The 56,229-nt window shown below is 64.5% G+C and carries 54 protein-coding genes; 20 read left to right on the forward strand and 34 right to left on the reverse strand.

The window, feature by feature from the left end; all coding sequences use genetic code 11:
- Positions 1–315: 315 nt before the first annotated feature.
- From OXT71_03570 to OXT71_03605, 8 genes are all read left to right on the forward strand, one after another.
- Positions 316–1,191, forward strand: coding sequence for a xanthine dehydrogenase family protein subunit M (locus tag OXT71_03570; GenBank protein MDE2925457.1), 876 nt, complete (start codon positions 316–318; stop codon positions 1,189–1,191).
- A gap of 5 nt (positions 1,192–1,196) precedes the next feature.
- Positions 1,197–1,697 (forward strand): (2Fe-2S)-binding protein, encoded by a 501-nt coding sequence (locus OXT71_03575; GenBank protein ID MDE2925458.1) that lies wholly within the window; start codon positions 1,197–1,199, stop codon positions 1,695–1,697.
- A 20-nt stretch (positions 1,698–1,717) separates the two neighbouring features.
- Positions 1,718–4,015: a xanthine dehydrogenase family protein molybdopterin-binding subunit gene (locus OXT71_03580; GenBank protein MDE2925459.1), complete on the forward strand. Its 2,298-nt coding sequence runs from the start codon at positions 1,718–1,720 to the stop codon at positions 4,013–4,015.
- A gap of 68 nt (positions 4,016–4,083) precedes the next feature.
- Positions 4,084–4,335 (forward strand): MoaD/ThiS family protein, encoded by a 252-nt coding sequence (locus OXT71_03585; GenBank protein MDE2925460.1) that lies wholly within the window; start codon positions 4,084–4,086, stop codon positions 4,333–4,335.
- Positions 4,336–4,339: 4 nt separating this feature from the next.
- The gene (locus tag OXT71_03590; GenBank protein ID MDE2925461.1) at positions 4,340–4,690 is read left to right on the forward strand and encodes a hypothetical protein; all 351 of its coding nucleotides are present in this window, start codon (positions 4,340–4,342) and stop codon (positions 4,688–4,690) included.
- Positions 4,687–4,995, forward strand: coding sequence for a TMEM14 family protein (locus OXT71_03595; protein MDE2925462.1), 309 nt, complete (start codon positions 4,687–4,689; stop codon positions 4,993–4,995). The genes OXT71_03590 and OXT71_03595 overlap by 4 nt, the downstream gene beginning before the upstream one ends.
- Before the next feature lie 26 nt (positions 4,996–5,021).
- Positions 5,022–5,897, forward strand: a complete 876-nt coding sequence (locus tag OXT71_03600; protein ID MDE2925463.1) for a TlpA disulfide reductase family protein — start codon at positions 5,022–5,024, stop codon at positions 5,895–5,897.
- A 58-nt stretch (positions 5,898–5,955) separates the two neighbouring features.
- Entirely contained in the window at positions 5,956–7,269 is a 1,314-nt protein-coding gene (locus tag OXT71_03605) for an amino acid permease (protein MDE2925464.1), read from the forward strand.
- On the opposite strand, the gene OXT71_03610 is transcribed toward OXT71_03605, so the two are convergent.
- The 4 genes from OXT71_03610 to OXT71_03625 form a co-directional block, all read right to left on the reverse strand.
- Positions 7,270–8,052: a protein-L-isoaspartate(D-aspartate) O-methyltransferase gene (locus tag OXT71_03610; GenBank protein ID MDE2925465.1), complete on the reverse strand. Its 783-nt coding sequence runs from the start codon at positions 8,050–8,052 to the stop codon at positions 7,270–7,272.
- A 125-nt stretch (positions 8,053–8,177) separates the two neighbouring features.
- Positions 8,178–10,865 carry a hypothetical protein gene (locus OXT71_03615; GenBank protein MDE2925466.1) on the reverse strand — a complete coding sequence of 896 codons (2,688 nt, stop codon included), beginning with the start codon at positions 10,863–10,865 and terminating at the stop codon, positions 8,178–8,180.
- 62 nt (positions 10,866–10,927) lie between these two features.
- Positions 10,928–11,632, reverse strand: a complete 705-nt coding sequence (locus OXT71_03620) for a hypothetical protein (protein ID MDE2925467.1) — start codon at positions 11,630–11,632, stop codon at positions 10,928–10,930.
- Positions 11,633–11,803: 171 nt separating this feature from the next.
- On the reverse strand, positions 11,804–13,339 hold the full coding sequence (locus tag OXT71_03625; protein ID MDE2925468.1) for an MFS transporter: 1,536 nt from the start codon (positions 13,337–13,339) through the stop codon (positions 11,804–11,806).
- Positions 13,340–13,532: 193 nt separating this feature from the next.
- Between OXT71_03625 and OXT71_03630 the strand changes: the two genes are divergently transcribed.
- Together OXT71_03630 and OXT71_03635 are read left to right on the forward strand one after the other, a co-directional pair.
- Positions 13,533–16,001: an NTP transferase domain-containing protein gene (locus tag OXT71_03630; GenBank protein MDE2925469.1), complete on the forward strand. Its 2,469-nt coding sequence runs from the start codon at positions 13,533–13,535 to the stop codon at positions 15,999–16,001.
- A 24-nt stretch (positions 16,002–16,025) separates the two neighbouring features.
- Entirely contained in the window at positions 16,026–17,183 is a 1,158-nt protein-coding gene (locus OXT71_03635) for an amidohydrolase family protein (protein MDE2925470.1), read from the forward strand.
- On the opposite strand, the gene OXT71_03640 is transcribed toward OXT71_03635, so the two are convergent.
- The 4 genes from OXT71_03640 to OXT71_03655 all read right to left on the reverse strand — a co-directional run bounded on the left by OXT71_03640 (position 17,153) and on the right by OXT71_03655 (position 22,489).
- A complete protein-coding gene (locus tag OXT71_03640; GenBank protein ID MDE2925471.1) occupies positions 17,153–19,294 on the reverse strand; it encodes a RecQ family ATP-dependent DNA helicase in 2,142 nt (713 codons plus the stop codon). The two genes, OXT71_03635 and OXT71_03640, sit on opposite strands and share 31 nt — an antisense overlap.
- Positions 19,295–19,588: 294 nt before the next feature.
- The gene (locus OXT71_03645; protein MDE2925472.1) at positions 19,589–20,572 is read right to left on the reverse strand and encodes a sugar phosphate isomerase/epimerase; all 984 of its coding nucleotides are present in this window, start codon (positions 20,570–20,572) and stop codon (positions 19,589–19,591) included.
- On the reverse strand, positions 20,569–21,648 hold the full coding sequence (locus OXT71_03650) for an aspartate-semialdehyde dehydrogenase (protein MDE2925473.1): 1,080 nt from the start codon (positions 21,646–21,648) through the stop codon (positions 20,569–20,571). The genes OXT71_03645 and OXT71_03650 overlap by 4 nt, the downstream gene beginning before the upstream one ends.
- An 88-nt stretch (positions 21,649–21,736) precedes the next feature.
- Positions 21,737–22,489, reverse strand: coding sequence for a peptidylprolyl isomerase (locus tag OXT71_03655; protein MDE2925474.1), 753 nt, complete (start codon positions 22,487–22,489; stop codon positions 21,737–21,739).
- A gap of 277 nt (positions 22,490–22,766) precedes the next feature.
- On the opposite strand from OXT71_03655, the gene OXT71_03660 reads away from it, so the two are divergent.
- Entirely contained in the window at positions 22,767–24,422 is a 1,656-nt protein-coding gene (locus OXT71_03660; GenBank protein ID MDE2925475.1) for a hypothetical protein, read from the forward strand.
- Positions 24,423–24,458: 36 nt separating this feature from the next.
- On the opposite strand, the gene OXT71_03665 is transcribed toward OXT71_03660, so the two are convergent.
- The 8 genes from OXT71_03665 to OXT71_03700 are packed head-to-tail and all read right to left on the reverse strand — an operon-like array spanning position 24,459 to position 32,958.
- Positions 24,459–25,952: a hypothetical protein gene (locus OXT71_03665; GenBank protein MDE2925476.1), complete on the reverse strand. Its 1,494-nt coding sequence runs from the start codon at positions 25,950–25,952 to the stop codon at positions 24,459–24,461.
- A 28-nt stretch (positions 25,953–25,980) separates the two neighbouring features.
- Positions 25,981–26,862, reverse strand: a complete 882-nt coding sequence (locus OXT71_03670; protein ID MDE2925477.1) for a hypothetical protein — start codon at positions 26,860–26,862, stop codon at positions 25,981–25,983.
- Positions 26,863–26,882: 20 nt separating this feature from the next.
- Positions 26,883–27,743, reverse strand: a complete 861-nt coding sequence (locus tag OXT71_03675) for a hypothetical protein (GenBank protein ID MDE2925478.1) — start codon at positions 27,741–27,743, stop codon at positions 26,883–26,885.
- A 3-nt stretch (positions 27,744–27,746) separates the two neighbouring features.
- Positions 27,747–28,433, reverse strand: coding sequence for a hypothetical protein (locus OXT71_03680; protein ID MDE2925479.1), 687 nt, complete (start codon positions 28,431–28,433; stop codon positions 27,747–27,749).
- A gap of 12 nt (positions 28,434–28,445) precedes the next feature.
- Complete coding sequence (locus OXT71_03685) at positions 28,446–29,657, reverse strand: hypothetical protein (GenBank protein ID MDE2925480.1); 1,212 nt, start codon at positions 29,655–29,657, stop codon at positions 28,446–28,448.
- 5 nt (positions 29,658–29,662) lie between these two features.
- Positions 29,663–30,787, reverse strand: a complete 1,125-nt coding sequence (locus OXT71_03690) for a hypothetical protein (protein MDE2925481.1) — start codon at positions 30,785–30,787, stop codon at positions 29,663–29,665.
- Positions 30,788–30,808: 21 nt separating this feature from the next.
- Positions 30,809–32,620 carry a glutamate mutase L gene (locus OXT71_03695; protein ID MDE2925482.1) on the reverse strand — a complete coding sequence of 604 codons (1,812 nt, stop codon included), beginning with the start codon at positions 32,618–32,620 and terminating at the stop codon, positions 30,809–30,811.
- Entirely contained in the window at positions 32,617–32,958 is a 342-nt protein-coding gene (locus OXT71_03700) for a hypothetical protein (GenBank protein ID MDE2925483.1), read from the reverse strand. Before OXT71_03700 ends, OXT71_03695 begins: the two co-directional genes overlap by 4 nt.
- A 161-nt stretch (positions 32,959–33,119) precedes the next feature.
- Here OXT71_03700 and OXT71_03705 point away from each other — a divergent pair, with 161 nt between their 5' ends.
- Positions 33,120–34,064 carry a fumarylacetoacetate hydrolase family protein gene (locus OXT71_03705; GenBank protein MDE2925484.1) on the forward strand — a complete coding sequence of 315 codons (945 nt, stop codon included), beginning with the start codon at positions 33,120–33,122 and terminating at the stop codon, positions 34,062–34,064.
- A 55-nt stretch (positions 34,065–34,119) separates the two neighbouring features.
- The gene (locus tag OXT71_03710) at positions 34,120–34,629 is read left to right on the forward strand and encodes a DUF3830 family protein (GenBank protein MDE2925485.1); all 510 of its coding nucleotides are present in this window, start codon (positions 34,120–34,122) and stop codon (positions 34,627–34,629) included.
- A gap of 40 nt (positions 34,630–34,669) precedes the next feature.
- Here OXT71_03710 and ftcD read toward each other — a convergent pair whose 3' ends face one another.
- The 11 genes from ftcD to OXT71_03765 all read right to left on the reverse strand — a co-directional run bounded on the left by ftcD (position 34,670) and on the right by OXT71_03765 (position 43,395).
- On the reverse strand, positions 34,670–35,623 hold the full coding sequence (ftcD, locus tag OXT71_03715) for a glutamate formimidoyltransferase (protein MDE2925486.1): 954 nt from the start codon (positions 35,621–35,623) through the stop codon (positions 34,670–34,672).
- Positions 35,624–35,720: 97 nt separating this feature from the next.
- Entirely contained in the window at positions 35,721–36,371 is a 651-nt protein-coding gene (locus OXT71_03720; GenBank protein MDE2925487.1) for a ComF family protein, read from the reverse strand.
- Between the two features lie 312 nt (positions 36,372–36,683).
- Positions 36,684–37,043, reverse strand: coding sequence for a TraR/DksA family transcriptional regulator (locus OXT71_03725; protein ID MDE2925488.1), 360 nt, complete (start codon positions 37,041–37,043; stop codon positions 36,684–36,686).
- Between the two features lie 110 nt (positions 37,044–37,153).
- Positions 37,154–37,510: a ribosome silencing factor gene (rsfS, locus tag OXT71_03730; protein ID MDE2925489.1), complete on the reverse strand. Its 357-nt coding sequence runs from the start codon at positions 37,508–37,510 to the stop codon at positions 37,154–37,156.
- Positions 37,473–38,135, reverse strand: a complete 663-nt coding sequence (nadD, locus tag OXT71_03735) for a nicotinate (nicotinamide) nucleotide adenylyltransferase (GenBank protein MDE2925490.1) — start codon at positions 38,133–38,135, stop codon at positions 37,473–37,475. Before nadD ends, rsfS begins: the two co-directional genes overlap by 38 nt.
- The gene (gene obgE, locus OXT71_03740; GenBank protein MDE2925491.1) at positions 38,132–39,133 is read right to left on the reverse strand and encodes a GTPase ObgE; all 1,002 of its coding nucleotides are present in this window, start codon (positions 39,131–39,133) and stop codon (positions 38,132–38,134) included. Before obgE ends, nadD begins: the two co-directional genes overlap by 4 nt.
- 46 nt (positions 39,134–39,179) lie before the next feature.
- Positions 39,180–39,431, reverse strand: a complete 252-nt coding sequence (gene rpmA, locus OXT71_03745) for a 50S ribosomal protein L27 (GenBank protein MDE2925492.1) — start codon at positions 39,429–39,431, stop codon at positions 39,180–39,182.
- Positions 39,432–39,436: 5 nt separating this feature from the next.
- Positions 39,437–39,772, reverse strand: coding sequence for a 50S ribosomal protein L21 (gene rplU, locus OXT71_03750; GenBank protein ID MDE2925493.1), 336 nt, complete (start codon positions 39,770–39,772; stop codon positions 39,437–39,439).
- A gap of 136 nt (positions 39,773–39,908) precedes the next feature.
- Positions 39,909–41,360, reverse strand: a complete 1,452-nt coding sequence (locus OXT71_03755) for a TrkH family potassium uptake protein (protein MDE2925494.1) — start codon at positions 41,358–41,360, stop codon at positions 39,909–39,911.
- Positions 41,357–42,724: a Trk system potassium transporter TrkA gene (trkA, locus tag OXT71_03760; protein MDE2925495.1), complete on the reverse strand. Its 1,368-nt coding sequence runs from the start codon at positions 42,722–42,724 to the stop codon at positions 41,357–41,359. The genes OXT71_03755 and trkA overlap by 4 nt, the downstream gene beginning before the upstream one ends.
- Positions 42,725–42,738: 14 nt before the next feature.
- Complete coding sequence (locus OXT71_03765; GenBank protein ID MDE2925496.1) at positions 42,739–43,395, reverse strand: hypothetical protein; 657 nt, start codon at positions 43,393–43,395, stop codon at positions 42,739–42,741.
- 187 nt (positions 43,396–43,582) lie between these two features.
- On the opposite strand from OXT71_03765, the gene OXT71_03770 reads away from it, so the two are divergent.
- The 6 genes from OXT71_03770 to OXT71_03795 are packed head-to-tail and all read left to right on the forward strand — an operon-like array spanning position 43,583 to position 49,018.
- A complete protein-coding gene (locus OXT71_03770; GenBank protein MDE2925497.1) occupies positions 43,583–44,869 on the forward strand; it encodes a citrate synthase in 1,287 nt (428 codons plus the stop codon).
- A gap of 28 nt (positions 44,870–44,897) precedes the next feature.
- Positions 44,898–45,125, forward strand: coding sequence for a zinc ribbon domain-containing protein (locus OXT71_03775; GenBank protein ID MDE2925498.1), 228 nt, complete (start codon positions 44,898–44,900; stop codon positions 45,123–45,125).
- A gap of 25 nt (positions 45,126–45,150) precedes the next feature.
- Positions 45,151–46,218, forward strand: coding sequence for a quinolinate synthase (gene nadA / locus OXT71_03780; GenBank protein ID MDE2925499.1), 1,068 nt, complete (start codon positions 45,151–45,153; stop codon positions 46,216–46,218).
- A 58-nt stretch (positions 46,219–46,276) separates the two neighbouring features.
- Positions 46,277–47,371, forward strand: a complete 1,095-nt coding sequence (locus OXT71_03785) for an alanine racemase (GenBank protein ID MDE2925500.1) — start codon at positions 46,277–46,279, stop codon at positions 47,369–47,371.
- Positions 47,372–47,427: 56 nt separating this feature from the next.
- Entirely contained in the window at positions 47,428–48,405 is a 978-nt protein-coding gene (locus tag OXT71_03790) for an ornithine cyclodeaminase family protein (GenBank protein MDE2925501.1), read from the forward strand.
- A gap of 28 nt (positions 48,406–48,433) precedes the next feature.
- Complete coding sequence (locus tag OXT71_03795; GenBank protein ID MDE2925502.1) at positions 48,434–49,018, forward strand: thioredoxin family protein; 585 nt, start codon at positions 48,434–48,436, stop codon at positions 49,016–49,018.
- On the opposite strand, the gene OXT71_03800 is transcribed toward OXT71_03795, so the two are convergent.
- Complete coding sequence (locus OXT71_03800; GenBank protein MDE2925503.1) at positions 49,003–50,436, reverse strand: tetratricopeptide repeat protein; 1,434 nt, start codon at positions 50,434–50,436, stop codon at positions 49,003–49,005. The two genes, OXT71_03795 and OXT71_03800, sit on opposite strands and share 16 nt — an antisense overlap.
- A gap of 225 nt (positions 50,437–50,661) precedes the next feature.
- On the opposite strand from OXT71_03800, the gene OXT71_03805 reads away from it, so the two are divergent.
- Positions 50,662–51,459, forward strand: a complete 798-nt coding sequence (locus OXT71_03805) for a PIG-L family deacetylase (GenBank protein ID MDE2925504.1) — start codon at positions 50,662–50,664, stop codon at positions 51,457–51,459.
- Between the two features lie 49 nt (positions 51,460–51,508).
- On the opposite strand, the gene OXT71_03810 is transcribed toward OXT71_03805, so the two are convergent.
- The 6 genes from OXT71_03810 to OXT71_03835 form a co-directional block, all read right to left on the reverse strand.
- On the reverse strand, positions 51,509–51,775 hold the full coding sequence (locus tag OXT71_03810; GenBank protein ID MDE2925505.1) for a HigA family addiction module antitoxin: 267 nt from the start codon (positions 51,773–51,775) through the stop codon (positions 51,509–51,511).
- A gap of 13 nt (positions 51,776–51,788) precedes the next feature.
- Entirely contained in the window at positions 51,789–52,067 is a 279-nt protein-coding gene (locus OXT71_03815; protein MDE2925506.1) for a type II toxin-antitoxin system RelE/ParE family toxin, read from the reverse strand.
- A 335-nt stretch (positions 52,068–52,402) separates the two neighbouring features.
- Positions 52,403–52,627, reverse strand: a complete 225-nt coding sequence (locus OXT71_03820) for a hypothetical protein (GenBank protein ID MDE2925507.1) — start codon at positions 52,625–52,627, stop codon at positions 52,403–52,405.
- 612 nt (positions 52,628–53,239) lie between these two features.
- Positions 53,240–53,692: a hypothetical protein gene (locus OXT71_03825; GenBank protein ID MDE2925508.1), complete on the reverse strand. Its 453-nt coding sequence runs from the start codon at positions 53,690–53,692 to the stop codon at positions 53,240–53,242.
- Positions 53,693–54,085: 393 nt separating this feature from the next.
- A complete protein-coding gene (locus OXT71_03830; GenBank protein MDE2925509.1) occupies positions 54,086–54,601 on the reverse strand; it encodes a protein kinase in 516 nt (171 codons plus the stop codon).
- Positions 54,602–54,869: 268 nt separating this feature from the next.
- Positions 54,870–56,229 (reverse strand): autotransporter domain-containing protein (locus OXT71_03835; GenBank protein ID MDE2925510.1); only part of this gene is annotated, 1,360 nt, incomplete at its 5' end.

The raw sequence follows: 56,229 nt of genomic DNA on the forward strand, positions 1-56,229 counted from the left end.
GTATGTGCCCGAATCGCAACGCAGTCCGCCGGGATGCAGGGACGGTCGAATGCCGTGATGACTTTTACCACGGGCTGTTGAGCCCTAAAGCGCACAGGTCGTCGGTGAATCCCCGGAATCCCGCGGCAGGCTCCTCAAGGAGCCGATTTGGAGTTGACTTTCCCAGGTTTTTCCCGAATATGAGTGGGAGTGCGCAGGGCTTCTGCACCCAGGCTATTCGACGGTGTAGAATGACCTCTCCGGATTGAACCACGCGGATTGCAGGCAGTCGAACGGGATGACGTTACCCCACAATCGAGAGGAGAAGACAACACTGTGAAGGCACTAGGCTACGCATGCCCCGAGACGCTGGAGGAGGCGATAGCGCTCATGGCCGAATACGACGGCCGCGCGCGCCCTCTGGCCGGGGGAACCGACATCATCGTCCAAGTGAGGGAGGGCCATCGCGACCTGGACCTGATGGTGGATGTCAAGCGGATTCCCCAACTCAGACAACTGACTCACGATGCCGCGGAAGGACTGGTCCTGGGGGCCGCGGTCCCCTGCTGCGAATTCTACGAGCACGCCGAAATCGCATCCCTGTACCCGGGCCTCGTGGACGCCGCCGAGCTGGTGGGAGGAACGGCCATCCAGAGCCGCGCTTCCTTCGGCGGCAACCTCTGCAACTCCTCCCCGGCAGCGGACACCATTCCCGCCCTGATCGCCCACCGAGCCTCGTGCGTGATCGCCGGTCCCGGCGGCCAGCGCGAAGTCCCGGTGGAAGGCTTCTGCACCGCGCCCGGCCGCAATGTGCTGGGGCGGGGAGAGTTGCTGGTCTCCTTGCGGATCCCGACCCCTGGCCCGAACTCGGGAGCGCACTATCTCCGGTTCATCCCCCGCAACGAGATGGATATCGCCGTCGTCGGGGCGGGGTCGTCAGTCGTGCTGAATGACGCCGGCGACACCTTCGTCTCCGGCCGCGTGGGATTGGGCGCCGTGGCCCCCACCCCGTTGTTGGTGGAGGAAGCCGGCGAAATATTGTCGGGGAGTCCGGTCTCGGACGCCGTTATCGATGCGGCCGCCGCCGCGGCCGGCAGGGCGGCCCGCCCCATCAGCGACATGCGGGGAACCATCGAGCAGCGGATACACTTGTCCGGGGTCCTGACCCGCAGGACACTCGTGAAGGCCGTCGCCCGAGCCAGAGGAGAGTGAGATTCATGAGCGTGACAGCCGCCGATCAAAAACTACATATTCAGACCCGGATCAACGACGAAAACACCGAGTTCCTGTGCGAGCCGCGCCACAGCCTGTTGGAGGTTCTGCGCGACATTCTCCAACTGACCGGCAGCAAGGAAGGGTGCAACAACGGCAATTGCGGCGCCTGCAGCGTCATCCTGGACGGGCGCCTCGTCAACTCCTGCGTGGTCATGGCCGGCGAGGTTCAGGGCGCCGAGGTCACCACCATCGAGGGGTTGGCCTCGGAATCGGGCGAGCTGCACCCCTTGCAGCAGAAGTTCCTGGAACACGCCGCCCTCCAGTGCGGCGTCTGCACGCCCGGCTTCATCGTCGCCGCCAAAGCCCTTCTGGACCGGAATCCCGATCCTTCCGAACATGACGTTCGGCTTTGGCTGGCGGGAAATCTCTGCCGCTGCACAGGTTACGACAAGATCATTCGAGCCGTATTGGACACTGCCGGGCCGGCCAACGGCAACGGTTAACCGAGGGGGAGTCAAGACTGATGGCTACAGCAACCAAGACCGCACCGGAAACCCAGTCCGAATACAAGGTCATCGGCACCCGTCCCATCCGCCACGACGGAGTGGACAAGGTCACCGGAAGGGCCCAGTACGGCGCCGACGTGTACCTGACGGGCATGCTGCACGGCAACGTCCTGCGCAGCCCCCACGCCCACGCCAGGATCGTCTCCATCGACGCCGGCAAGGCGCTGGCGCTGCCCGGCGTGAAGGCGGTGGTCACGGGTCAGGACCTGCCCGATCCGGGAGACAAGATCGCCAACCTGGGGGAGGCCGCAGCGCCGCTGCGCCATCTCTCCCTCAACGTCCTGGCCCGGGACAAGGTTCTTTACCAGGGCCACGCCGTCGCCGCCGTGGCGGCCACCGATCCTCACCTGGCCGAGGAAGCCGCGGGCTTGATCGAGGTGGAATACGAACTGCTTCCCCCCGTGATGGACGTGATGGAGGCCATGAAGGAGGGGGCGCCGCTGCTGGATGAGAGCCTCCGCACCAAGTCCTTCGGGACCGTCGGAGACAAGCCGACCAACGTCGCGGACCATATCCACTTCGAGTTGGGTGACGTGGAGCAGGGGTTCGCCGAAGCGGACATCGTGGTGGAAAGGGAGTTCACCACCCAGACCGTGCACCAGGGATACATCGAACCCCACAACTGTACGGCCTTCTGGAACTCCGACGGCCAGCTCACCATCTGGCTGAGCACCCAGGGCTCCTTCACCAGCCGCGCCCAGACTTCCGAGATCCTGGGGGTCCCCATCTCCCAGGTGAAGGTCGTCCCCACCGAGATCGGCGGCGGCTTCGGCGGGAAGATCGCCACCTACCTGGAGCCGACGGCGGCGTTGTTGTCCAAGGCCACCGGCCGGCCGGTGAAGATCCTCATGACCCGGGAGGAAGTCCTGCAGGCGACCGGTCCGACGCCGGCTTCGTTCATGCGCGTCAAGATGGGCGCCAAGAAGGACGGAACCCTCACCGCCGGAAGCTTCTGGGCCGCCTTCGACGCCGGCGGATTTCCGGGATCGCCCATCGGCGCCGCCTGCATGTGCGTGTTCGCACCCTACAACCTTCCCAACGGCGTCATCGACGGCTTCGACGTGCTGGTCAACAAGCCCAAGTCATCCGCTTACCGGGCACCGGGAGCAACTCACGCCGAGTTCGCCTCGGAGACGGTAGTGGACGAGATCTGTGAAGAGTTGGGCATGGACCCCATCGAATTCCGCCTCAAGAACGCCTCCCAGGAAGGTGATCGGCGGGTCGACGGACCGGTCTGGCCGCGGATCGGATGCGTGGAAACGACCGAAGCCGCCCGCGAACACCCGCACTATTCGGCTCCTTTGGAAGGACCCAACCGGGGCCGCGGCGTGGCCAGCGGATTCTGGTTCAACGTGGGACTCAAATCCAGCGTCCACGCCAGCGTGAACCCCGACGGCCAGGTGAGCCTGGTGGAGGGCTCCACCGACATCGGCGGCACCCGGACCTCCGTGGCCATGCAGATGGCGGAGGTTCTGGGCATTCCGGCCGAGAGCGTCCGGCCCATCGTCGTGGACACGGACGCCGTCGGTTATACGGACGTGACCGGAGGCAGCCGGGTCACCTTCTCCACCGGCTATGCGGCGTACGAGGCGGGCAAGGACATTCAGAAGCAGATGATCGGCCGGGCTGGCGTCCTCTGGGAGATTTCCGCGGATCAGGTCGAGGCCGTCGACGGCGAATACCGGGCCACCGATGGATCGGGCCGCAGCATTTCATTCGCCGAGTTGGCCGCCAAAATGGACGAGACCGGCGGACCCATCGTGGGCCGGGCCACCGTCGATCCCAAGGGAGTGGGCGGCGCTTTCTGCACCCAGATCGCCGATGTGGAAGTGGACCCGGATACCGGGAAGATCGAGATCCTCCGTTTCACCGTGGTCCAGGATGCCGGACGGGCCATCCACCCGGCTTACGTCGAGGGCCAGATGCAGGGCGGAGCCGTCCAGGGCATCGGCTGGGCCCTGAACGAAGAGTACGTCTACAACGAACAGGGCCATCTCCTGAACGGCAGCTTTCTGGACTACCGGATGCCCACGAGCCTGGACCTCCCCATGATCGACACCAAGATCGTGGAGGTGCCGAATCCGGGACATCCCTTCGGCGTGCGGGGAGTCGGAGAGGTCCCCATCGTGCCTCCGCCGGCCGCTATCGCCAACGCCGTCTACCAGGCGACGGGTTTGAGGCTCAGGGACCTGCCCATGAGCCCGCCCAGGGTGTTGAACTCGATCCTGGAGAAAAAAGGAAACGGTTCCGGTTGAACCGCCGCCCGGCTCCGAGCCGGGGGCCGCACAAGAGCTCCATGCCGACAGCCTGGATTCCTCCGCCGATGCGAGAGTTCACGGATGGACGGGTGCAGGTCGAGGTTCGAGGACAGACCGTTCGGCAACTCATCGATCAGTTGGACCAGGAATACCCTGGTATCGGGGAGCGTCTCCGCGAGGGCGATCGGCTGCGCAGCGGCGTCGCGGTTTCCATCGACGGCGTGATTTCGCCCGAAGGCCTTCGAGCCCGCCTGGAGCCCGGCAGCGAAGTCCATTTTCTGCCCGCCATCGCCGGAGGAAACCGGAGGAGGACGTAGCGCCATGGGGCTGAGGGTTCTGAGCCGCGTCATGCTCATCCTCTATTCCGCCGCCACCGTCCTTCAGTACAACGATCCCGACCTCTATTTCTGGATGCCGGTTTATGGTTTGGCGGCGATCTGGTCCTGGATGCATTGGACGGGGAGGAGGCTCCCCCAGCCCTGGGTGGAGCTCTTCGCGGGCGCGTGCCTCGTGTCTGCGCTCTACGTGGGCCGCACACTCCCCGAAGGAACCTTGAACTACCGCCAGGAGGAACTCAGCGAGTCGGGCGGCCTCCTGGTCACCGCCGTCTGGTCCCTGGTCCTGGCGAGGCGCCAGCGAATGGCGAGAAAAGGACGGGCGGCATCGTCATGAATCTTCCCGAAGCGGCGGTCGTCATTTATGGAGCCCTGGTGACCCTGGGAGGGCTGATCGGGTATCTCAAGGCCCGCAGCCTGCCTTCCCTCGTCCTGGGCGTTCTCTTTGGTGCGGCTCTCATTCTCTCGGCGCTGTTCGCCGGCGGCGACAGCGGGATCCCGGCCGACCTGCCGCTATGGCTGGTTCTGGGACTGACCCTACTGTCCCTCTATCGCCTGAATGCGACGCGGCGCTTCATGCCGGCCGGACTTCTGGTCCTCCTCGGGGCCGTCGTCGCCGTCATCCTGTTGGCAGCCAAGTAACCTTTCAGCGCCCGGAACGTGTGACCATGATGAATTCCCTGCCCCTGATCCTGCTGCTGGCCCTCGGCTCTCCCTCGTCAGAAGTCGAGAAGGGAGTATTGACCAAGATCCAGGTCCTGCTTCGCCAAGGAACCGAAGTCAGCTTCTCCCAACTCCAGAACGATCCTCATTTTGACAGCGAGGAGAAGGAGTTCATCGGAAGGCTGTTCGAAATCCTGTTCCGGATCCCGGCTTTGGTCAAGAGCGAACTGGATCGGACCGGCGAGCCCCCGACGCGGGCTCAGATCGGAGAACAGTTCGCCGTCGGCGTCCAGTCCATCGAGCTGTTGCTCACCGTCATGGAAATCGACCGCCGGGTTCCCAAGATGTTCGACCGGGACCAGGCCGGAGAGATCACCAAAGTTCACCGGCCGGGAGTGGCGGCCTTTTTGCAGCGTCACGGCAACCCGGTCCGCGTCACCGGGTGGGAAGGAAAACCCGCACCCGGCTTCGATTTGCTGACCCTGGAAGGCAAGAAGCTGTCCAGCGAAAGCCTGAGAGGGTCCAACGCCCTGCTCTATTTCTGGTTCACCGGCTGCCCGCCCTGCTCCCGCATCTCGCCCATCCTGGAATCGCTCCACCAGCGGTACGAAGACGATCAACTCCGGGTGGTGGGCCTGAATGCCGACCGGATCCTGGAGTTGACGGTGAACGACCGGGAACGCATCGAATACCTGAAAAAGCACGGAGTCTCCTTTCCCAACGTCCACCTGACCCCGGCGGCCCAAGAGGCCTTCGGAAACGTCAACGTCTTCCCCACTCTCTTTCTCCTGGATTCGTCCGGAACGGTGGTCCGGCGCCTGATCAACTACCAGAGTCAGGAGACCATGGACCAGGTGGTCTCCGAACTGGTGGGACGCTGATGCCGGCCGGCGAGCGGCGGCGGCATTCCCAGGCGGCCCCACCCGCATCAGGCATGGAATGAAGCTCTTTCGGGAAATCGGCCTCGCTTCCGCCGTCTTCCTGGTGGTGGGAAACATCGTCGGAACGGGCATCTACACCACCTCCGGACTCATCGCCCAGGAGATCGGGAATTCTTCGTGGCTCGTGGGAATCTGGGTGGCCGGCGGCCTGCTGTCCCTGACCGGAGCCCTCTGCTACGCCCAGTTGGGGGCCCGGACCCCCAAGGCCGGAGGAGAGTTCGCCTTCCTCTACCCGGTCTACGGCCCCCTGCCCGCATTCCTCTCCGGCTGGGCTTCCCTGATCATCGGATTCTCGGGCCCCGTGGCCGCCGCTTCGCTGGGACTCGCCATCTACCTGGAACCCTACCTGCCCCTCGCATCGGGACCTCTGGGGAACCAGGCGGTGGCGACCCTGGTTCTCCTGGCGGTCACCACCCTGCTCACCGTGGGGCTCAGGTTCGGAACCCGACTCCATTCCACGGTGACTCTCCTGAACCTGGGACTGCTGGCCGGGTTCACCTGCCTGGTGCTTTTCAATACCCTGAAGGCTGGCGTCCTCCACGAGTTGAATCCGGCCGGCGCCTGGGATCCGGAGACGCTGGTCCCCGTGGCTTCGGCTCTGGTCCTGGTCATGTTCTCCTACAGCGGCTGGAACGCCGCGGCCTACATCGCCGAAGAGATTCGGGACCCGGCCCGCAATCTCCCCAGGTCCCTGTTGCTGGGGACGGTGCTGGTCACCATCCTCTACGTCGGGGTCAATCTCGCCTACCTGACGGCGCTTCCCCTCGACCGGCTGCAGGGGGAGGTGGCCGTCGCCCAGTTGGCCGCCGCGGCCGTGGTGCCGTCGGGGGAATGGATCGTGACGCTACTGATTCTGGTCTCGATCCTGAGTTCCGTCACCGCCATGTCCATCGCCGGTCCACGAATCTACTTCGCCATGTCCCGGGAACGGCTCTTTCCCTCCTGGTTGGGCGAAGTGCATCTGCGGAAGAAGATCCCCCTGAAGGCCATCTGGTTCCAGAGCGGCATCGCTCTGGCTCTGGTCTGGATGGGGACCTTGAGGCAGATCCTGCTGTTTTCGGGATTCGTGGTCATCCTCTTCTCGGCAGTGACGGTCTCGGCGCTGCTCCGATTGCCTGTCGACGCCGGCTCGAGCCGCGGAGCCTGGATCTTGCAGCGGTTTCTGCCCTGGGTCTTCGTCTTGACGAGTCTCACCATCCTGGCCAGCGTGGCACTCTCCCATCCTGGAGAATCCCTGGCCGGCGTGGCCACGGTCTGCGCCGGGCTGCCCGTCTACTACTACTACCGGCGGCGCGTCGGATCCGGGGCGTGATTATTCCTGGACCTTCCCGGTCATGGGGACGAAACGGACGGCGAGCACGTCCTGGCGGCGGATCTTGCCCTCCTCCTTCATCAACAGGAGCAGCTTTTGCACGGTTCCCGGATCACCCACGGGAATGACCAGGCGCCCTCCCTCGGCCAATTGCTGCTGAAGGGGCTCGGGAACCCGGCCGGCGGCGGCCGTCACCAGGATGACGTCGAAGGGAGCCGCCTCGGGCCACCCCAGATAGCCGTCGCCCGCCCGGGCGTGAACGTTTTCGTAACCGAGCCGCTTGAGCAGGGCCCCCGACCGGCGGGCCAGCTCGGGGACGATCTCGATGGTGTAGACCTGATCCACCAACTCCGCCAGGACGGCCGCCTGGTATCCGGACCCGGTCCCGATTTCCAGAGCTCGGGCGCCCTCTCTCGGATCCGCCAACTGGGTCATCAGAGCCACGATGTAGGGCTGGGAAATGGTCTGTCCCAGGCCGATGGGCAGCGGGTGATCCTCGTATGCATATTTCTTCACGCGCTGGGGGACGAACTCGTGCCTGGGAACCTTGCCCATGGCCTCCAGGACACGACGGTCCCAGATGTCTCGCGCGCGGAGTTGGGTGGACACCATCTCCCGGCGGAGGCGTGGGTAGTCGGCGGCCGCGGCCGCAAAATCTCCAGAGTCGCGGGAACCGCAGGCCGCGGCGGCGAGCGGGAGCAGAAGAACAGCCAGGAGCAGCAGAATTCCCCCGGTCCGGGTCCGCAGAGCAGAAAAGGCGAGACCGAAGGTGGGCACCATCATGCGGAATCTCTCCGACTCGAACTGGACACGGACCGAGTCAGAACCGACTATCGGAAGAGTCTATCCCAGGAGCGTGGGCTACGGAAAATTTGCGGGATGATTTGAATCGCCCTTCCGCTCGTCTCTCAAAAGGAGTACTTGAGCGCGACCTCGATCTCGCGGGAGCGATGGGCCCCGAAGATCTTTCCGAAGAGCGAGGTCCCGACGACGGCGTTGGGCTGGCGGAAGTTGACCTGGTTGAAGGCGTTGAAGAGTTCCACGCGAAGCTCCACGAGATCTCCGTTGACCAACCGGGTCTGCTTGATCAGGCTGATGTCCCAAGCATGATATCCGGGACGCCTCAGGATGTTCCTTCCCGAATTGCCGAAGGAGTAGGGCGCCGGCTCGGCGAAGTCGTCCACCGGGAACCACATGTCCACCGAGGAGTCGAACCGGTCGCCCGGCGTCATGGCAATTCGATCCGCCCGGTCTCCTCCGAGTCCATCGTTATTCCCGTCGCCCGGCACGAAAACGCTGAAGGGCGTCCCGTCCTGGATTCGGGTGATGCCCGAGAGCCGCCAGCCGTCCACCAGTTGTAGCAGCGGGTTGCGTCCCTCGGCACCCAGCGTCCGCTCCCTTCCCGGCGGCAGGTCGATGATGTAGTTCAAGGAGAACTGGCGAATGGGGATCCCCCGGGCGGAAGCTCGTTCGGCCTTCAGATTTCGCGGGTTCGAAGGTTCGCGGCGATAGCGGTCGTCCAGTGAACGGTGGAACGTAAAGGCGGAACGGAGAGACATGCCGTCGCTCAGACGGCGCTCCGCCGACAAAATCATCCGGTGGCTGCTCCCGGATGATGCGCCGGTCAAGATCCGAAACCGGCCGAAATCAGGGTTCGGCCGCCGTGACTGGATCGGACCGGGCGCCGGGAGCGGTATGTTTCCCGGGAGGACCCGGCTCCACCCGGTCCTCTTGTTTCCATAGTAGGAGGCCCGCAGTTGCCACACCTCCTGGAAGTCGTTCTCGAGAATCAACGTCCAGGCCTGCACGTAAGGCGTTCTCAGTCCGGTCTCGATCCCGCGGACCACCAGTTCGGGAGGCGCCACGTTCTCGAAGGGGTTCGCCAGATCCAGATCGGGACTGTCCACGGGGGATTGGGCGCTTTCCGTGTAGTAGAAAGGATAGTTCTTCCCCAGATAGCGGCTGAAACTACTGCTCCCCACCACCGAATAGTAGAGGGAGTACGAGGCCCGGAACACCAATCTGTTGGTCCTGAAAGGCCGGTAGGACAAACCGATCCGGGGGGCCCAGTCGTTGCGGTCGGGGAACACCATTCCGCCCCGTCCCGCCCTCTCCAGGCCCAGGGACCGGGCTTCGAAGCTGTCGGCAACGACGATCCGGCCCGAGGCCGGGGGCTCGAACAGGAGCGGAAAGAAACCGGAGATGGTATCGGTGTTCGACCGGTAAGGAGAAGCGTAATGGTAGGCAACGCCCCCTGTCAGCGCCAAAATCGGACTCAACCGCCAGCGGTCCCGGATATAAGCCTGCCACTGGTTGCGCCGCAAGTCCGTCCTGTCCGATCCCACCGTCCGCGAGGCCACACTGGGCAGACCCAGAACGAAATCCGCAAACCCGTCACCGGTGTAGAACCCGCTGAATTCGAATTCGCCGCGGCCGCGGCCTTCGATGTGCGTGTCGTTGACCTGGCGTTGGGTCAGGCTCGTTCCCATGGTCAGGGTGTGATCCCCCAGCGCCGTGGTGGTGGAGAACGAACCGGAGTACCGGTTGCTGAGCCACTTGTAAGGAGATGATGAATCCCCGAAGGAAGCGTAACCCGTGACTTCGAAATCCGGATATCCTTCGGTCAGGGCGTCGGGAGCGGCCAGGCCCGAAATCCCCACCGAATCCAGCAAACCCACCTGGCCGGAGTTGGGAGACACGCTCAGGCTCAGGTAGCGGTTGTATCCTATGGAGCCTTCGGTGACCCAGCGGGTCCCCAAGGTCCGGTTGTGGGAGAGGCTCACGGATTGGCTGCGGAGCGTCCGATCCCAGCCGAAGGCGGGAAGCGGATGAACCAACTTCCCGTCACCGTCGGTCAGCTCGTACTGGAGATAGCTACTGGCATCGTCGTCGCCGGTATAGTCGACGCGAAAGAGGTAGGTATCCCGGTTGGTCACCCGGGGCTGGTTGTTGACGAAGTTCCGGTCGGGGTCCGGGCTATTGGGGTCGGGAATGACCCGGAATAGATTCCTGGCGACCGGATGCAGCCGGCTCCGGGGAATTTGATTTCCCGGAAACGGCTCTCCCGTCAGCGGATCGACGATGGGGGCCTCGAGGCTGCTGAAATCGCCCTGCTTCATCTCCGGCGCCGGCACATGCGAGAGCAGAGTCGAACCCTTGATGATGCGCAGGCTCTGGAGACTTCCGAAGAGTTGGATCTTGTCTCCGACCCGGGCGCCCAGTCTGGCTCCGAACTCGTTCCTCTTGTACTCGGGAAGCGGTTTCCCTCCGGGATCGAAGAAGTTTCGGGCGTCGAGGTTGTCGTTCCGGTGAAACCAGTACACCGAGCCGTTCAGTCTCCCGGCCTGTTTCGCCGGAAACGGGTTGATCATCTCCGATAGCGAGGGGGCCGGAGTCGAGGCGGCCGTTTCGCGAGCCAGTCCGACCTGGTAGTCGCGGATCTGATCCAGGGCGCTCTTCCCGGAACGTCCGCCACTCTCCTGGGAGGCGGCTTCGGCCTTCTTGGGCTCGGCCCGGGCCGAACCCTGATGCCAGAGGCCGATCACGAGCCCGAAGACGAGCATCGATTTCAAGAGGCGGGAAACACTGGTGCCCATCCAGATTCGGTGATGCGCGTTCCTCTGGCGGAACGAAGGATCAGCAGAGCGATGGGGTGGGATCACAACACGAGCGCCCCTTCCACCAACATGTCGGAAACCGAGAAATTGACGCGCAACCGGCGGTAAACCGACGGGATGTTGACCTCGAAGTTGACTTCCTTCTGGTCCGGCGAGACGACCGGGTCACCATCGATCCGGCGGGGAAAGACAAACTTGGCCCCCACCGCCTCCTCCCGGGGGGCAAAGTAGGCGGCCAGTTCGACCCGCGGAAAGCTCTCGGTGGCCAGATACGCCCGGTCTCTCATGGTCTCCAGGGTCTGGGAATCGAAGAAACGCTTCACTCTGAGTTCCATGTTGGGGTTGTTGGACCGGAAACTGATGGTGACCACGATCCAACGGCTCACGTCCATATTCAGGCCGGGGGCAATGCCGGCATCGAGATGGCTCTTTGCCGCCGGGGTCATCTCGTCGTAGCCGTTCTGAATCTGTTGAATGCGGGCATAGGCCCGGCGAATGGGCGGGGCCGAAAGCAGCCGCACGAAGAAGGAATTGAAGATCTCCTTCTCCCCGTGAATCCCGCTGCCGACGCCTCCTACGACCCGGGTATAGGTCTGCTTTCGGGCCCAGGGAGACCGGTTCAGAATCCGGGTGGCTTCAGCCAGCGTCCAATTGGAAAAATTTCTTTGCAGAATCTGCTGCGGGTCCGGGACGGCGGCGCCCACCGACAGGAAGAGCGACAAGATCAGACCCGTTCGCAGCAGCAATGGAACTCCTCGAAAGATTCCGGCCAATCCCCTCGTTCAGGAACTCACACTCCGCCGGACCGCGCCTGTCACACCCGGCGACGGCTTGCAAAAATTTTAACACAGGGGACTGCGCGGTCCGGCTGGCCGGACGGAAAGAGGAGCGAATCACTACGGGAGCCCGGTGCCCCGTCAGGTTCCCGACGAACCGATGGTTTCGGGCTTGTAGCCTCCCCGCGAGCGGAAATAGCCGATCAGGACCAGGTAGCAGGCCAGCATGACGAGGGGAAGCACGGCGATCCTGGCCAGCGTTCCCTGCTTGGAAACCACCACAACCTCGCCGACGCGCTCCCGGTTCTCCTGGTCGAGACTTCCCAGAGCGGCCTGATCCAAGGCGTTGTACCGGCCCAGAAGCCCCAGCTTCTCGGTCATGACCCGGGCATGCAGGGCCTGGTCTTCCTGTTTCATCAGGCGATCGAACGCCTGGTCCTGAAAGGTGCCGATGAGGGGTCCGCCCAGGACCCCCACCGCCAGCATCCCGACCCCGGCGATGGCGTTCAGGGTCAAGGCCCCGCCGCGGGGAAAGGACTCGCTCACGACTCCCAGGGTCGCCGGCCAGAAGAAGGTCTTGCCCACGCCGTAGAGCGTGGCGGCCAGGAAAATCACGGAGGCGGCCTGGCCGGCGGAAGACAACCAGAAAAGGCCGGCGGCGGCGATGAGGGCCGAAACGGCCAGAAGGCCCAAGGGGGAGATGCGGTGGATGATGGGGCCCGCGAAGAAGCGGAGGACGAACATGATGAGGGACGTGTAGATCAGGACCAGGGCGCCGGCGTCGGGACTGGCCAACACGGAACTCATCAGGTCGGCGATCCAACTGTCGGTTCCCAGTTCGGTCGTCGCCAGGGGCATCATGATCAGCAGCAGGAAGACGAACATGGGCCGTCCCAACGAGCGGACGAAGTAGACGAACGCGGCCGTCGGCGCCACCACCAGCACCACCTTCATCCAGGGCTCGAGCGCGCTCTGGTGGACCAGCAGGATCTGGTCCAGTCCCTGCACCAGCAGATAGCAGACAATCAGGCAGCTCGCCGCGCCGAATTCCCGGAGCATGTCCAGGTAGGGGACGCCGGCGGCCACCCGCTCCTGAACGGGAAACTTCCGGCCCAGCAACAGGAACCCGTAAAGGACGGTGGGAATCACTACCAGGCCCACTTTCCATTGCCACAGGCTGCCGGAAAGTCCTCCCAGCGTGTCCCCCGTTCCCAGGGTCATGGCCAGGAGGCCGCCCAGGACCAGGCCTCCGGGCCAGCCGGCGTGGAGCACGCTCAGGTAGTGCGTTTTCTGCTTGTCGTAGATGGTGGCCACCACGGGATTGATCACCGCTTCGACGATCCCGTTGGAAAGGGCGAACAGGAAGGTGCCCAAGTACAGAGTCGAGAAGTCTTCGGCGAAGATGGTGATCACGGCCGACGCCAGGTGACCCGCGAAGGCGAGCACCATGGAGACTCCGTAACCGATCCGGTCCACAACCAGACTGAAGAGAATGATGGAGATGGCGAAGGGATAGAGGCCCGCTCCCACCAGGTACCCGATCTGCTCTCCGCTGAGATTGAACTGGGCCCGCCAGTCATCCAGGATCATGGCCCGCACGACGAATCCGAACGCGGTGGCCACCAGCGCAAAGAAACATCCCAGAAACAGCCTTCGCCCACCGCTTCCATTCGACATGAATCCACCTCTCTTCTGTTGAACCGGAACCGGATCCGGTCCCGCCGCACCCGGAAATTTTGAGGGACGCCCCGCCGAGAGTCAATCGACTCGGCAAGCCACGGAGGGCGCCCGCAAGGGGTGCCCCAATGCGCCGGCGGCTGGAAAGCCGCCGCTCCACCTTGGTAGGATTTCGGCGGCAAGACCACGCGAGATGGAGACCACCTGCGTCATTCTCTGCGGCGGACACGGTAGGCGCATGGGCTCCTCCCGGCACCACAAGGTCTGTTTCCCCATCGCCGGAGTCCCCGCCATCGTCCGCATCATCGACACTCTCAAGTCCGCCGGACTGAAGCATTTTCTCCTGGTCGTGGGCCAACGGGCCGTCGACGTCATGGAAACGGTGACCCGGGTCCACCCCGATGTCTCCTTCGCATACCAACCCGAAGCGCTGGGGACAGGGCACGCGGCCAGGTGCGCCGCCCGGGTCCTGCGCGACCGGCGTGCCGGCGGCGACGTCCTGATCACCATGGGAGACAAGGTCATCGAGGCCCAGGTGGTGCGGGACCTGATGGAACGCCACCGGTCGGAAGCCGCTGACCTGACGCTCGCGGCTCTCCCCAAGGAGACGGAAAGCAGCGCCGGCCGGATCCTGCTGAACTCGGAATCGAGACCCCTGGCCGTGGTCGAGGTGGCCGACATCCACCGCTCGTCGGAGACCGGGATCCCCATCACGGTCGCGGGCAAGGAATTGTCCGCCGCCGGGATCGAGTCCGGAAGCCGATTGCTCAACACCTCCCTCTATCTCTTCAGAGGAGAATCCCTCCACTCCTCCCTGGCGGCCCTCGCGGCCGACAACGCCCAGCAGGAACTCTACCTGACGGACACGGTGGAGCAGGTTTCCGCCAACGGAGGCGCCACTTCGGTGCTGGAGGTGGCCGACCCACAGGATCTCATGGGGTTCAACACCCCGGAGGAGTTGCTCCGGATCGAGGAGGCGCTGGGCCGGCGCAAGCCTCTTGGCGGGGGTCCCGCGGAGCCTCTCCCGCAGATCGACCCGAGCCGTCTGAAACCGGCCGGCGAGTGGTTGGAGATCCTGAACCGGAAGCCCCCGTCCCTGCTGCGGTCTCTCTCGCGGGTATACGGCTCCGGCGGAGTCCTCCTGGAACCGCGCATTCGCGCCTGCCGCCGCCTGGTGGAACGTTTCGTCGAGAGCCACGGCGCGGCGCGCCCCATGGTGCTGGCGCGAGCTCCGGGACGTCTCAACCTCATGGGACGGCACGTGGACCACCGGGGCGGGTACGTGAACACCATGGCCATCAACCGGGAGATCCTGTTGGCCGCCTCTCCCCGGGCGGACGACAGCGTCACTCTTCGGCACCTCTCTTCGGACGAATTTCCCGAAAGGACCTTTCGCATCCGCGATCTGTTGCCCGACACCGACTGGCTGGCCTGGATGGACTTCATCAGTTCCTACACCGTCAACCAGTTTCTCAGCGTCTCACGGGGAGATTGGAGCAACTACGCCCGGGCCGCCGTGCTGCGACTCCAGCACGCCTACCCTCACCGCAGGTTGCGGGGAATGGACTGCGTCGTCTGGGGGGACATCCCCCTGGGCGCCGGCCTCTCCAGCAGCTCGGCTCTGGTGGTGGCCATGGCGGAGGCGTCGGTGGCCCTCAACCAACTGGCTCTGAGCACCCGGCAATTCGTGGATCTGTGCGGCGAGGGGGAATGGTTCGTCGGGTCCCGCGGCGGAATCGCCGACCAGGCCGCCATCCGCGGCGGGGAGAAGGACAAGGTCAGCAAGATCGGGTTCTTTCCGTTCCGGATCGAAGAGACCATCGACCTGCCCCGGGAGCTGTCGGTCATCATCGCCAACAGCCGGACCGCCGTATCCAAGAGCCACGAGGCCCGGCACACCTTCAATCACCGGGTGGCCTGCTACGACCTGGCGGAGATGTTGCTGCGCGAGCACGCTTCCTTCCTGGGAGCCATGAATCACCTCAGGGACCTGGACCCCGCCAAGCTGGGCCTGTCTCAGGCCGAGATCTACCGCCTGCTGAAACAGTTGCCCCAGCAGACCGGCCGCCGCGGCATTTTAAAGCAGTTGCCGGACCAGACCGAACGAGTCGGGGAGATCTTCTCGACTCACGACGACCTGGGGAAATATCCCCTGAGGGGGGTCGCTCTCTTCGGCGTCACCGAGTGCCGGCGCAGCGACCGGTTCTCCCGGCTCCTGAAGGACCGCCGGTTCGCCCGGATCGGAGAGATGATGCGGGTCAGCCACGACGGCGACCGCATCGTCCGGCATGACCAGGACCGGCCCCGTCCTCATTCCACCGCCTGCGGCGACCTGCAGTTGGACCGCCTGATCCGGGACTCCTTCTCCCCGGATCCCGCCAGGAGAGACCGCGCCCGCCTCTGGATGCAGCCGGGCAGCTATGCCTGCTCCACGCCCAAAATCGATCGGATCGTGGATCTGTCCTGTGCCCAACCGGGGGTCGTGGGGGCTCAACTTTCAGGTGCGGGCCTGGGGGGCTGCGCCATGATCCTGGTCCGAAGCGCGGCGGTCGAGCGCACACTGAAACATCTGACCCGTGCCTGGCATGAAGCCCAGGGCCTGGAGGTCGATGCCTATGTCTGCCGGCCGGTGGCGGGAAGCGGACTCATCGACTGCCGGTGAACGGCGGGAGGAAGACGGGAAGACATGGTACCCACCCGCTTTGAAGGACGAGACGTTCGGACCGGGCGATCCATCTCCGTGGCCGTGACGGGTGAGACCATCGCCGATGTTCGGACCGGGAATCGCGCCGGGTCCGGACCCTGGATCGCTCCGGCCCTGTTGGACATCCAGCTCAACGGCTTCGGCGGTTACGGGTTCAATGAAGCGGAGACCGCGCCGGAATCGGTGGCGAGGGTGGTCCGAAGTCAGTGGAGGGCCGGGATCGGCGCCTTCCTGCCGACCGTCACCACGCACTCCCAGGACAGGATGCTCCATTCCCTGAGGGCCATCACGGCCGCTTGCCGGGACCCCGGCACCCGCCGCTCGATCCTGGGAATCCACGTGGAGGGTCCCCACATCTCACGGCTGGACGGCCCCAGGGGAGCCCACCCGCTGAAACATGTCCGGCTGCCCTCGTGGGATGAATTCCTCCGGATGCAGGAAGCCGCCGAAGGCGGAATCCTCCTGGTGACGCTGGCGCCGGAGCTGGAGGGGGCCATCCCCTTCATCGAGCGATTGGCGGAAGCAGGGGTCGTGGTCGCCGTCGGTCACACCAACGCCTCGGCGCACGATCTGGACTCCGCCATCAGGGCCGGCGCCCGTCTCTCGACCCACCTGGGAAACGGAGCCCACTCATTGCTTCCGCGGCATCCCAACTACATCTGGGAGCAACTGTCCAGAGACCGGCTCGACTGCAGCGTCATCGCCGACGGGCATCACCTCCCCGCCTCGGTTCTCAAGTGCATTCTGCGGTGCAAGGGAGTGGAGCGCATCATCCTCATCAGCGACGCCGTCACCCCCGCCGGACTCCCCCCCGGCACCTACCCGGCGGCGGGAGGAGCGGTGGAGGTGGCCGCCAACGGCCGGATCTCCCTGGCCGGAACGCCATATCTGGCCGGGGCCGGGGCCCACTTGTGCCAGGGCGTCTCCAACCTGGTCCGCATGGGCGTGGCCTCCCGTCAGGACGCCCTTCGGATGGCGAGCCTGAATCCCGCCCGCCTCCTGGCTCGGGACGACCGTATGGGAGCCCTGGAAGCGGGAAAGCTGGCCCACCTGATTCAGTTCTCATGGACGGAGGAAGGGATCCGGGTCCATCGAACGGTACTCGGCGGTCAGGTGGTCTTCGACGACGGCGCCGCCTGAGCCCCGGCGACGATCTCCAGCAGTTCCTCGCCGTAGCGGCCGATCTTCGCCGGACCCAGTCCCTTGATGCTCTCCAGCTCCGCCAGCCGGTGGGGCCGGGCGGCGGCCAGAAGCTTCAACGTGGCGTCGTGAAGCACGGTGTAGGGGGGAATCCGAGCCTCGCGCGCCCGGTTCGTCCTCCACGTTCTCAGTTCCTCGAAAATGGCTTCATCGTAGGTCAGGTCGTCGGTCACGGGCGCCGCCGCCCGGGCCTTGGGCTTGGCCCGCTTTCGGGGCGGAACAGGCCAGGAGAGCTCCACCGGGTCCTGGCGCAACATGACGCGTCGGCCCCGGGGCGTGATGGAGACCACGGGGTACTCACCGGAAGAGACGCGGACGCACCCGTCCCGAATCAGCTCCTCCAGGATGGCCCGCAGGTAGGTTTGCCCGTGGCTCTTGAGCAGACCGTGGGTCGAGAGCCGGTCAAGACCGCGGTCCATGATCTCCTGCGCTTTCGATCCCCTCAGCACCTGGAGCACCTTGGCCAGTCCGAACCGGCCCTGCATGCGGGCCACGCAGCTCAGGGCCTTCTGCAGAACGACCCACTCCTCTTCCGTCGGTTCCCGGATCTCACCCGTCGAGAAGCGGCGGCAGCGATCGCAGTTGTCGCACTCGGCGGCCGCCTCCCGGTCGCCGAAGTAGCCCAGGATGTAGCCGTGCCGACAGCGCGTCGAATTGACATAGCCGAGGATGTCCCTCAATTTCCTCCGGTCGCGGCGGCGCTTCTCCACCAGATAGGAGGCCTCCCGGTCCAGGCGGACACGGCCGGCGTCCTGCAACAGGGAGATGGCGATCTGCCCACCCGGGGCCGGCTCCTGCCGGATCAGCTCGCTCCGCTCCAGCAGGGAGAAGAGGGTCCGAATCGACAAGTCGCTGGCTTCAGACGAGATTTCCCGGGTCCATGCCGTGAACGGCTGGACTCGCGGTTCTTCCCGGGAACAGGTTCTCCGCAGCACTCTCCAGGTCCGCTCCAGGAGAAAGGGCTCCGGATTGGCGGCATCCAGAAAAAACTCCTGGGTCCGCACGTCGGCGTAGTTGTAGAGAAGCTCGCAAAGCGCCGGCGACCCGTCCCGGCCGGCCCGTCCGATCTCCTGGTAGTAGGCTTCGACGCTGCCCGGCAGGTCCCAATGCACCACGAAGCGAAGATCGGTCCGGTCCACGCCCATGCCGAACGCGTTGGTGGCCACCACGACCGGAACGTCCTTCCCCATGAACCGATCCTGGACGGCCTGGCGCTCCTGGTCCGGCAAGCCCGCGTGATAGAGGCTCGTCTTCCTCCCGGCGTCCCGCAGCAGGGAATGGACCCGTTCCGTCTGTTTCCGGGTCGCGCAGTAGACGATTCCGGACTCCCATTCGTCCAGGATCTCGATCACCCGGTCCAACTTGGCCTGGTGGTTCGCCGTCCGCGTGACCATCAGCCGGAGGTTGGGCCGTTCCAGGCCGAAGACCAGAAGCCGGGCCTCGGAACGGCCTTCCTGTCCCAGTCCGAGTTGTTTCAGAATGTCCTCCCGAACGTAAGGCGTGGCCGTGGCGGTCAGGGCCATCACCCGGGCCTGGGGGAACCGGGTCAGGACCGGAGCCAGGCGCAGGTACTCGGGACGGAAGTCGTGTCCCCAGTGGCTGATGCAGTGGGCCTCGTCCACCGCCATCAGGGAGACCTGCCGATTCTGAAGGACTTCCATGAAACGCCGGTTCCGGAAGCGTTCCGGAGCCACGTAGACCAGCTTGTACGACCCCCTTTCCAACTCCCGGATGCGGTGGTCCATTTCCTGCCAGGAAAGGGAGGAGTTGATGAAGGTGGCGGGCAGGTTCCGGGCCACGAGTCCGTCCACCTGGTCCTTCATGAGAGCGATCAAGGGCGAGACCACCACCGTGACCCCCTCCAGCAACATGGCGGTCAACTGGTAGCAGAGGGATTTTCCCTTCCCCGTCGGCATGATCACGATGGAATCGTCGCCGTTCAGGGTGTGGCGTATGGTCTCTTCCTGCCCCGGAAGAAAGGAGGGGAAGCCGAAATGCTCCTTCAGCGCCGCCCGCAGGTCAGGCGGAGATATGGGTGAGTTGGCCTCCATGGAGCACAAATCGGAACAGCCCCCTGTGGTGAGGTCTTAACAGTCCGTGGTGAAAGTCCCGCGAGCACCGAGACCGTTCCTGCGCCCGCCGGACAAGGCGCGATTCGGGTGCATACCGGGAGTATGTGCCCGAATCGCAACGCAGTCCGCCGGGATGCAGGGACGGTCGAATGCCGCGACGACTTTTGCCACGGGCTGATAACGGTTCAACCTTACAAGAAAGGGCTGGCGAGGGCATGATGCCAACTGCGGCTCCCGCGCCGGGTTCGTCCCGACTCGGAGCCCCGGAGGGATTCAGAGTCCCATCAGCGGCTTGAGATACCGGGCGCTCCGGGCCGCCGCCTCTTCCACCGGCATGACCCCGGCGAAGGCCTGGTGGACGGTCACATAGCCTCCATACCCGATGGCGTCGAGGCCGCGGAAGACCTCCTCGAAATCGACGCCTCCTTCTTCCCAGAGTCCGATGTGGTCCACGGCGACGCCGCCGCGTCCCCAGGTCTCGACCACCGTCACCCCCGTGGGAGTCAGGAGATGGTTCTGAACATAGACGTTCATGATCCAGGGTTCGAGGCGGCGGATGGTCTCGGCCCCGTAGTCCTCGCCGGCGATGAACCAGTTGGCCGGTTCGTAGATGATGCCGAAATTGGAGCGGCCGACCCGCTTGAGGGTGTCCAGAGCCCCCTGGACCGTCTCGAACAGGCTGGCGCAATGCGCCTGGTGGGCAAGCCGGATCCCCCGCTCCCGGGCCTCGTCCGAGGCGCGGGCGGCCCATTCGATATCCTCTTCCTTCTTCATGCAGATCCGGATCAGATCGGATCCCAGCGCCTCGGTCAGGTCCAGGTAGGGGGTGATGTTCCGGAGTCCCTTGGGCCCCTGCTCATCGTTTCGGGGAACCGCGAAATCGCCGGTGACCATGGAGACGGTCAGACCCGCCTGGGCGATGGAGCGGGCGGCTGCCCGGACTCTCTCCGGCGGCGAATGGGTGCCCACCTGGGAGGCTCTCATGCAGATCGCCTCATATCCGTGCTCCTGAGCCAGGCCGATGATCTGGTCCAGGGTCAGGTCCGCCCTTTCCTTGGAGCTGAAGGATTCGGCCACGCGTGCCGAGAGGGAAAGCTTCATGGTGTCCTCGCTGTTCGATTTGGAATCGGAAGGCTCCTCAGCCGCGGGACGGCAACCGCTCAGAAGACCTGCGGCGCCCAGTCCCAGGATGCGCCCCAGCAACTGCCGCCGAGTCGGCGACGCCACTTGGCTCCACGCGCCTTCAGTTGCGCTCATCGGCTGAGGCTCACCTTGACGCGCCGGCCTGAGCGGCGGGTCCGGTCTCCAACCAGTCGTTCGGCGATCTGGACGGCGTTGAGGGCCGCCCCCTTGCGGATCTGATCCCCGCAGACGAACAGGTCCAGCCCGTGGACTCCGTTCTTCCCCGACCGGCTGATGTCGGAGCGAATCCGGCCCACGAAGACATCGTCCCGGCCCGATGCGTCCAGGGGCGTCGGAAATCGGTTGCCGGTCCGGTCGTCCAGAATCGAGACTCCGGGAGCGTTTTCCAGCAGACTCCTGGCCTGTTCCGCATCGAGGGCCTCCTCGAGCTCCAGGTTGATGCTCTCGGCATGGGCGCGCATGACCGGAACCCGGACACAGGTGGCGGTGATGGCCACCGAGGAGTCGCCCCAGATCTTGTGGGACTCCCGAACCATCTTCGTCTCCTCCGTGTTGTACCCCTCGGGGCCGATTGCCGAGTCGTGGCTGAAGAGGTTGAAGGCGTACTGCTGCCGGAAGATCTCACACTTGGGGGCCCGGCCGGACAGCACTTCCCGGGTCTGCTGCTCCAGTTCGGCCATGGCGGCGGCTCCGGCGCCGCTGGCGGCCTGGTAGGTGCTCACCACGATGCGCCGCACCCCGACGGCCCGGTGTATGGGAGTCACCGGGACGATCATGATGATGGTCGAGCAGTTGGGGTTGGCGATGATGCCGCCATTGCCCAACTGCACGCCCTCCAAGGCTTTGGGGTTGACCTCCGGGACCACCAGCGGAATCCCCGGAGTCATGCGAAAGGCCGAGCTGTTGTCGACGACGGTGGCGCCGGCCTCGGCGGCCAGAGGAGCGAACTTCCGGCTGATGGACGCGCCGGCGCTGAACAGGGCCAGTTCCAAGCCCCGGAAGCTGTCCTCCGTCAGTTCCTCGACGGTGTGGGGAATTCCTTGGAATTCAATGGTCTTGCCCGCGCTGCGGCGGCTGGCGAGAAGCTTGAGCCGGCCCACGGGAAAACGCCGCTCGGCCAGGAGGCGGACAAATTCCTGCCCGACGGCTCCGGTCGCACCTACGATGGCTACGTTCAAATCGCCCGACACGGCACACCTCCGTCTTTCGTGGAAAAAAAGTATACCAAGATGCCCGCCGCTGAAGTTCGGGACGGCGGGGTGCGGGTAGGCTGCAGTTTCAGTTCAGCAGCGTCGCCTTCTTGATGTAGTCCAGCTTGGGGAAATCCCGCTTGAGATAACCGTTCCCTTCGGCTCGAATCCGCCCCTGACTCGGCCCTCTGCCCGAAGGAGCCCCCTCGCCGTACCCCTTGTAGACGGAGTCCACCACCTCCATCCCTTCGATGACTCGGCCGAAGGGAGAAAAGCCGTAGCTGTCCAGGCTCCCGTTGTCCTTGTAGTTGATGAAGAACTGCACCGACCGGGAGTGGGGCATGTTGGTCTTGGCAAAGGAAATGTAGCCCCGCTGGTTCGACTTCACCACCGGGTCGTCCTGGATGTTGGCGGCGCTCCACTTCTGCCCGATGGCCGGATCGCCATGCATGCCGAACTGGGCCATGAACCCCTCGATCACCCGGAAGAAGGCGATGTTCCGGAAGTAGCCGATCTTCACCAGGTTGTAGAAACGGTCCGCGCCTCGAGGCGACCATTCCCGGGTCACCTCGACCACGAAGTCCCCCTTGGTGGTCTCGAATCTGGCCTTGAAACTGGCGGGAGCCTTCGCGTCAGCCAGCGAGGGATTCCTCAGAGCAGGATTGGGCCCTTTCATGGGCCGGGGCGGTTTGTCCATCTTGACGGGCTCCGGTTTCGGTTCGTCGGGTTTCTTGGCCGGTTCCGGCGGGGTCACATCCACAGCATCGCCGGCCGCTTCCTCGGCGGTTATCTTGTCGCCCGCATCGGCCACGGCCTCTTCAGCCGCCGGCGGCTCCGCCAAATCCGGTTCATCAGTGACAGGCGCGCTACAGGAGAGCGAAAGCAACAACAAGAAAAACGCACAACAGCTCCATCGCCTCTCATGCATGTCTCTTTATCTCCTTCATGGTTTCTCGTGTCCGGTCCTCTCTCCAGTCCGCCGATTATTGCCCGGCAGGGGGTTGGGTTCAAGAGACAGGGTCTCGAAGCCGAACTCGTATTGGCAATGCGCGATTGCCGATCCGCGTTTCTTGACACCCTTCCCGGTCGTCCATAGGTTGGTGCAGGGAGGTCGACATATGCAGCAGAGGCGCCTTGGATGGTCGAACAGTGAGATTGGCGGGTCCCCGGCCGGCGCCGAAACCGGCTGGCGGTTCGCCGCGGGTGTCCTGGCGGCATGCCTTGTCTTGGCGGGGACGGCGGCGGCGGGATCTGCGGGCCTGCTTCATATCGGTGGAAACAAACAGCTCTTCATCGACGACCACGTCATCGAGAGTCTCAGCCACGTCAAGCAGATCCTCAACCCGGCCGTGAAACATCCGGCAAACCCCCTTTTGAAGCAGGACCGGCCCTGGGAGGGTCATTACATCGGGCTCCAACGGATCATCTACGACCCGGATCAGGGCATGTACCGGATGTGGTACCGGGTCACCGGAGCGTTCGAGTCCCAGAAAGGGGGCGCCGATCGGCTCAGGCCTTACCGCTGGGACTGGAGCGTGGTCGACGGAAAAGCAGTTCGCAGCAAGGCGGAGGAGGTTTACGGTTACAGGCAATACGCCGGCGGCGAGGATTGGCTTCTCTGCTACGCCACCTCCCGGGACGGCATCCAATGGGAGAAACCCAATCTGGGCCAGGTGGAGTTCGAGGGCTCCCGCGACAACAACCTTCTGCCGCCCGGCACCCTGGTCCCCCTCTTTCGGGACGAGCACGAAACCGATCCCGCCAAGCGCTACAAGGCCATGAGGTCCGAGGGCACTACTCCCACCGTGTGGAAGCCGGGAATCAAGCCGGGGATGCGGCAGAGCCTCTACTATTCGCCCGACGGCTTCGAGTGGACGCCCTACGAGAACAACCCGGTGATCGACACCGCTCCCAAAATAGGCCGCTGGGGACCCACCCAACACATGGGCTGGGATCCCATCCGGCAAGTCTACGCCGTGTTCATGGAGCAGTGCCTGCACCGGGGCTGCCCCCAGGGGCAGCGGATCATCGGCCGGGCCGAGAGTCCGGACATGACCCGATGGACCCCGGACCAGAACGTCCTGATCCAGGATGAACTGGACTTTCCCGACACGGAGTTCTACTCCATGCCGGTGATGGCCTACGAGGGGATCTACATCGGACTGCCCTGGATCTTCCGCACCACGAACACTCTGCACTACCCCCAACTGGCCTTCAGCCGGGATGGAATCCGGTTCGAGCGGCAATACCGCCAGCCCTTCCTGCAGGTGGGCGACAAGGGAGACTTCGACGAGAGCACCATCTACGTGCACCAGCCCATGGTCCGTGACGGCGAGATCCGCATCTACTACTACGGAGGCAACTGGAGAGGGTCCGAATCGCTCCACGCCCAGGGAGACCGGGCCATGTTCGCCGTGGCCCTGGCCACGGTTCGCGAGGACGGTTTCGTCTCCGTGGACGCCGGCAAGATCCACCCTGGTTTCCTCACGACCCGCTTCCTCAGCTTCGAGGGCCGCCGCCTGGTGGTGAACCTGGAAGCCGCCAAGCACAACCACGGCGCGGGACAACCCGAGGTCCGGGTCGAGATCATCGGTAACGACTACCATCCGATCCCGGGCTATACCCTGGACGAGTCCGATCCGGCCCGGGTGACCGGGAAGCACGTCATGAGCTGGCGGGGCAGGACGGAATTGGGAGCCTTGGCCGGAACCCCCATCCAACTGCGATTCGAGATACGAAACGCCAAGCTCTTTTCGTTCCAGTTCCGGCCGTAAGCGAGAAACCGGGAGGGCGGCCGCAAGGGTCGCGCCCTACCGAAACCGGAACGAATAGAGATCGGCGTCCTGCAGGACGAAGCGCAGGCGGACCGTCTTCCCGGCGACCCGGCGGAGGGGTTTCGGACGAACCTTGCCTCCGTAGATCCATCCCGCCTTCCCCTCCAGCTCGTCCCCCCAGATGGGGACCGATTCGGTCAGCGAGAGTTCGGGCACCGGATTGCCGTTGACGTCCTGGACCTCCACCTGAATGGAGCCGGCCGCGGAAGTGGAGTAGTTCAGGACCAGGTTCTCTCCGCTGAAACGGAACGGTTTCGTGATCAGCTCGCCTCCCGGATAGCCGGCGCTGGCGGAGGCGAAGCCGTCGGTCCGGACCACGACGCGCTGCAGGTGGGCCGACGGATAGGTGTAGTGCTGCACCAGGTAGAGGGAAAGCTCCCCCGGCGCCGTGGGGACGATGCCCCGGGCAACCAAACCGTTCCGGTGGATCCAGTTACGCCGTTCCCTTCCGGGACGGATGAAGGCTTCCATGAAGCGGTGCCAATGGACGCCGTCGCGGCTGCTCATGAGGACACCGTCGGAGAGGCCGGGCCATTCCGCGGCAGGGGTGGGATCCAGATGTTGGGGAATGCGGTAGGTGACGAAGCGCTTGGGAAAGGCCAGGTAGATATGGGGCGCCCGAAAATAGGGCACGGTGGCATTGGTGTAGAGATGTTCGGTGGGAGCGTCGCCGTAGTCCACCCACCGGCCCTCGGACCATTCCACGAAGTCCTTCGAGGTAGCGTACTTCAGGGTCCGCACCCCGTGGAGGAAATCCCGGTAGAGCGCCACGTAGACCCCCCGCTCGCCATCCCAGAAAGCCACGTTGTGGGAGTCGAAGGCGCCGTCGGTGAGGACCGGAATCTCACGCATCCAGCTCCAGCGGATGCCGTCGGGAGAGGCCAAAGCCACGAGACCCCGATGGTTCCCGGGCTTGGCGAAGGCCACCGCCTTGTAGCGGGCCTCCGCCGGAGCCGCCGGATTGTCGTCCCGGAAGGGATTCAGCTTGGCGGCGCCCCGGACCTCCAGGATATTGTTGTCCCGGGAGCCCTCGAACTCCACCTGCCCCAATGAGGGACGGGTCCAGTGGATGCCGTCGCGGCTCTCCGCGTAGCAGACGACCTTCTCGTGGGCGGCGACCCAGGTCTCCCCCGGCTCCAGCTCTTCCCGGTGGATGTAGTCGACCGCGGAGCTGCCCCGGTAGTACATGCGGTAGATTTCGCCGTCCTTGAAGACCGCCACGTGGAAGGGAATATTCCCTTCCCAGGGCTGGTCGAAGACGAAGACCTTCTCGGCGCGCCGGGGCTGCTGGACCTCCAACTCCACCCCATCCATGGACTCGATGAGAGTGTCGTCGACGAAAAGCTCCAGGCGGTTTCCCAGGTCGGGAGCCGGGTCGGAATCGGCAGCCTTCTTTCCGTGGCCCGACGCCCCGAAGCCGGACCCGCCCGCCAGAACCAGCAATACGAATATCCGCAAAATCGATTTCATGGATCGCTCCTTACTCGAAAACCGAAGCCTACATGCCGAGCCGCCGGCTCGCCGGATCGATGATCCAGAGCCAATCGTCCGCGAGAAACTCCAGCCTCTGGGCCATCAGGGCGATGCGCCCCATCACCGTGTAGCCGAAACCGGCCCCGAAGGTGATCATGAGGAACCAGATTCCCAGGCGCGAGACGCCGCCCACCATCCCCTTGTGTTCGATGGAAAAGAAGAAATAGGTCAGGCAGGACAAGACTCCCACCACAATGGTCAGGTTCTGAATGGAGGCCGAAAAATCGAATCCCTGGGACCCGACCACCACCAGGGGAAGTATCGTGCTCTGGATCTGCCGGAGAAAGTCGCTCTGGAGGTAGCCCAGGAGCCGGATCCCGGCGGTGGCGCCGATGAAGAAGGCCAGGGCCCAGCGGGAGATCCAGCCCCCAACCGGCGAGAGCCGCATCAACATCAGGACGCTCAGCAGCAGCGGAAACAGGTAGATGAGTTCCTGCTCCTGGGATTCGGGGAGGCCCGGAAGCAGCGAACTCCGGATCAGATCGGGAGCCAGCTTGCTGAAGAGGTTCTGAACCATTCCGGTCCAGAACCCGACGACCATCCAGTAGGCCGCCGAGACCCCGACGAAGACGGCTTCCGCCAGTTTGTAAAGGGGGTTGTCGCCGTAAAGAAAGGAGAGGATGCAGAGCGTGAAGAGGGCGGCCAGCCAGTTCCCCGCGGTGCGGGACCAACTCACGCGGACCCCCTCTTCTCCCTGCCGCTTGGGATCCACTCCCACGGCCCGGCTCCACGATTCCTGGCCCGGTTCCTGGACTTCCACGGGCTGGTCCTGAACGTAGACCATCCCCATGCCTCCCGTGGCCAGCCTCACCAGCAGGTAGATCCCGGCCACCACCATCAATGCCATCCAAACCCATCCGGACCGGCTCATGACGCCACCCCCTTTCGCCGCTCCCAGAAGTAGATGACGTTGCCCAAAACGATGAGCAGGAGCACCAGCATGTGGGCCAGGAGCTGCGGGCCCATGCGCCGCAGTCCCTCCTGTGCCGTGTCATTGTCCGCCAAGGCGGGATAGAGGTCGATGACCGCCTGCTCGTACTCGGCCGCCGCCTTGATGGCCGCCAGCAGGCCGGTCAGTTGTGACGGAATATAGGGATACAGCGACGGGGCCGTGACTCCAGTGGTCCCCCCGACGATCTTCAGGTCGTAGGGGGTCGCGGCATAGAGCACCCACTCCTTGGTGCCCGGATAGCCCGCGCTCACGTTGACGATGAGGTCCATCTGGCGGATGTTCTTCAGATTCCTGGTGAGCGGCAGCTCGTCCAGGCTGGTCCCGTCCACGTCGTTGGCGAAGAGCTTCTTCAGATCCCCCACCACCACCTTGATGACCCCCTCGCTGCCGGGACGGAACCCCATGTTCACGTAATCGCGCCCGTATTCGTAGCCGGGAAACTCCCGATTCAGGAGGTCGATGCTCTCCTGGATCAACGGTCCGCCGGTGGCCCAGAGCGTCAGGAAGTAGAGCTTGTGCTTCTTGTAGGCGCAGTGGCGGACGAAAGCGGCGGCCATGGGGCTCAGCTCGCCCCGGCTGGCGGGGTCGAAGTCCCAGGCCATGAGGACGTCCGAGCCTTCGGGGAGCTCTTCGATGGCCGAACGGACGTTCAGGACCATGGGCGACGGACTCTCGGGAAACCGGATCCCGAACAGAAGCGGAATCAGGATGGACAACAGCATCAGCAGGAAGATCCAGCGCCGGTCCAGGTTGCGCAAGAATTCGGTGACCTTCATGGGCTATTCCTCCGTTCCCAGATAGGAGCGATCGACGCCCAGCAGAATCTTCAGGGAAAGGGAGACCACGCCCAAGCCGATCCCGATGGTGATGGCCCTGTTCCCGGCCAGGTTGAAGATGTTCATGATGGTCTCGGAGAGGTTGGCGAATTGGAGAGGCTCGGGCAGCCATCCCGTCAACGCCGTGCCGGCGTACGTCCTTCCCACCAGAACGATGAAGGCGGTGGAGAGCAGGATGATGGCCTCGGTGTTCTTGGCCCGGAAGGCCCGGAACGCGGCCGAGGCGATGAAGCAGGCCAGCAGGGCGAACATGGTGGCCCCCAGGGGATAGAAGGCATACTGGTAGATGAACCAGAAAGAGCTGCCCTCTTGAACGTAGTCCCCCGACCAGGCGAACTGGGGAAACTGGGCGCTGGGGTGGACGCCCATCTTGGCCATGCCCACCACCAGGGTCAGGAAGAAGGCGATGACGGTGACGGCTGCGTAGCCCCAGCCGGCCCGCCGGTCCGAGATCTTCTGCAGGTTGAGCTTCACCAGGTTGGCGCCTCCCAGAATGAAGGCGATTGCGGCCAGGATGTCGAACCAGATCATGGCCTCTTCGCCCCACGATTGGGTGTAGGGAACGAAGTGGGCGCCGATGAGGACGAATCCCGTCACCGCGGCAATGAGCAGGGGGAGAGTTCTCTTCATAGCGTGCTTTCCTTACCAGCCCTGGTTGCCCAGGACGTTGTCGGTCAGATACGTCAGCACCTGGCCCAGAACCGGAGCATCGGTCAGGACCGCGACGGTGGAGAGCAGGCATCCGACCACCACCAGCGTTCCACCCAGGACCTTTCCCACGTCCTGGCCCTTGAGGCTGCCCAGTTGGTGGCCCTCCCCGGAGAGGTAGGCCGAGGCGGCGAACAGCTCCTCCCCGATGAGGGTGTAATCGCACGCCGCCACGAAGAAGGGGAGCTGCGAGGGCATGGCGGTCCCGGCCACCTGGATGGCGCCGACGGCGTTTCCGGTCTCGGCCAGAATCAGCGACTCGGCAAAGAACGCGCCCATGTAGAAGCAGGCCGCCGGCCGCTCCCGGAGCATCTTCCCGGTGACGCCGGCCACGTAGCCGAACTGCTCGTCCGTCAGGTAGTAGACCGAGTCTTCGTTGAAGGCATCGGGACGGCCCGCCCCCAGGTAGGCCGCCTCCACGGTCTCCCGGCAGGCCGTCATGACCAGGGAACGGGAAGTGGGCACGTCCAGCCGGGCGTCGAACTCGGCCGTCAGTCCCGCCACCCGCGACAGGACCGTCACGCCGGCGAGGGTCTGCATGTCGTTGATGTCCAGGATTCCCGGGACGTAAAGGCAGGGACGGCCCATCTCGGTGGCCCGCCCCACTGCCTCATCCACCGCTTCCAGCCCGGCGATCCGGCGGACCTTCAATTCCCGTCCGCTCCGGGCCAGTTGGATGAAATAAACGACGCTGCCCCCCACGATCAGCAGGACCACGCCGAACCAGAATTGGGAAAAGTCGAAGTACTGCATCACCGGCGTCACCGGACTCACGGTGGCGGCGGCGGGCGATCGCGCGCCGTCCGGGCCCAACGCCACAACCTGGTAGAAGTAGCTGGCTCCCCGCGTGCACCGGTCGTCCTTGAAGGACCGGGTCTGGTAGGTCTCTTCTCCGATCCTGACGAACGCCTCCTCGCCCGCTTCGCGCCTCAGGATCTCGTAGGCAACGACCAATCGTTCGGCGGGCCGGGGTTGGTCGTCGGGGGACAACTCCCACTCGACCCGCACCGCCTCCCCGGCGTCGTTGGGAAAGTCGGCGGCCCGGACATCACCGGGCGGCCGGGGGGATTGGGCCAGGATCGGGGAGGCCCCGCCCCCAAGGACGAGACCGGCGGCCAGCACCGACAAGAAAATCGATTTGTCCATCGTAATCACGCCTCAATCAGTTCCACGTTGGCCCGCGGCACCACCAGCCGGCGGCCCGACTCCAATCGTACCTCCAGGACCCGCGCCCGCGAACCGGAATCCAGGATCCGGGGTTCTGCCGGCAGCCCGGAAACCACGCCGATCAATCCGAAATGCGGGTCCCGGATGACCCGGACCGGCGTCCCCAATTCCAGCAGGCCGGCAGGGCGAGCGGCGTCCACTTCACCCGCGGTTCCGTCAGGCGACGGAATCACGATTTCCGGCCGCTGGACTCCGGCCCGGATCTGAGTGGCGCCGTTGACCGACGCCGGGTCCCCTTCCCGGGAGGCCAGCAACCGGAATGTCTTGCGGGCCATGGCGATGGTTCCGAAACCCTCGGTGATGATCAGGGTCGTGGCCACCGGTTCCGATCCGGTGACTGCGACCCCCAGGTCGTAGCCGAGGATCTGCCTCAGGTCCGCATCGTCCATGCCTCCCGAGACCAGAGCCGAGATTCCGATCCGAAACGCCTTGCGGACGGCGCCTCCCGTCATCCGGCTGCCGCCCACGACGACGGCGCCCTGCATCCCCTCGTCCAGCCGGCCGGCCGTCAACTCTTCCTTCTCGTCCCGGCAGGCCATCCGCACCGGTCCGAACGCCTCGCCCCCGATCCCGAAGATCCCCTGGATGAGGGTGGCGTCCGACTCCAGCACGACTCCTTCTCCCGGGATCTCTTCGGCCACCTGGCCGGCCAGATAGGCCAGGACCCGGACCGGGATCGGTTCTCCGCGAATGATGACCTGACCCGTGACCTGGGAAATGGACTCGATGGTCCCCGAGACCCTGGCCCTGCACTCCGACTTGAACATCCCGAATATGCCCTTGGTCCGGGCCAGCGCCTCGCCGGTTTCCACTCGCATACCAGGCTCTTTGAGCATGCATTCGGGGACGTCCGCGGGAGGCAGCGACAGGAGGTTGGCCACGTTGACCGGGGTGATGTTCCCCGGCATGAAGGTCTGGGCGACCACGTCCCGGGAACCCACCCGCTGTCCGGCGCGAACCAGAACCTCGCCCTTGATGGGCAGGATCCGGCGGCACCGGTATCGGGTGCGGGGACTGACCTTCAGACCGGGCGTGTAAGCGTGGGCCATACTGCGTCGACCTCGCCACTCCTATGCCGGGACCGGGGGGACCAGATCCAGATCCCGGACCCATTGGGCCATGGCCTTGCGGCAGGCCTCTCGATCGTCGGGCAGCGACAGAGGGCGGCCTCTGGCGTCCAGCAGGACTCCCACCGTCCCACCCCTGAGCTCACCCTCCACGGGCCGGCCGGGACCCGCCCCCGCGTCCACCTTCCGCGCCGGCTCCACCACGATTCGGGCGCCGGCTCCCAGGCCCAACGGCAGCCTCCTGACTTCGCCGAAGGAGAGGACGCCCTCCTCCTCCAGACCGCCGGAGATGGCGTACCGGAACGCCGGGCTGCCCCAGGCGCCGGTTCCCCTGGGGGAAACGCAGGTTCCCAGGGAGATGAGGCAATCCCTCCGGAACACCTGGAGCGCCGCCTCCGGATGGACCTGGGCCAGCACGCCCAGGTGGGGCATCATGAAGATGCTGTCCTTGGCCAGCCAGGTGATCCCCTCGGGCTGAAAGGCGTCCACCAGGAGCGCCGCTGTCTGCTGCATCAGCGGAGCGTGGGAGAGGACTCCGCCCGAACCCACCAACAGATCCAGCTTCATATTGTCCACCAGGGTCTGGCCGCTGGCCTCCTGGCTGAAGGTATCTCCCACGGTCCTCTGCTGCTGCACCCCCTTGAGCGTGGTGGCGAACTGCTTGTGCTGGTCGTAGGCCAGGCGCAACGCCTCGCGGGCCACGGCCTGCTCGAAGAAGAGGGATTCCCGGGTCTGGGGAATCGTGGTGGGCCGGATCATCTTGTTCTTGACGTGGTTTCGCAGTTCCCCCTCCTCCATCTCCAGGTGGACCCAACGGAGGATGGAGGGCAGCGTCGCCTCGGCGCACACGTTGGAGATGGAGTAGCTCATTCCCAGATTGGCGCTCACGGTCCGGTTGAAGGTGCCGTCGAAGACGCTGAAGACATCGGTGGTCGCTCCGCCGATGTCCACGCCCACCACGTTGATCCGCTGCTGTTGGGCAATCCTCTGGAGGATGTTCCCCACCGCACCCGGCGTGGGCATGATGGGGGCGTCGGTCCAACGGATCAGCCGGTCGTACCCGGGGGCATGGGCCATGACGTGTTCCAGAAACAGGTCATGGATCCTGTCCCGGGCCGGTCCCAGATTCTCCCGTTCCAGGACCGGACGCAGGTTGGGAACGATGGAGAGCTGGACCGATTCGTCGAAGGTCTGCTCCACCAGCGGCGCCGCGTCCTGGTTCCCCGCGAAGATCACCGGCATCCGGTACTCGGCGCCGAAGCGGGGCTGGGGCCGGGCCGGCGCGATGAGCTCGGCCATCTGCACGACGTGGCGGGTGGTTCCGCCGTCGGTTCCGCCCGAGATCAGCACCATGTCGGGCCGCAGCTCCCGGATCCGGTGGATCTGCTCGTGGGGAAGGCGGCGGTCATTGGAGGCCAGAACGTCCATGACGATGGCGCCGGCCCCCAGGGCCGCCCGCTTGGCGCTGGCGGCGGTCATCTCCCGGACCACGCCGGCCACCATCATCTGGAGGCCGCCGCCGGCGCTGGAAGTGGAGATGTAGAGGTCGCATCCTTCGCCGCCGGTCGCCGGCCTCAGGATCCGGCCCGCATCGTCGATGAGACGGCGCCCGGCCATTTCGGCCACTTCGGCGACGGCGTTGACGACCCCCAGGGTGACGTCGGCCGCCGGTTCCTCCACGGTCGTGGGAGCCTCGCCCCGGTGGGTCTGCCGGTACTCTCCGTCGACCTTCTGGATAAGGATGGCTTTGGTGGTGGTGCTCCCGCAGTCGGTGGCCAGGATCACGTTGACGGAGTCGGGATCGATCTGCTTCATTTGCCAGCCGAGTCGAGTTCTTCGATCCGGCGACAAAGATAGTCCACCGAGCCCCGATGCTCAAGAAAGGCGGCCAGGTGCCGGTGCCCGTGGGACTGGGTGAGCCCCGAGAGCACGGGCGAAAGGAAATGCAAGAGCTGGGAACCCAGGAAGTTGAGGGGCCGGGACATTTCAAGAAACATGAGAGCCGGCGTCGCCAGCCGGCGTCGCACCAGCTCCCGGCAGATCCCGTCGGCCACCTGGCGCTGCTCGTCCGTGGGTTGGAATTCGGTTGGCGTATCTACGGCAAAGGCGTGCCGCCAACCCTTTCGCGGCCTTCCCTCTTCTTTTTTCGCCAATCTGAGACTCCCAGGAATTATAACCCGAATTTCCCGAAACTTGAGAATCGCATCCAGGCTCACCATGCTTTACACTGCGAGAGCGGCTGCTACCCTACACCGAATTGATCAGAGCGTGAGGACGCCGGGAGCAGGCTCCCGTACTCGCAAGGAGAAACGATATGAAACTAGCCACGTGCAGCCTGGAGGACCGGTCCTTCGTCGCCGTAGCCACGGACGACGGACGGGTCGTGGACCTCGCTGCCGCCGACGCCGAGCTGGCCCGCAAGGAAGAGCGGCCTCCCCACGCGTTCTTCCGCGACATGATCGACTTTCTGGAACATGGGACCCAGGCCCGGGAGGCTGCCGACAAGGCCGTCCGGGAAGGCCTGGACGGATCCGCTGCGCACCCCCTTTCCGGCGTGCGCCTGCGGGCTCCGGTGCCGGTTCCCCGGAAGCTCTTCTGCCTCGCCGGCAACTTCCAGGACCACATCGAGGAAGGCGGCGGGAAGATGGACTCCCAGGACAAGGAGACCCCGCGCTTCTTCATGAAGCCCGCCAGCACCTGCGTGATCGGTCCTGAGGACAGCATCCGGATTCCACCCGTGGCCCGGGCCATGGACTGGGAGGGAGAGCTGGCCGTGGTTCTGGGCCGGCGGTGCAAAAAGGTCTCCCGGGACCAGGCTCTCGACTACGTCGCCGGATACACCATCATGAATGACGTGTCGGAGCGGAAGCTCAAGATCTGGCCCCGAAGTGAGGACCGCCCCCAGGACAGGTGGTTCGATTGGCTCAACGGGAAGTGGCTGGATTCCGCGGCGCCCATGGGACCCTGGATCGTCACCACCGACGAGATCCGGGACCCCCAGACCCTGATGATCAGCACCTATGTCAACGGAGACAGAAAGCAGCACAACAGCACCAGCCAGATGCTGATTTCCGTGGCCGCGCTCATCGAGTACATCTCGGCCATCGTCATGCTGGAGCCGGGAGACGTGATCAGCACCGGCACCGTCTCCGGCGTCGGAAACGTCACCGGGGAGTACCTCAAACAGGGAGACCGGGTGGAGGTGGACATCTCGAGAATCGGTCTGTTGTCAAACCCGGTCGCCGCCAGTTCCAGCTAACCGTCCGCCGGCGAACCGTAGTTCAATCCTGAATCGCAATGAGGTAAAGCTATTTATGGCTCGATATCTCGAAATCACTCTCAAGAAGCGCGGGATCAGTTGCGTCGCCCTTCTGTTGGACGAAAAGGCGCCCCGGACCTGCGAGGCGGTCTGGAATGCCCTCCCCCAGGAGGGAGAGGTGTACCACGCCAAGTACGCCAGCAACGAGATCTACATCCTGGTCCCCGGCTTCGCTCCCGAAGAGCCGGGCCCCGAGAACTGCTCGATGGTTCCGGCGGCGGGAGACGTCATGTATTTCACGCTGGGGCCCGGCCTCCAACTGCCGGTCCGGTCCGATTCAGGGGCCCCGGTCATCGACCTGGCCGTGTTCTACGACCGGGACAATCTGCTCCTCTCGCCCAAAATGGGGCCGACGCCCGGAAACGTCTTCGCCACCATCATCAAGAACCGGGACGGCATACGCGACGGGGGCAACAGCGTTTGGCGCGAAGGGGCGGTGGGAGAAACGCTCTCCTACAGCCGCCTCGAGGGAGACGCGTTGCGGGCCTGGGGCATCGAGCCGTAGCCGACGGAATACGGAATCGCATCTGCCGGGCCGTCCGGCCTCAGATGTGGATTCCGGGCCAGGCCTGTCCAATCCGCTTTTCCAGAATCGACTCCGGCGCCGGGTTTTCCAGCCGCAGCCGGGCCGTCGCATCCCTGTCCATAGCGTCCCGGGGAGCCAGGCCCACGATCTCCGAGGAGGAGACCCGGGTGCCCCTTGCGCGGGCAAGCCGGTCCGTAGCCTCGAAGAGCCGGACCAGCGAAGTCCTGCGGTAGTCGGTGAGATTGGTGCTGACCTGCGCCTGGTTCCGGCTCCCGATCCACAACCCCAGCGCCTTGACGCCGGGCAACCCTCCGTCCCGTTCCCGGATCCGGGCAGCCACTTCGCGGGCCGCGGCCGGATCCGGATCTTCGAGGTACATGTTGTAGGCGATCAGGTAGTCCCGCGCTCCGACGCAACTGACACCGGCCGTGGGATGGGGGCGCGGGGGGCCGAAGTCGGGCGTCCAGTCCGGGTCGCCGGCCATGCGCCGGCGCAGCGCCTCCAGTCCTCCCCGCCGCAACTCCGCCAGGGATCTTAGCGGCCGGCGGGTCGCCGCCCGCTCATAGAGATAGACCGGGAGCTGCATCTCTTCTGCCAAGGCGCTCCCCAGGCGGCGGGCGCTCCGGATGCAGTCGGACATGGAGACTCCGCGGATGGGAACGAACGGAATGACGTCCACGGCGCCGATCCGGGGATGGACGCCCCGATGGCGGGAAAGGTCCAGGAGATCGACGGCCCGGCGGCACAGTGCCGCCGCGGCCTGTTCAAGGCCCGGAAGGGAGCCTGCCAAGGTGAAGACGGTCCGATGGTGGTCGACGTCGGCGTCCCAGTGGAGCAGAGCGGCGCCGGGCGGCGCCGCCGCGGTCCGGGCCAGTTCGCGGAGACAGGTCTGGTCCCGGCCCTCGCTGACGTTGATCACGCACTCGGCTAGTGGCGTCGATTCCGGTCCGGTGCGTTGGACCTGTTTTCGCATACGTTCAGACATTCTGCCGGCCAGTCTAGTTCCAGGCCGGGGCGATTCTCCAGGAGAGGAGGTTGGAGGTTGTGTAGAGGGAGGACTGGCGTGCCCGCTAATTTTCCTCATCGGCGGCAAGGATGTCGCCGCTCCCGGCGACCGGGATGTCGCCGGTCCATTCGCTGCTCCGTTGGACCACGCGTGCCACTGTGAGGATCAGGATCCGGCCAGCCTTGCCGTCCCGCTTGAGGACCTTGCAAATCTCGCGGACGGTGGCGCCCGTGGTGAGGATGTCGTCCACCAGGACGAGATCCTCGCCCCTGAGTCGCCGCGCCTGCCGGAGGCGGAAGGCGTTGCGGACATTTCTCCTTCGAGCCTTCAGGTCGAGTCCCGACTGGGGAAGCGTCGGACGCGACCTGCGAAGGCCCGGGAACACCGGCAGGTCCAGTCTTCGAGCCAGGGTTCGAGTCAGCAGGAGGGTCTGGTCGAATCCCCGTTTTCTCCGGCGCCGCGGATGGGAAGGGACCGGCACCAGGCAGGAAGGGGAGAAGGGATCGGGCCGTGCCCGGTAGGCTTTCTCGAGCAGGGAAGACAGAGGATGCGCCAGGCGGCGATGGCCGGAGAACTTGAAGCGATGGATCAGTTTTCTCAGGGTTCCGGCGTACGGTCCCCAGGCCCGGGTCGAGTGATGGAAGGTTCGCTGCTCTCGGCAGTTCGCGCAGCGTCTTGGAGTCCCGGGATCAGTTTCCGGATTCGGAATCGGCAAATCCCCGGTGGGTGCAGGTACGCCGCATATCGTACAGAGGCTGCTCCGGAACCGGGGCACTCGCAGAAAGCATTCGGCACAAAGGGGGCTGGCGTCCCAATTGGCGACCCAGCGGCTGCATAGGACACAGCTTTGGGGGAAAAAGAGGACCTGGAAAACTTGGAAGAGCGGCGCGCACCAGGTCCGCCGGGACCGCCCCGGAACCGTGGCACCTGCGTCGCCGGATCTGGTTTCCGGACTGGAAGACACACCAATCCGAACGTCTGACCCGGAAAACCTGCGACGAGAGTCGGGAATCCCCCAGGAGGTCTGTCAGAAGAGCCGGCCGGACTCCTTGAGTTCCTGACAGCGGACGCAGAGAAGTGCCCAGGGCAAGGCCTCCAGCCGCCGGCGCCCCACGGTTTCGCCACAGTGGGTGCATTCACCATAGGAGCCGTCCTGGATTCGATCCAGGGCCTCCTCAACCTGGATGATTAATTGCCGTTCCAGGTTGCTGAGGCTGAACATGAACTCCTTGGTGTAGGACTTGGTGGCCCGATCCGCCATGTCCATGGCCTCGGCTTCGCTGTCCATCTCCCGGCCGTAACTCTCGGTCTTGTGGACGACGTCGATGAGTTCGGTCTTTTTTTCCAGGAGCTGATTCTTGAAGTAGTCCAGGTCGCTGTGTGTCATGCCATACCTCCACTACTTTGTGTATCTCAATATACGACAGGCTCCGAAAAAGGTTCATGTTCCGGCATGGCGGTTGCGGCCGGGCAGTGTGAACGCCCGAAATCCGGCGATCAGGACTGGGGAGTGGGCGCCAGCAGCCGGCCGTCGCTCCACAGTTTCTCCAATTGGTAGAAGGCTCGCGCACGTAGCGAAAAGATGTGCACCACAAAGTCCAGATAGTCCAGGAGAATCCACTCGCCTCCTTCGTAACCCTCGATATGAGTGGGCCTGACCTTCTCCTGGTTCCGCAGGCGATGCCGGATCTCGTCGCAGATCGCCTGAGTCTGTCGCTGGTTGTTTCCCTGGCAGATGACGAAGAAGTCGGTGAAGGACGAGATCTCGGAGATGTCCACGACCCGGACGTCCTCTCCCTTCTTTTCTTGAATCGACTCACAGACCAGGGTCAGCAATTCTCTTGTTGTCTTCATAGAGGTGGTACTTCCGAATGTACTGCAAAACCTTGGGAGAAACCTGCTGGGACAGCAGGCGGCCCCGCCCGGCGAGGCTCTCCCGGACTTGGCTCGAACTGAGATCGTCAACCCCGACGTCCACCAGGAAGGAGTGACCTGGCCGGATCTCCGGACTTGTGGAACTCGTTGCCGTGACCTCTTCCAGGTGGATTTCCGGAAAGTCTGCGATTTCGACCCGTGCTCCCACTCGCTGCACGAAGACACAGCAATTGTCCCGGAGGAGGACGTCGTGGTCCTTCCAGATGTGGATGTCCTTCAACGAATCGGTGCCACCGATGAAGCAAAACCGGTGGCGAGGGTAGCTCTCGCGCAAAAGCGCCATGGTCCGGACGGTGTAGCTGGGCCCGCGGCGCCGGAGCTCGAAGTCGGAAGCGTACAGATAGGGTTCCTCCAGGGTCTCCAGCGCGACCATGGCATGGCGGTGATGCTGAGCGGCCAGGCCGTTCCGCCGCTTGTGGGGAGGCAGGCGGGACACCATCAGCAGGACCCGGTCCAGCGAAAGCGCACGCCGGACCCGGTTGGCGATAGTCGTATGTGTTCGGTGAACCGGGTCGAACGTGCCCCCGTAGATACCGACCCTCAACCCTTGACGACTCCCAAATGCTCTGCCAACGACCGCTTCAATTCCTGGATTCCGTCACCCCGGACCGATGAGATCCGGCCAAAAGGCACACCTTCCCGGGAGCAGTGCTCCTGGAGCCTCCTCACCTTCTCCAGGTTGGCGGCATCCATCTTTGAAGCCGCCACCAACTGTGGCTTGGCCGGCAGATCGGCTCCGTAGAGCGCCAACTCCTCTTGAATCGTCCGCACTGCGGCGACGGGATCCTCCGGACCGAAGTCGGTGACGTCCACAAGATGAAGCAGGACGCGGCAACGTTCGATGTGCCTCAGGAACTGGTCGCCGAGACCGTGACCCTCGTGGGCGCCTTTGATCAGGCCCGGGATGTCGGCGACCACGCAGGTCCGAAAATCCTCCAGTGAAACCGTTCCCAGGTTGGGCGTCAGAGTGGTGAAGGGATAGTCGGCGATCTTGGGCCGAGCCGAGGAGATCACCGAAATCAGAGTCGATTTCCCGGCGTTGGGGAGTCCGATCAGCCCGACGTCGGCCAGTACCTTGAGCTCCAGCAGAAGGTGCTTCTCCTCTCCCTCCCTGCCGGGTTCCCACTTCCTGGGCGCTTGATTGGTGGAAGTGGCGAAACGCGCATTGCCCCGGCCACCCCGGCCGCCTTGGGCCACCAGCCGGCTCAGACCCGGTTCGTCCAGATCGAATAGGAGTTCGCGAGTCGGCTCGAGATAGATCAGAGTGCCGACGGGCAGGTCGATGACCAGATCCTTGCCCTTCTTCCCATGCCGCTGGGAGCCGGACCCGTGAGAGCCGCTGCCGGCTTTGAACTCCCGCTTGTAGCGGAACGGCAGCAGGGTGTTCAGATGGTTGGTGCTGCGGAAGTAGACGTTTCCCCCGTCCCCTCCGTCGCCGCCGCTGGGGCCTCCCCGGGGAACGAACTTCTCCCGGCGGAACGCCAGGCAACCGTTCCCCCCGTCGCCGGCTTTGACGAAAACTCTGGTGTGGTCCAGAAACATGCACGCAAAGTGGAGATCCAGGGTCCGATCTCCGGAATTCTGCGGGCTAGCTGAGAATGTGGACGAACCGCCCCAAACGTCCCCGGCGCTGAAACCGGACTTTCCCCGTAGTGAGGGCGAAAAGGGTGTCATCGCGGCCCCGGCCCACATTGTTTCCGGGCTTGATGGGCGTCCCTCTCTGGCGGACCAGAATCGAGCCGGCCGTCACCAACTGGCCGTCGAATCGCTTGACGCCGAGACGCTTGGAATGGCTGTCCCGGCCGTTTCGAGAGCTGCCCAACCCCTTCTTGTGTGCCATGGCATCTACTCCTGGTCCGTGCCCTCTCCCGCGATCCGAATCGGCCCGATCTCCACTTCGGTGAAGCGCTGGCGATGACCTTGCTTGCGTCGATACATCTTGCGGCGTTTGAACTTGAAGACCGTGATCTTGCGGTCCTTGCCCTGCTCGACGATGGTCCCGGTGACCCGGACGTCATTCAGAGACGGGGCGCCGACCTGGATTGAATCGGGATGGCCGACCAACAACACGTCCTCCAGACTGACCTCATCGCCCACTTCTCCGGCGATGCGCTCCAGCCGGACCCGGTCCCCTTCGGCGACTCGATATTGTTTCCCGCCGTTGCGAATGATTGCGTACAAACCGATTCTCCCGAATCCACGTTTTCAGAAGATGCACAGTATATTTGCGAACCCCGATCCTGTCAAAAATCCAGCTCCCGCGGGGTGCCCCGCCGGCAGCGGCCGGTGGCGGAATTTCACGATCGTGTCACGTGGATCACATCCTCCAGAAGGGCCGAGTGAAAAGTACCAGGAGCGTGTAGAACTCGAGGCGGCCTGCCAGCATGCAGATGCTCAGGACCCACTTCGCCGCCGCCGGCAGGTCCCCATAGTGTTCGGCGGGGCCGACCTGCCCCAATCCGGGGCCAATGTTGAACATGCAGGCCGCCACCGCGGAGATGGTGGTGAGCACGTCCATCCCCAGGGCGGTCAGACACAAGCAGGCCGCGAAGTTGACCAGGAACGCCAGATAGACCAGGTTGAGCAGACTCTGGATCGTCTTCTCCGGGATCGCTCTCCCGCCGAAACGAACGGCAAAGACGCCGTGAGGCTCCACCAACCGGTGAAACTCACGGCCCACGACCCGGAACAGGAGTCCGATGCGGGCCACCTTCATGCCTCCCGCCGTCGAGCCGGTGCACCCGCCCACGAACATCAGAACCAAGAGCAGGATTTGGGCGAAGGAACTCCACCCCTCAAAGTCGGCCGTCGAGAATCCGGTGGTCGTCAGAATGGAGACGACTTGGAAGGACGCCAATCTCAGGGACTCTCCTGGAGAAATCTCCGAAACCTGCACCAGGGTTGCCGTCATGGCCGCCGTCATGACCCCGATGACGATCAGATAGAGGCGCAGTTCCACGTCTCCCCAGAAAGTGGAGGCCCTGCGTTCCACCAGCAGGCGGTAGTGCCGGGTGAAGTTGATGCCCGCCAGGACCATGAAGAGCAGAATGACGATTTCCAACGCAGGATTCGCGAAGGCTTCGATGCTTCCGTTGCGGGTGGAGAATCCGCCCGTGGCCAGAGTCGAAAAAGCGTGGCACAGAGCGTCGAACTTCCCCATACCGGCAAACCTCAGAGCCGCATAGCCGGCCAGCGTGAATGCGATGTAGATCTTCCACAGCGCCAGCGCGGTCTCCGCGATCCGGGGCCTCAGCCGTTCCGAACGGGCTCCCGAGAACTCGGCCCGGTAGAGCTCCCGGCCGCCGGCCCCGATCAGGGGAAGAATGGCGACCCCCAGCAGGATGATGCCCATGCCGCCCAGCCAATGGGTCAACGAGCGCCAGAGCAGGAGGCTGGCCGGAAGGGCCTCCACGTCCGCCAGGACCGTGGCCCCCGTGGTGGAGAAACCGGAGACCGACTCGAAGACCGAATCGGTGAAGCTGGGGAAATGGGAAGAAAAATAAAACGGGAGAGCTCCCAAAAGAGCGGCAATCAGCCATGTGGCCACCACCAGGAGCAAACCTTCGCGCCGGCTCAACGTCCGCACGCCGAGCCGAAATACGAGGATCAACAGCACACCGGAGGTCACGCCGACCGCCAGCGAGACCGCCAACGGGATCAGACCCTCGTCTCCGTTGGCCAGTGCGAAGCCAACGCACGCCAACAGGGCTGCGGAAAGGCCCAGGGTGAAGAACCCCAAGAGGTTCAGGAGATTGGACCAGCGAATCAACGTCTGTCTTCCCGCAGGAAAGCAGACTCCAGGTAGGGCACCAGGCTCTCCAGGCAGAAGAAGATCACACGGTCACCGGCCTGGATGACGGCGTCTCCCCTCGGGACCAGGACCTCTCCGGAGGGCCTGCTGACGGCGCCCACCACGGTCCCGGCAGGCAGGCGGATCTCGCGCAGGCTTCTTCCCACAAATCTGGAGCCTGGCGTCGCCAGCAGCTCGATGGCTTCCGCCTCCTCCTCGCGAAGAGTCGTGACCGAAAGGACGTGGCCCGAGCGAACGAACTGGAGGATCCGGTCCACGGCGGCGACGCGGGTACTGAAACTGGAATTGATGCCCAGACGCTGGGCCAAAGGGAGAAACTCCAGACGATTGACCAGTGCGACCGCCTTGCGGGCCCCCAGCCTCTTGGAAAGGAGGGAGGCGATGATGTTGACCTCGGATTCGGCGGTGAGGGCAAGGTAGGCATCGACATGCTCGACGGCGTGCTCCGTCAGGACCCTCTCGTCGGTCCCGTCCCCATGAACGACGACCGTGCTTTCGACCAGCGTCGAGAGCTTCCGGCATTGCTCCGGATCCCTCTCGAAGAGCTTGACCCGGACTCCCCGCCGCTCCAGCCGGCGGGCCGCTTCGATTCCCAGTTGCCGGCCGCCCACGATGAAGACCCGCTCCACCTTCTTCGGAAGCTGGACTCCCATGAACCGGAAGACCGATTCCGTCTCGGCGGCCGGACACACGATGTAGACATGGTCTCCCGCCTGCAGCCTGTCCCCTCCTCTGGGTATCAGGGTCCGGCGTCCCCGAAAAATGATCGCCATCAGCGAGTTCTTGGGCGGCGAACTCCGATCCAGTTCCGCCATGCTCTTGCCCACGACCCAGTTGTCCGGTTCTACGTTCATCCCGACGAGCCGCACCCGGCCTTCTGCGAATTCCAGCACGTCGGAGATGCCCGGCAGTCCGATCACGCGAAGAATGCGATCCGCCGTCTCGCGGTCGGGATTGATGACCAGATCCACCTTCAAGCCGGAGCTGTCGAAAATCTTCCTCCAGCCATCGACCTCGTGGCTCCGGAGGCGGGCCACCTTGATCCTGACGTTGGAGTGCCGTTCGGCGATCAGGCACCCGAGAACGTTGGCTTCGTCGCTGCTGGTGACGGCGATCAGCATTTCGGCTTCCCGGATGCCGGCCCGTTCCAGAACCCGGATGCTGCTGGCGCTGCCTTGAACGATCTTGGCGTCCAGATTCTCTTCCAACAGTTCGCAGCAGTCCCGCCGCTGCTCGACGATGACGACCTCGTTTCCCTCCTGGACGAGACGGCGCGACACCATGGTGCCGACCGCTCCGCCGCCAAGCACGAGGATTCTCATTGGGTTCGGGGTACTTACGGACTGGATCTGAGCAACTCGACGGAGGATCGAGGCCGGCCCAGCCAGCGAAACGACGAGATCAACTGCTGAAAAATGGGAAGCGCCTTGGAAATCGATGCCTCGTCGCGAGCCGACAGGACGAAGATGACGAAGTAGTCCGGGACTTCGGTAAAGGCGACGACTTCCTGTTTGACTCCGGGGCAGGCGCACAACTTGGCCACGACTCTGGGCCGTTTGCGCGTCTCAGGATTCAACTCCAATTCCAGGCGCAGGTCACTGATCTCCAGCTTCGGACAGAGCACCTCCTGCCCGGCCAGTTCGGACTGCAGGAAATTCTCCAGGTCCTCGTCCTGATTCCTGGGAAAGAACCGGGAGAAGGCGACGACATCGGCCTCTCTCCACTGAGTCCCCTCCGGGTGCATGACGAAGTTGGCGACCTGAATCGCCGACCCCACGTCGATGGTCCAGCCCGGCGGTTCGGTCACCAGAAAGGAATAGTCCAGACCCCTGATGCGCAGCGTCCGCCCCCCTTCCAATGCGGGTACGCAACCGAGCAGGCACACGATGGAAACACAGACCTTCGCCAAACGGTTCGAGAAAGAGGTGCCGGCCGGGACCGCCAGAGTCCGGGAAGCGGGTTGCGGATCGAGAGGGCCGGCAAACCGATTCATTCCGGCGCCAGTCTAGCAGGAACGGGAGGAGTGAGGCGCGTTGAGTTTGGCCTTCTCGTTGGCTATCCTATAGCCTCGATTCGGAAGGAGACACGGAGCGCACTACCGGGCGGCGGATTCCCCAGGCTCGACCGTCTCGTGAGCGTCTCTTCAGATCAATACCCGTACCTGTCAAAAGGGTTTCATAATGCCCGACGAGAGTCTGTCCATTACCGATAACCGGACCGGGAAGCAGTATGAGCTGGCTGTTTCGCACGGTACGATTCGCGCCATAGAGCTTCGTCAGATCAAGACGTCGGAGGACGACTTCGGGCTCATGGCATACGACCCCTCCTTCCTCAATACGGCATCCTGCCGGAGCACCATCACCTACATCGACGGAGACAAGGGCATCCTGCGCTATCGCGGCTACCCCATAGAGCAACTCGTGGGAGAGTACAGCCATCTTGAGGTGGCGTACCTGCTCCTGTACGGGGAGCTTCCGAACGAAGCCGAGTTCCGGCAATGGAGTGACGATATCCGCAAGCATATCGAGTTGCCGCCGGCCGTCCTGCAGTTGGTTCGGAGCTTCCCTCCCGGAGGATTTCCCATGGCCATGCTGGCGACGGCGGTGGCCTCCCTCTCCAGTTTCTACCCCCGAGGCCGTTCCGTGCTGGACCCGCAGGTGCGCCTGCGCCAGCTCCATCGGCTCCTGGCTCAGGTCCCGGCCCTGTCGGCCCAGATCTTTCGCCGCCTCCAGGGCTTGCCGCTGACCGCTCCCGCGGACGGACTCTCCTATGCCGGGAGCTTTCTGCAGATGGCATTCGACCGGACGCCGGAACCCGTGTTCGAGAAGGCGATGGACGCTCTGTTCATCCTGCATGCCGACCACGAGCAGAACTGCAGCACCAGCGCCATGAGAGGCGTCGGCAGTTCCCAGTGCGACCCGTATCTGACGACCGCGGCCGCCATCGGGGCGTTGTCCGGTCCCCTGCATGGAGGAGCCAACGAAGCGGTCATCCGGATGCTGGAGGGAATCGGGTCCAAGGACCGGGTGCCCGGACACGTGCAGAGGGTCAAGGGAGGCGAAATCCGCCTGATGGGCTTCGGGCACCGGATCTACAAGAACTACGATCCCAGGGCCAAGATCATCAAACAATTGGCCCACGAGGTCTTCGAAGTGACCGGGTCGGATCCCCTTCTCGACGTGGCTCTGGAACTGGAGAGGATCGCGCTGCAGGACGACTACTTCATCTCGCGGAAGCTCTATCCCAACGTCGACTTCTATTCCGGGCTGATCTACCAGGCTCTCGGCTTCCCTCCTTCAATGTCCACCGTCCTCTTCGCCCTGGCCAGAACGGCCGGCTGGCTGACTCAATGGGAGGAGTTGGCGCGGGACCGGGAACAGAAGATCGCCCGGCCGCGGCAGATCTACGAGGGGCCTTCGGTGAGGGACGTCCCGGTCCGGAGATCCTCGCCGGTCGCATCTTCTTGACGCCGGGCAGTTGCGGTATAATCGCACGATGCCGATTTATGAATACCGCTGTCTGGATTGCGAGACTCATTTCGAACAGATCGTCCTGGGCACCCAGAACGATGCCGAGTGTCCCAGTTGCAGCGGAGAACGCTTCGAGCAGCTCTTCTCCTCATTCGCGGTCGGCGGCGGCTCCATGGAATCCGCCCTCAAGGAGACCGGCCCTTGCGGCTGCGGAGCGCCCCAGCGGGGAATGTGCGGGCAACTCGCCAACTAGCTGATCGTCCGGACGGCGCCGAAAGATGCAACAAACCACCATAGAGACCTACAAGGACCGGCTGGAGTCGATCAGCAGGTCCCTGCGGCCGCATCCCGATCAGCATCTGGAGTTCCTGGGCAAGAAGGACATCATCGAGCGGATTCTGTATTTGCGGGACGTCAAGAACGTCCTGATCCTGGGTCACAACTACATGGAGCCGCTGGTGTTCCATCTGTCCGGCGAGGGCGAGAGAGGCGATTCGCTGGCGCTGAGCCGCTACGCCGCCAAGTCGGACAAGCCCATCATCCTCTTCGACGGCGTCCTCTTCATGGCGGAGACGGCCAAGATCCTGAATCCGGAAAAGAAGGTGCTGATCGCGGACCTGAATGCGGGCTGCAGCTTGGCGGACCCCTTTTCGGCCGAGGACGTGAGGTTCTATCGGCAGCGCTATCCCCAAGCGCCGGTGGTCACATACATCAACAGCTACGCCGAGATCAAGGCCGAATCGGACTATTGCTGCACCTCCGCGAACGGGCTCAAGGTCATCGAGCATGCGGCACGGGAGTATGGCACGGACCAGGTGGTCTTCCTCCCCGATTCCCTGATGGGGGAGAACCTGCAACAGGAACTGGTCAAGAGGGGATCCGACCTGGATCTGATCTATCCCGGCAAGTATGACGCCAACTTCGGCCGCTGCGAGGTCCACGAGAAGTTCACCGCCAGCCACATTCGGGACATCCGGAAGCAGTACGACATTCCCAGGGGAGGGCGCGACGCCGCGGTCCTGGTGCATTGGGAGTGCCTGCCCGAAGTCCTGGAAGAGGCCGACTTCTACGGCAGCACCTCCCAGATGGCCGGTTACGTCAAGAACCACGCCGAGCTGCGCCGGGTCTACATGGCCACCGAGTGTGAGATGGCGGCGAATCTGGCCACCGAATTCCCCCAGGTGGAGTTCGTCAGAACCTGCAACGTCTTCTGCCGCCACATGCGCAGAATCAGTCTCGAGAAGATCCTTCACAGCCTGGAGCATGAGGTCTACGAAGTGGAGGTCCCGGAGCCGATCCGCCGGGCCTCCCTGGGAGCCATCCAGCGAATGCTGAATATCGGCTGATTCGGAATCCGGGAGGGGATCGGCCGGAACACCACTGGGCTGCTGCAGAGAACAGACCATGAAGCTGGATGGCCTGGACACACCTTCGGTCCTGGTCGACGTGGATATCATGACCGCGAACCTGGACCGGTTGGCCCGCTACTGCCGGGACCACGGCCTCAATCTGCGTCCCCACGTCAAGACCCACAAGATTCCCGAACTGGCTCGGCTCCAGGTCGAGAAGGGCGCCGTCGGCGTCACCGTGGCCAAGCTGGGCGAGGCCGAGGTCATGGCGGACGGCGGGGTCGAGGACATCCTGCTGGCCTATCCGGTGTACGGAGAGATCAAGTGGAAGCGGTTGGCCGCCCTGGCCCGCCGGACCCGCATCTCGGTGGCGTTGGATTCGCTGGAGGTGGCCCGGGGCATCTCGAAGCACGCCCGGGAGGGTGGGGTCCGGATTCCCATCCTGGTGGAGTTCGACACCGGAATGCGGCGTTGCGGCTTCGCCATCGGCAAAGAGGCCATTCCGGTGGTGGAGCGGATCGCGGAGCTTCCGGCACTGGACTACCAGGGGCTGTTGATCTACCCGGGGCACTTCCTGGCGGACCCGGAGCGGCGCAATCGACTTCTGTCAGTGGAGAACCGCCAGCTTGCGACTCTGCTGGACCTGCTGGACGACGCCGGGATCCCCTATCCGGTCATCAGCGCCAGTTCGACCCCGACGGCGTACATGTCGCACCAGTTCAAGAACATCACCGAGGCTCGTCCGGGCACCTACATCTTCAATGATCGGAACACCATCGGTTGCCAGGCCGCCGATCTGAAAGACTGCGCCGTTTCCGTCCTGGCCACCGTGGTGAGCACCAGCGTTCCCGGCAAGGCCGCCATCGACGGGGGCAGCAAGACCTTCTCCAGCGACAAGTTCCTCTCCGGGGACGGCGTGGGCATGGGCCACGTGATGGGCGACCCGGGCACTGTGGTGGAATATCTCTCCGAAGAGCACGGCCATCTCGTGTTGGCCAACGCCGCCAGAAAATACCGGGTCGGGGACCGGATCCGGGTCATTCCCAACCATGTCTGCGCCTGCGTGAACATGCACGACCGCATCTACGGAATCCGGGACGACGAAGTGGTGACCGAATGGCAGGTGAGTGCCCGGGGCGCCGTGCAGTGAGCCGAACCGGGCCGGGACACCGTCTGACGCCCCGGCGGTGAGGAGATTCGAGCATCGTGGAGCCCGCCCGAGAACTCCTGTATCTGTCGCGCGAGGACATCGAGGGAATCGGTCTTTCAACGGCCCGCATCGTCGAGGCGGTGGAGGATTCCCTGGTCCAGAAAGAATCGGGGAACGTGGAGATGCCGCCGAAGCCGGGCATCCATACCCGGCCCGGAGCGTTCATCCACGCCATGCCGGCGTACATCCGAACCACGGGAGCCGCCGGATTGAAGTGGGTCGGCGGGTATCCCGGAAACTCGGCCCGCGGCCTTCCCTACATTACGGGCCTCATGATCCTGAACGATCCGGAGTCCGGAGTGCCTCTGGCGGTGATGGACGCCACCTGGATCACGGCCATCCGGACCGGTGCGGCCACGGCGGTGTCGGCACGGCATCTGGCCCGCCGGGACTCCCGGACGGCCGCCATCCTTGGGTGCGGTGTCCAGGGCCGGTCCAACCTGGAGGCGCTGAAGGTGGTCCTCCCCGAACTCCGGGACATCCGTGTCTACGACGTCCGGCTGGAAGCGGCGCACGCATTCGCCCGGGAGTGTGTGAAACGTCACGAACTCTCCTGCACGGTCTGCGCCTCCCCCCGGCAGGCCGTCCGGACCGCAGACGTGGTGGTCACTGCGGGCCCCATGCCGAGTCCGCCCGCACCCGTGATCGAGCCGGACTGGCTCGCGGACGGGGTCTTCGTCTGCGTCCTGGACTTCGACGCCTACGTGACCCCCGCGGCCTTCCACGCCGCCGACCTGCTGGTGACGGACGACGTGGCGCAGTTCGACTACTATCGCAGCGTGGGGTATTTCAAGGGTCTCCCCCCCGTGCTTTCCGAGTTGTCAGACGTGGTTCGGGGACGGGGAGGACGCCGGCGGGAGGAGCAACGGATCATATCCGTCAACCTGGGACTGGGCGCGGAAGACGTGGCCACGGCCCAATTGATCTACACGAGTGCATTGGACCAGGGAGCGGGGACCGTCCTTCCCCTCTGATCCGATGAGATAAGAAAGGAGCATCGCAATGGTTCTGACTGCATCGACCATGTTGGGTCTCGGCACCGAGGCCCCGGACTTCCAGTTGCCGGACGTGACGACGGGTGAGACCGTTTCCCTGGACGACTTCTCGGGGAACAAGGCCCTGTTGGTCATGTTCATCTGCAAGCACTGCCCTTACGTCGTTCACGTCCAGGAGGAGCTGGCCCGCTTGGGGAACGAGTACCGGGCCCGGGACGTGGGCGTCGTGGCCATCGGCTCCAACGACGTGGACGCCTACCCGGGAGACGCCCCCGGCGAGCTGAAGAACATGGCCCGGGAGCACGGGTTCCAGTTCCCCTACTGCTTCGATGAGTCCCAGGCGATCGCCAAGGCCTACACGGCGGCCTGCACGCCGGACTTCTTCCTCTTCGACCAGGACCGGCGCCTGGCCTATCGCGGCCAGTTGGACGACAGCCGGCCCGGAAGCGGCGCGCCGGTGACCGGCGAAGACCTGAGAGGAGCCCTCGACACGGTCTTGGCCGGGGATACCCCCGATCCGGAACAGCAGCCCAGCCTGGGTTGCAACATCAAGTGGAAGCCGGGGAACGAGCCGGCCTACTTCGGAGTCTGATCCGAACCTGATCCGGGGGCCGGCGGTGAATCCGGCCCCCTCTCGCCGACGCGCTCCAGCCCTTCTTGGGCGTACCGGTTATCCGGGTTCATGCTCACGGCGCGGCCGTAGTGCGCCCGGGCGGCGTCCCGGTCCCCCTCCAACTCCGCCAGGTAACCCAAGGCAGCCCAGTTGTAATCGTCATCCGGGTCGAGGGACACCGCGGCCCGGAACGATTCACCGGCCTTTTCGACTTGGCCGTCCCGGAGCAGCGCGACTCCCAGGTTGTAGTGGGGACGCGCTTTTCCGGGACTCTTGGCCACAGCGTCGCGCCAGAGCAACAGGTCGTCGTTCCAGATCCGGTTGCGCGCCAGCGTCGGCGGAATCAGCAGGATCGCCAGCATCCCGATGCCCACCCATTGCACAAGGTTCGGCCAGCCTCTATTGGTCCGGCGGGGAAACAGCAACCAAGCCGCCGCCAGGGCGAATCCGGCCGCCGGCAGGTAGAGTCGTTGCTCACTGAAGGGATCCAGATTGGGCACGACCCAGGTCGGCAGGCTGAAGGCCAGGATCCAGAGCAGTCCGATTCCAGGTGTGGAGCAGCTCCGGCGGGAGCCGAGCACCGCGGTCGCCACAGCGAGCAGCGCGGTTGCCGAGATCACCGTCAGCAGCAGGTTCGGCTCGGGGACCTGATGGTCCAGGTTCAGGTCGGCCGGCCAAAGAAACAGCCCCAGACCCTTCCAGAACATCACCGGCTGCAACAACCAGTAACCGACCGGATCGGGATGGTTCCACGCCATTCCCGCCGGCGAGTACTTGACCAGCGACCAGCCCAGGGCCAACCCGTTGGCAATGGACAATCCGGCCCACCACCTCCATCGGTCCCGATTCACCACCCAGAGAAATGGAAGCAGCATGGCGGCTTCCGCGCGGCTCCAGAGCGCCAGTTGGAAACAGAGGGCCGCCGCCCACGGCCTGCGCGCCGCCAGCAGGAGCGCGGCCAGTCCGAAGCCGCTCATGAGCAGCACCGAGCGGGCCCAGACGTAGTTCACGGCCTGCGTCTGGATCGGATGCAGCCCGAACAGCAGCGCCGTCGTCAGGGCCAGGCCCAAGTTCCGGAAGCGCTCCAGAATCAACAGGAACAGGAGCAGGACCACCGCCAGGTGGAGAAGGAGGCTCACCAGGTGAAAGGCCCAGGCCTGAGGGCCGGAGACCAGGTAGTTCAAATGGAACGTCCAGAGCGTCAGGGGCCGGCCGCCGTACTGTTCCAGAAACGCCCCGTATTCGAAGCGCTCGGTCACCAGGGAACTTTCCAGGATCAGCGCGTAGTCATCGAAGTGGAAGGCCGCCGGGAACGAGTTGAGATAGACGGCGCCGGTGATCAGAATGAGCGCTGACCCGGCAATTCTCGTTGCGCCCGGTGAATCCACAAGCCCCATACTATGGCTCCGCTTCGAACGAAGCATTCTGACCCACGTTGGAGAGCATTCTCATCCTTTGATTCACAATTTCCAGGTTTGACACGTATTTGGGGCTTCGTTATCGTGAGTTCTCCTCGACGACTGGCCCTCTTGGGCACTTGATCCCAGAGTGAATCGGCGGTTCCCGGAGAACTCGCGGATGGTCGCGCTCCAGTCCGGGGGAACCGATTCAGGAGAACCCAAATGACAGATGGAAAGACCAAGACTGTACTCGTGATCACGGCCCACCCGGCCGACGCCTTCGACCTGGCCGCAGGCACCATCGCCCTGCACCGGCAACGGGGGGACCAGGTCCACGTGGCTTCCGTGACCCACGGGGCCCGTTCCCACGCGCCCAGCATTTACGATGACAAGCAGGAAGCTCTGGACGAGGCCAGGGAGGCCCAACTCCTCCAGGAGATCATCCAGGAGAAGAAGCAGGAGTTCGAAGCCGCCGCCCGGGCGGTCGACGCCACCGCGACCCACTTCCTGGGAGAGGACGACGAGCCCTTTGTGACGACCCGCAGAGTCATTCTCCGCCTGGCGGAGCTCTACCGGACGGTCCGGCCCGACATCCTGATCACCCATCACCGCACCGAGCAGAACCACCACGACCACCCGGAGGTGGGAGACGCCTCCGCCCGGGCCATCGTCACCGCCGCCCGTTGGCTGGAGGGTTCGCGCCTGGAGCCCTACGACGTGCCGACCGTCTACTACTACGGCACCCAGGACCGGCGCGACGTGCGGATCAACCGCGGCACGGTGGGGGTGGCGGCCACCCATGTCGTGGACATCGAGAGCGTCGTGGACCAGAAGCGGGAGGCGCTCAAGGCCTTTGCCACACAAAAATACCAGGGTAAAGGTTACGCCACGCCGGAGTACCTGAACCGCCGGCTCGAGAGCGTCGAGGGACACTACGGGCTGTTCAGCGGGTGCCGTTACGCCGAAGAGTTCATCGCCCGAGGGCCCCACGTCACCCGGCTACTGCCCTCGGTCCGCTGATCCGGTCGGTGGGGGGAGAGATCATTCCCCAGAGCTCTGTGCCGTGGAATCAGGCCGCTTCGCTCTCTTTGCGAAGTCGTGCTTGTGCCAAATCATACGCCGCTTGGAGGCGCACCCAGAAATCGGCATTCGACCAGCCCACCGCTTCGAGCTTCAAAGCCATCTCAGGTGAAATCCCCGCCTTGCCGTTCAGCACACGAGAGAGAGTGACCCGGGCCACGCCCAGCTTCCTGGCTGCCTCGGTGATACTCAGTCCCGCTGCTGCACAATCTTGTTTGAGTCCACGTCCGGGATGAGGTGGGTTCTTCATCGGCATTACACCGATCCTCCTAATGGTAGTCGGTCAAGTCCACGTCAAAGACGTCGCCAGCCTCAATACGGAAGATGATCCGCATGTTGGCAGAAACCCGAATACTCCAGAAGCCCCGCAGGTTCCCCTTAAGCGGGTGCAGCCGGTAGCCTGGAGTGTTCAGGTCGTTCGTGCTGACGGCCACATCAAGGCGGGCAAGGATCTCCTCAATCCGTACGACCTGATAGGCCTGTAGCTTGCTTTTGTCGCCGCGCTCGAAGAGCCGCTTCAAGCCTCGGTGCCGAAACGTCCTGAGCACATCGAAATTGTATCGTTATACGACTCAGGGTGCCACTCCCTCACCATCAACAGTGTCGCTCATTGCGGCCAGGATCACCGCACCGAGCAGAACCGCCACGACCACCCGACCGTGGGTGACGCCTCTGTCCGGGGGCATTGTCGCCGCCGCACGTTGGCTGGAGGGTTGCCGGCTGGAACCCGATGACGTGCCGAACGTCTACTACTGGGATGAACGTTTTCTGTTTGTGGCTTCGTGCAACGGAACGGACCTGAGCCAAACCTGGAACCACTCCTCGACCGGAGCACAGAACCCGGCGTCCGCGTAGTGGGACTCCTGCAGCGGGAGATCCTCGCTCATTCCTTCACGATGGTGTTGCTGGAATAAATTCCGAGTTCGCCGTCGATCCGGATCTCCGCCACCAACCGGTATTCGCCCGGATTGGTCGGCGTATACGCGCACAGTTCCCGGGTCGTTTCGGTCCCGGAGATGTCCGTCCATTCGGTGTTCGGCGTCGCGCGAGCCTGCCAGTTGGAACTGACGACGGCGTAGCGATCGTCATCGAAAATCACGTCCTCCATTCCGATACAGCCACCGCTCGAAATGGGCCCGAAAGTCACCTCACCTGAAGATACCGAGACCAGTCCGAGAAACACATACGGGTCCGCGCCGGCACCGCTGCGTTGGAAGACCACAAGCCCTTCATCTTCCGTGTCCAGGTATGCGGGGGAAGAGATGGTGACTGTCCCTTTCTCGGATAGCGACGGTCTCCTTCCTGCCTCTTTCCCCCCGCGCCGCCCGGCTCTACCTGGTGCGTCTGGATGGAGTTCGGGTTTCGCTGTTGCTCGCCAGCTCACCGCCCGCACCCGGCCTCACTGCCGGTTCGTGTTCCTGCAGTCGTGGGTTTGCCTGCCGCTTCCTCCAGCTTCACCTCGCGGCTACGCCTTGCGGTTCGGCTAAGGTTGGTTCCATCACCTCCTTCGGGATCTTTCATCCCTTAGAGACAGCCCATGTCGGGCACACGAGCGGCGGTTTCCTAACCGCCGACTTCCGGAGTGTCTGTGAACAAACGCGAAACGTGGGCGATGGGTAATCGCCCCGCCTTTGTCTCAGAAGCCGACGGCGCGGAAATCGATCTGTTTCGAGAGCTGGCAGGTCCCGTTCCGCGACAATTGAAAAACCGTATTCTTTCCTCAGGCTCCAAAATACCGGATCGCCTCTGCCAGCAACCCTGAGAGGAAAACCGCGATCAGGACCGCCCCCACTGCGGTGAACGCCGTGGCGACGACGGTAGCGATCCCAACGCGCCGAAAAACCTGCCAGATCAGGACCACGAGATATGCCTCGAACGTCGCCAGGGATGCCAACTGCCAGAACTCGATCCAGAAACTCCGGAGCGTCCAGAAGCGTTCGAATACGGGCTCCGAGAGCACGAATCCCAACGCTGCAAGCACCAGGGTGGATTCGGCCACGTGCCCCCAACCCAGATAGGGGCGCGCGAGCCAGCTATCTCTTTGTATGCGAGTCCCGATCACGGAGATCACTCTCTCCACTATGGACACAAGCAGCAGTGCGCGAACCGGCCGCCGGTCTCCGACCCCAAGACAGACCAAGACCAGGAACAGCACCACGAGACAGGCAGACAATCTCCAGTCCAGACGCGGAGCATTACCAGTGTGCCATCTGCCTCGAAGCGGACTCACTTCCTTTTCCGGCATGGGATTCGTCCTTGGTACATGGCCGCTGCCTTCTGGTTGCGCCGTTTACCGATCGGTGGGCGCCGGGGCCGGGTGGAACAGCCGGTCACCGGAACCACTGACCCGGACTCCGACGACCAGGCCGGGTCCATACTGCGACTGGCTGTAGGATCAGCGTCAGAGTCTCCCCGCTCACCCCCACCGTCACCACCGGCGCATCCGACGACGTCGCGCGGAAGATCAGCGTGTCCCCGGCGGCGGTGCTGTGAACGGTCGTCCACCCCGGTAACTAATGACGTGTGGAAAACGAAAACCGGACAGTCTCGCCGCGGAAAGTGTGGGCTATTCGCCCTTGGCAACCTTCGAGAGCGCCTCGGCGAATGCGTGGGAGTCCGCCGGCCGCGCCGACCGGGCAGCCGTCAAGATCGATGCTGCAACCCCGATCACGGCCGCTCCCGTCTTCGACCCTGCGGTTGGCTCGGCGGCGGGAACAAGACGGCGGCGCCGGATCCGGTCCACCGTCTCGTTGAGTCCTGGGGCCGCGAACGGATGCCGGCCGGACACCATCTCGTACAGGACGACGCACAGGGACCAGACATCGTCGCCTTCATCGGCCATGCGGCCCGAGAGCACATCGGGCGACATGTAGCGCAAGGTGCCACCTGTGGTCGCGGCCTCGTCCGTCTCACGCGCCAAGCCGAAGTCCAGCAGTTTGGGCGACCCCTCGGACGTGAACCCGATATTGCTGGGCTTGATGTCTCCATGCCGGAATCCCTTGGCGTGCACCGCCGCCAACGCGTCGGCCAGCCTGGCCATGGTGGAAACGGCCTCCAGCGGAGGGACCGGGCCGTCCCTCAGCCGATTCCTCGAGGGTGCCGCCGGGATGAAACTCGACGATGAGGATCGGACGGCCCCGCCAGAACTCGATGCCGTAGATCTGGACGGCTGCCGGATGCGTCACCGTCGCCATGGTATGCGGGTCCGGCCTCAGGCTCGCCAGATGGTCGGGGGAGACCCTCCCCAGGGTCTTGACCGCGACTCGGAAAGAAAGTTGTTCCTATTGGAACCCCTGCAGGAATCAGCGGACCTCTCAACGGTAGAGGGCCGCTGTCTTCTGGTTCGCCGGTTATCGAACGGTGGGCGCCGCGGCCGGGGCCGGGTGGGGCAGCCGGTCACCGGAACCGCCGACCCGGACTCCGACGACCAGGCCGGGTCCGTACGATGACTGGCTGTAGGAGCAGAACCAGGTCAGCACGCGGTCGGGCCGCAGCCGCATCGCATAGCCGGCGCCGGCGTCCACGCCCCAGTCGGCGCGTTCCGCGCCGCCCCGGTAGCCGCGGTAGACCTGCTCCTGCCAGAGTCTGCCGCCGCCGTTGGCCTGGTCTCCCCAGCGCGGCGACAGCGACAGCGACAGGCCTTGCTGCCGGCTCCCCACGCTGAGCGTCACCCCGACTCCTCGCTCGCGATATCCGGCGGCCGAATGCAGCACCAGCATCCGCCCCTGGGCGTCGACCCGCACCCGGCCCCGAGCCGCCCGCAGGCCGCCGGCCAACTCCAGGCCGGTCCCCGTCTGTCCCGCCCCGCCGTCGCGCCGCACGTGCGCCTCGACGAACGGCGCCAGCGCCAGTCCGTTTTTCATCCGCACCGGACGCGACACGTCCGTGCCGAAGCGCGCCTGGCTGACCCCCACCCGGTGCGCGTCGATGGTCTCCTCCCCCGCCCCGGTGGCCAGCCGCGCCCACGCCGCGTCCCCCCGCAGACCGATCTCGGCCCGGCCGCCCGCCGCGCCGTAGCGCCGCCGCACCTCCACCAGGCCCAGGCCCAGGCCCAGACCGCTGGTTCCCAGGCGACCGCTCCGCCGCACGTTCTCCACTTCGCCCCAGCCTCCGCCGCCCAGCGCCGAGAACGAGGTCCTCCCATCCGACCAGTGCAGGTACGGGTGCACCGCCGTCAGCGTTGCCGCCAGCGAGCCGCTCGACCCGCCCACGCGCCAGTCGCCCGATCCCTGACTGCGCGCCAGCGCCACTCCCGCCAACCAGCTCTCCGACAGCCACGTGTCCAGTCCCAAGTACCCGGTCCGCAGGTCGCCACCGTAGCCCACCGCCGCCGATCGCGCCCCTTGAAACGTCTGGAGGTCCCCCTGGCCCCACACCTGCCAGCGCCTCCCGGGACGCGTCGGTTCGTCCGCCGCCTCGCCTCCGCCCCAAGCCACCACGAACTCCGTGCCGCTCAGCCACCGGTCCGGCCCGAGTCCGTCTCCTCCGTACCCGACAGGGCTTCCCAGCCTCCCGGCGCAGTCCCGCTGCGCACCGGCGCCCGGCCCCATCGGGCACTCAGGATCTCCTCCCGGCGCCACACCCATCGCGCCGCCGCCGAACGACCCCAACCCGGGCAGCCTCGCCGGGTTCGAATACCGGCCGGCGTACGGCCGGCCGCTCGACATGAACCGCTCCGCCTCCGCCCGGCTCAGCGGCACCCTCCGTCCC

Source organism: Acidobacteriota bacterium (genome assembly GCA_028874215.1).
Lineage (GTDB): Bacteria > Acidobacteriota > UBA6911 > RPQK01 > JAJDTT01 > JAJDTT01.

Bases quoted from the DNA above. Each gene is read 5' to 3' on its own strand.
- OXT71_03800 (MDE2925503.1), bottom strand. From the start codon at position 50,436: ATGGGGCTTGTGGATTCACCGGGCGCAACGAGAATTGCCGGGTCAGCG.
- OXT71_03590 (MDE2925461.1), top strand. From the start codon at position 4,340: ATGGGGCTGAGGGTTCTGAGCCGCGTCATGCTCATCCTCTATTCCGCC.
- OXT71_03610 (MDE2925465.1), bottom strand. From the start codon at position 8,052: ATGATGGTGCCCACCTTCGGTCTCGCCTTTTCTGCTCTGCGGACCCGG.
- OXT71_03645 (MDE2925472.1), bottom strand. From the start codon at position 20,572: ATGAGCGCAACTGAAGGCGCGTGGAGCCAAGTGGCGTCGCCGACTCGG.
- OXT71_03765 (MDE2925496.1), bottom strand. From the start codon at position 43,395: ATGAATCGGTTTGCCGGCCCTCTCGATCCGCAACCCGCTTCCCGGACT.
- OXT71_03810 (MDE2925505.1), bottom strand. From the start codon at position 51,775: ATGCCGATGAAGAACCCACCTCATCCCGGACGTGGACTCAAACAAGAT.
- OXT71_03605 (MDE2925464.1), top strand. From the start codon at position 5,956: ATGAAGCTCTTTCGGGAAATCGGCCTCGCTTCCGCCGTCTTCCTGGTG.
- trkA (MDE2925495.1), bottom strand. From the start codon at position 42,724: ATGAGAATCCTCGTGCTTGGCGGCGGAGCGGTCGGCACCATGGTGTCG.
- OXT71_03615 (MDE2925466.1), bottom strand. From the start codon at position 10,865: ATGGGCACCAGTGTTTCCCGCCTCTTGAAATCGATGCTCGTCTTCGGG.
- OXT71_03785 (MDE2925500.1), top strand. From the start codon at position 46,277: ATGAAGCTGGATGGCCTGGACACACCTTCGGTCCTGGTCGACGTGGAT.
- OXT71_03695 (MDE2925482.1), bottom strand. From the start codon at position 32,620: ATGAAGCAGATCGATCCCGACTCCGTCAACGTGATCCTGGCCACCGAC.
- OXT71_03690 (MDE2925481.1), bottom strand. From the start codon at position 30,787: ATGGCCCACGCTTACACGCCCGGTCTGAAGGTCAGTCCCCGCACCCGA.
- OXT71_03670 (MDE2925477.1), bottom strand. From the start codon at position 26,862: ATGGCATTGATGGTGGTGGCCGGGATCTACCTGCTGGTGAGGCTGGCC.
- rpmA (MDE2925492.1), bottom strand. From the start codon at position 39,431: ATGGCACACAAGAAGGGGTTGGGCAGCTCTCGAAACGGCCGGGACAGC.
- OXT71_03660 (MDE2925475.1), top strand. From the start codon at position 22,767: ATGCAGCAGAGGCGCCTTGGATGGTCGAACAGTGAGATTGGCGGGTCC.
- rsfS (MDE2925489.1), bottom strand. From the start codon at position 37,510: ATGAAGACAACAAGAGAATTGCTGACCCTGGTCTGTGAGTCGATTCAA.
- OXT71_03625 (MDE2925468.1), bottom strand. From the start codon at position 13,339: ATGTCGAATGGAAGCGGTGGGCGAAGGCTGTTTCTGGGATGTTTCTTT.
- OXT71_03775 (MDE2925498.1), top strand. From the start codon at position 44,898: ATGCCGATTTATGAATACCGCTGTCTGGATTGCGAGACTCATTTCGAA.
- nadA (MDE2925499.1), top strand. From the start codon at position 45,151: ATGCAACAAACCACCATAGAGACCTACAAGGACCGGCTGGAGTCGATC.
- OXT71_03820 (MDE2925507.1), bottom strand. From the start codon at position 52,627: ATGGAGGACGTGATTTTCGATGACGATCGCTACGCCGTCGTCAGTTCC.
- OXT71_03575 (MDE2925458.1), top strand. From the start codon at position 1,197: ATGAGCGTGACAGCCGCCGATCAAAAACTACATATTCAGACCCGGATC.
- OXT71_03710 (MDE2925485.1), top strand. From the start codon at position 34,120: ATGGCTCGATATCTCGAAATCACTCTCAAGAAGCGCGGGATCAGTTGC.
- OXT71_03725 (MDE2925488.1), bottom strand. From the start codon at position 37,043: ATGACACACAGCGACCTGGACTACTTCAAGAATCAGCTCCTGGAAAAA.
- OXT71_03630 (MDE2925469.1), top strand. From the start codon at position 13,533: ATGGAGACCACCTGCGTCATTCTCTGCGGCGGACACGGTAGGCGCATG.
- OXT71_03795 (MDE2925502.1), top strand. From the start codon at position 48,434: ATGGTTCTGACTGCATCGACCATGTTGGGTCTCGGCACCGAGGCCCCG.
- OXT71_03595 (MDE2925462.1), top strand. From the start codon at position 4,687: ATGAATCTTCCCGAAGCGGCGGTCGTCATTTATGGAGCCCTGGTGACC.
- OXT71_03585 (MDE2925460.1), top strand. From the start codon at position 4,084: ATGCGAGAGTTCACGGATGGACGGGTGCAGGTCGAGGTTCGAGGACAG.
- OXT71_03635 (MDE2925470.1), top strand. From the start codon at position 16,026: ATGGTACCCACCCGCTTTGAAGGACGAGACGTTCGGACCGGGCGATCC.
- OXT71_03685 (MDE2925480.1), bottom strand. From the start codon at position 29,657: ATGGACAAATCGATTTTCTTGTCGGTGCTGGCCGCCGGTCTCGTCCTT.
- OXT71_03705 (MDE2925484.1), top strand. From the start codon at position 33,120: ATGAAACTAGCCACGTGCAGCCTGGAGGACCGGTCCTTCGTCGCCGTA.
- OXT71_03680 (MDE2925479.1), bottom strand. From the start codon at position 28,433: ATGAAGAGAACTCTCCCCCTGCTCATTGCCGCGGTGACGGGATTCGTC.
- OXT71_03675 (MDE2925478.1), bottom strand. From the start codon at position 27,743: ATGAAGGTCACCGAATTCTTGCGCAACCTGGACCGGCGCTGGATCTTC.
- OXT71_03600 (MDE2925463.1), top strand. From the start codon at position 5,022: ATGATGAATTCCCTGCCCCTGATCCTGCTGCTGGCCCTCGGCTCTCCC.
- ftcD (MDE2925486.1), bottom strand. From the start codon at position 35,623: ATGCGAAAACAGGTCCAACGCACCGGACCGGAATCGACGCCACTAGCC.
- OXT71_03580 (MDE2925459.1), top strand. From the start codon at position 1,718: ATGGCTACAGCAACCAAGACCGCACCGGAAACCCAGTCCGAATACAAG.
- obgE (MDE2925491.1), bottom strand. From the start codon at position 39,133: ATGTTTCTGGACCACACCAGAGTTTTCGTCAAAGCCGGCGACGGGGGG.
- OXT71_03805 (MDE2925504.1), top strand. From the start codon at position 50,662: ATGACAGATGGAAAGACCAAGACTGTACTCGTGATCACGGCCCACCCG.
- OXT71_03665 (MDE2925476.1), bottom strand. From the start codon at position 25,952: ATGAAATCGATTTTGCGGATATTCGTATTGCTGGTTCTGGCGGGCGGG.
- OXT71_03770 (MDE2925497.1), top strand. From the start codon at position 43,583: ATGCCCGACGAGAGTCTGTCCATTACCGATAACCGGACCGGGAAGCAG.
- OXT71_03640 (MDE2925471.1), bottom strand. From the start codon at position 19,294: ATGGAGGCCAACTCACCCATATCTCCGCCTGACCTGCGGGCGGCGCTG.